Origin of the sequence: Pseudomonas sp. UBA3153, assembly GCF_002364635.1 — a bacterium.
GTDB classification, from domain to species: Bacteria; Pseudomonadota; Gammaproteobacteria; order Pseudomonadales; family Pseudomonadaceae; genus Pseudomonas_O; species Pseudomonas_O kuykendallii.
The window spans coordinates 55,398-111,561 of record NZ_DEYR01000003.1 but is presented as its reverse complement, the minus strand read 5'-3'; the positions used below and the strand labels follow the sequence as shown (position 1 = coordinate 111,561).

The 56,164-nt window shown below is 65.3% G+C and carries 53 protein-coding genes and 1 other RNA gene (1 of these 54 running past the window's edge); 18 read left to right on the top strand and 36 right to left on the bottom strand.

From position 1 onward, the window contains the following. A protein-coding gene (gene dapC, locus B2X67_RS01565) for a succinyldiaminopimelate transaminase (RefSeq protein WP_286784394.1) crosses the window boundary here: on the top strand, positions 1-785 show its 3' portion. Its footprint begins 412 nt before the window's first position; 785 of the gene's 1,197 nt are visible here — the last part of the coding sequence; the start codon falls outside the window, past its left edge; it ends in the stop codon at positions 783-785. A gap of 18 nt (positions 786-803) precedes the next feature. On the opposite strand, the gene B2X67_RS01560 is transcribed toward dapC, so the two are convergent. Further along, positions 804-2,441: a Na+/H+ antiporter gene (locus B2X67_RS01560; protein ID WP_286784393.1), complete on the bottom strand. Its 1,638-nt coding sequence runs from the start codon at positions 2,439-2,441 to the stop codon at positions 804-806. 170 nt (positions 2,442-2,611) lie between these two features. Between B2X67_RS01560 and B2X67_RS01555 the strand changes: the two genes are divergently transcribed. From B2X67_RS01555 to B2X67_RS01535, 5 genes are all read left to right on the top strand, one after another. Then, the gene (locus tag B2X67_RS01555) at positions 2,612-2,962 is read left to right on the top strand and encodes an ArsC family reductase (protein WP_282344185.1); all 351 of its coding nucleotides are present in this window, start codon (positions 2,612-2,614) and stop codon (positions 2,960-2,962) included. A gap of 53 nt (positions 2,963-3,015) precedes the next feature. Then, positions 3,016-4,050, top strand: a complete 1,035-nt coding sequence (gene dapD, locus B2X67_RS01550; RefSeq protein ID WP_282344186.1) for a 2,3,4,5-tetrahydropyridine-2,6-dicarboxylate N-succinyltransferase — start codon at positions 3,016-3,018, stop codon at positions 4,048-4,050. Positions 4,051-4,216: 166 nt separating this feature from the next. Continuing rightward, complete coding sequence (locus tag B2X67_RS01545; RefSeq protein WP_286784392.1) at positions 4,217-5,422, top strand: cysteine desulfurase; 1,206 nt, start codon at positions 4,217-4,219, stop codon at positions 5,420-5,422. Then, entirely contained in the window at positions 5,419-5,832 is a 414-nt protein-coding gene (locus B2X67_RS01540; RefSeq protein ID WP_286784391.1) for a SufE family protein, read from the top strand. Before B2X67_RS01545 ends, B2X67_RS01540 begins: the two co-directional genes overlap by 4 nt. A gap of 179 nt (positions 5,833-6,011) precedes the next feature. Continuing rightward, the gene (locus B2X67_RS01535) at positions 6,012-6,995 is read left to right on the top strand and encodes a DUF72 domain-containing protein (protein WP_286784390.1); all 984 of its coding nucleotides are present in this window, start codon (positions 6,012-6,014) and stop codon (positions 6,993-6,995) included. On the opposite strand, the gene B2X67_RS01530 is transcribed toward B2X67_RS01535, so the two are convergent. Both B2X67_RS01530 and tcdA read right to left on the bottom strand, forming a co-directional pair. Then, positions 6,996-7,463, bottom strand: a complete 468-nt coding sequence (locus B2X67_RS01530; protein WP_286784389.1) for a DUF1456 family protein — start codon at positions 7,461-7,463, stop codon at positions 6,996-6,998. Positions 7,464-7,563: 100 nt separating this feature from the next. Beyond that, a complete protein-coding gene (tcdA, locus tag B2X67_RS01525) occupies positions 7,564-8,376 on the bottom strand; it encodes a tRNA cyclic N6-threonylcarbamoyladenosine(37) synthase TcdA (protein WP_286784388.1) in 813 nt (270 codons plus the stop codon). Positions 8,377-8,705: 329 nt separating this feature from the next. Here tcdA and B2X67_RS01520 point away from each other — a divergent pair, with 329 nt between their 5' ends. The 4 genes from B2X67_RS01520 (at position 8,706) to B2X67_RS01505 (ending at position 13,759) form a co-directional block, all read left to right on the top strand. Beyond that, positions 8,706-11,297 carry a glycosyltransferase gene (locus B2X67_RS01520; RefSeq protein ID WP_286784387.1) on the top strand — a complete coding sequence of 864 codons (2,592 nt, stop codon included), beginning with the start codon at positions 8,706-8,708 and terminating at the stop codon, positions 11,295-11,297. A 102-nt stretch (positions 11,298-11,399) separates the two neighbouring features. After that, on the top strand, positions 11,400-12,551 hold the full coding sequence (dapE, locus tag B2X67_RS01515) for a succinyl-diaminopimelate desuccinylase (RefSeq protein WP_286784386.1): 1,152 nt from the start codon (positions 11,400-11,402) through the stop codon (positions 12,549-12,551). Next, positions 12,551-13,357, top strand: coding sequence for a putative RNA methyltransferase (locus B2X67_RS01510; protein ID WP_282341917.1), 807 nt, complete (start codon positions 12,551-12,553; stop codon positions 13,355-13,357). The genes dapE and B2X67_RS01510 overlap by 1 nt, the downstream gene beginning before the upstream one ends. A gap of 30 nt (positions 13,358-13,387) precedes the next feature. Beyond that, complete coding sequence (locus tag B2X67_RS01505; protein WP_286784385.1) at positions 13,388-13,759, top strand: hypothetical protein; 372 nt, start codon at positions 13,388-13,390, stop codon at positions 13,757-13,759. A gap of 155 nt (positions 13,760-13,914) precedes the next feature. On the opposite strand, the gene B2X67_RS01500 is transcribed toward B2X67_RS01505, so the two are convergent. Then, positions 13,915-14,124: a cold-shock protein gene (locus B2X67_RS01500; RefSeq protein ID WP_090226589.1), complete on the bottom strand. Its 210-nt coding sequence runs from the start codon at positions 14,122-14,124 to the stop codon at positions 13,915-13,917. A 490-nt stretch (positions 14,125-14,614) separates the two neighbouring features. Between B2X67_RS01500 and plsB the strand changes: the two genes are divergently transcribed. Together plsB and B2X67_RS01490 are read left to right on the top strand one after the other, a co-directional pair. Then, positions 14,615-17,095, top strand: a complete 2,481-nt coding sequence (gene plsB, locus B2X67_RS01495) for a glycerol-3-phosphate 1-O-acyltransferase PlsB (RefSeq protein ID WP_286784384.1) — start codon at positions 14,615-14,617, stop codon at positions 17,093-17,095. A 69-nt stretch (positions 17,096-17,164) separates the two neighbouring features. After that, the gene (locus B2X67_RS01490; protein ID WP_286784383.1) at positions 17,165-17,842 is read left to right on the top strand and encodes a DUF4197 domain-containing protein; all 678 of its coding nucleotides are present in this window, start codon (positions 17,165-17,167) and stop codon (positions 17,840-17,842) included. Positions 17,843-17,958: 116 nt separating this feature from the next. Here B2X67_RS01490 and lpxC read toward each other — a convergent pair whose 3' ends face one another. From lpxC to rsmI, 18 genes are all read right to left on the bottom strand, one after another. Continuing rightward, complete coding sequence (lpxC, locus tag B2X67_RS01485) at positions 17,959-18,870, bottom strand: UDP-3-O-acyl-N-acetylglucosamine deacetylase (RefSeq protein WP_090226580.1); 912 nt, start codon at positions 18,868-18,870, stop codon at positions 17,959-17,961. A gap of 111 nt (positions 18,871-18,981) precedes the next feature. Then, the gene (ftsZ, locus tag B2X67_RS01480; RefSeq protein ID WP_090226578.1) at positions 18,982-20,160 is read right to left on the bottom strand and encodes a cell division protein FtsZ; all 1,179 of its coding nucleotides are present in this window, start codon (positions 20,158-20,160) and stop codon (positions 18,982-18,984) included. A 51-nt stretch (positions 20,161-20,211) separates the two neighbouring features. Continuing rightward, positions 20,212-21,459 carry a cell division protein FtsA gene (gene ftsA, locus B2X67_RS01475; RefSeq protein ID WP_282341927.1) on the bottom strand — a complete coding sequence of 416 codons (1,248 nt, stop codon included), beginning with the start codon at positions 21,457-21,459 and terminating at the stop codon, positions 20,212-20,214. A 16-nt stretch (positions 21,460-21,475) separates the two neighbouring features. Continuing rightward, entirely contained in the window at positions 21,476-22,357 is an 882-nt protein-coding gene (locus B2X67_RS01470) for a cell division protein FtsQ/DivIB (RefSeq protein WP_090226572.1), read from the bottom strand. Between the two features lies 1 nt (position 22,358). Then, a complete protein-coding gene (locus tag B2X67_RS01465) occupies positions 22,359-23,291 on the bottom strand; it encodes a D-alanine--D-alanine ligase (RefSeq protein ID WP_282341930.1) in 933 nt (310 codons plus the stop codon). Further along, positions 23,288-24,736, bottom strand: a complete 1,449-nt coding sequence (gene murC / locus B2X67_RS01460; protein WP_286784382.1) for a UDP-N-acetylmuramate--L-alanine ligase — start codon at positions 24,734-24,736, stop codon at positions 23,288-23,290. Before murC ends, B2X67_RS01465 begins: the two co-directional genes overlap by 4 nt. Next, positions 24,729-25,799: an undecaprenyldiphospho-muramoylpentapeptide beta-N-acetylglucosaminyltransferase gene (gene murG, locus B2X67_RS01455; protein ID WP_286784381.1), complete on the bottom strand. Its 1,071-nt coding sequence runs from the start codon at positions 25,797-25,799 to the stop codon at positions 24,729-24,731. Before murG ends, murC begins: the two co-directional genes overlap by 8 nt. After that, a complete protein-coding gene (gene ftsW / locus B2X67_RS01450; protein WP_286784380.1) occupies positions 25,789-27,015 on the bottom strand; it encodes a putative lipid II flippase FtsW in 1,227 nt (408 codons plus the stop codon). Before ftsW ends, murG begins: the two co-directional genes overlap by 11 nt. After that, positions 27,012-28,361: a UDP-N-acetylmuramoyl-L-alanine--D-glutamate ligase gene (gene murD / locus B2X67_RS01445; protein ID WP_286784379.1), complete on the bottom strand. Its 1,350-nt coding sequence runs from the start codon at positions 28,359-28,361 to the stop codon at positions 27,012-27,014. The genes ftsW and murD overlap by 4 nt, the downstream gene beginning before the upstream one ends. 14 nt (positions 28,362-28,375) lie before the next feature. Further along, positions 28,376-29,458: a phospho-N-acetylmuramoyl-pentapeptide-transferase gene (gene mraY / locus B2X67_RS01440; RefSeq protein WP_090226557.1), complete on the bottom strand. Its 1,083-nt coding sequence runs from the start codon at positions 29,456-29,458 to the stop codon at positions 28,376-28,378. A gap of 2 nt (positions 29,459-29,460) precedes the next feature. Next, on the bottom strand, positions 29,461-30,822 hold the full coding sequence (locus tag B2X67_RS01435; RefSeq protein WP_286784378.1) for a UDP-N-acetylmuramoyl-tripeptide--D-alanyl-D-alanine ligase: 1,362 nt from the start codon (positions 30,820-30,822) through the stop codon (positions 29,461-29,463). Further along, positions 30,815-32,278, bottom strand: a complete 1,464-nt coding sequence (locus tag B2X67_RS01430) for a UDP-N-acetylmuramoyl-L-alanyl-D-glutamate--2,6-diaminopimelate ligase (protein ID WP_286784377.1) — start codon at positions 32,276-32,278, stop codon at positions 30,815-30,817. Before B2X67_RS01430 ends, B2X67_RS01435 begins: the two co-directional genes overlap by 8 nt. Next, positions 32,278-34,014 carry a peptidoglycan D,D-transpeptidase FtsI family protein gene (locus tag B2X67_RS01425; RefSeq protein ID WP_286784376.1) on the bottom strand — a complete coding sequence of 579 codons (1,737 nt, stop codon included), beginning with the start codon at positions 34,012-34,014 and terminating at the stop codon, positions 32,278-32,280. The genes B2X67_RS01430 and B2X67_RS01425 overlap by 1 nt, the downstream gene beginning before the upstream one ends. Beyond that, positions 34,011-34,304 carry a cell division protein FtsL gene (gene ftsL, locus B2X67_RS01420; protein ID WP_090226546.1) on the bottom strand — a complete coding sequence of 98 codons (294 nt, stop codon included), beginning with the start codon at positions 34,302-34,304 and terminating at the stop codon, positions 34,011-34,013. Before ftsL ends, B2X67_RS01425 begins: the two co-directional genes overlap by 4 nt. Next, positions 34,301-35,242, bottom strand: coding sequence for a 16S rRNA (cytosine(1402)-N(4))-methyltransferase RsmH (rsmH, locus tag B2X67_RS01415; RefSeq protein ID WP_282341947.1), 942 nt, complete (start codon positions 35,240-35,242; stop codon positions 34,301-34,303). Before rsmH ends, ftsL begins: the two co-directional genes overlap by 4 nt. Positions 35,243-35,247: 5 nt before the next feature. Continuing rightward, complete coding sequence (gene mraZ / locus B2X67_RS01410; protein WP_090226541.1) at positions 35,248-35,703, bottom strand: division/cell wall cluster transcriptional repressor MraZ; 456 nt, start codon at positions 35,701-35,703, stop codon at positions 35,248-35,250. A gap of 298 nt (positions 35,704-36,001) precedes the next feature. Continuing rightward, positions 36,002-36,360, bottom strand: an RNA gene (rnpB, locus tag B2X67_RS01405) — RNase P RNA component class A. A gap of 46 nt (positions 36,361-36,406) precedes the next feature. After that, a complete protein-coding gene (rsmI, locus tag B2X67_RS01400; protein ID WP_286784430.1) occupies positions 36,407-37,288 on the bottom strand; it encodes a 16S rRNA (cytidine(1402)-2'-O)-methyltransferase in 882 nt (293 codons plus the stop codon). A gap of 108 nt (positions 37,289-37,396) precedes the next feature. Between rsmI and B2X67_RS01395 the strand changes: the two genes are divergently transcribed. The 4 genes from B2X67_RS01395 to B2X67_RS01380 are packed head-to-tail and all read left to right on the top strand — an operon-like array spanning position 37,397 to position 40,777. After that, positions 37,397-39,208 carry a penicillin-binding protein activator gene (locus B2X67_RS01395; protein WP_286784375.1) on the top strand — a complete coding sequence of 604 codons (1,812 nt, stop codon included), beginning with the start codon at positions 37,397-37,399 and terminating at the stop codon, positions 39,206-39,208. After that, positions 39,205-39,579: a YraN family protein gene (locus B2X67_RS01390; RefSeq protein ID WP_286784374.1), complete on the top strand. Its 375-nt coding sequence runs from the start codon at positions 39,205-39,207 to the stop codon at positions 39,577-39,579. The genes B2X67_RS01395 and B2X67_RS01390 overlap by 4 nt, the downstream gene beginning before the upstream one ends. A gap of 29 nt (positions 39,580-39,608) precedes the next feature. Further along, complete coding sequence (locus tag B2X67_RS01385; protein WP_090226530.1) at positions 39,609-40,202, top strand: phosphoheptose isomerase; 594 nt, start codon at positions 39,609-39,611, stop codon at positions 40,200-40,202. Further along, on the top strand, positions 40,199-40,777 hold the full coding sequence (locus B2X67_RS01380) for a BON domain-containing protein (protein ID WP_090226527.1): 579 nt from the start codon (positions 40,199-40,201) through the stop codon (positions 40,775-40,777). Before B2X67_RS01385 ends, B2X67_RS01380 begins: the two co-directional genes overlap by 4 nt. 43 nt (positions 40,778-40,820) lie before the next feature. On the opposite strand, the gene B2X67_RS01375 is transcribed toward B2X67_RS01380, so the two are convergent. The 9 genes from B2X67_RS01375 to B2X67_RS01335 form a co-directional block, all read right to left on the bottom strand. Then, entirely contained in the window at positions 40,821-41,228 is a 408-nt protein-coding gene (locus B2X67_RS01375; protein ID WP_090226526.1) for a ClpXP protease specificity-enhancing factor, read from the bottom strand. 15 nt (positions 41,229-41,243) lie between these two features. Next, a complete protein-coding gene (locus tag B2X67_RS01370) occupies positions 41,244-41,861 on the bottom strand; it encodes a glutathione S-transferase N-terminal domain-containing protein (RefSeq protein ID WP_090226524.1) in 618 nt (205 codons plus the stop codon). 91 nt (positions 41,862-41,952) lie between these two features. Then, positions 41,953-42,735, bottom strand: coding sequence for a cytochrome c1 (locus B2X67_RS01365; protein ID WP_286784373.1), 783 nt, complete (start codon positions 42,733-42,735; stop codon positions 41,953-41,955). Further along, a complete protein-coding gene (locus tag B2X67_RS01360) occupies positions 42,735-43,946 on the bottom strand; it encodes a cytochrome b (RefSeq protein WP_090226519.1) in 1,212 nt (403 codons plus the stop codon). Before B2X67_RS01360 ends, B2X67_RS01365 begins: the two co-directional genes overlap by 1 nt. Further along, the gene (gene petA / locus B2X67_RS01355; RefSeq protein WP_273232586.1) at positions 43,946-44,539 is read right to left on the bottom strand and encodes a ubiquinol-cytochrome c reductase iron-sulfur subunit; all 594 of its coding nucleotides are present in this window, start codon (positions 44,537-44,539) and stop codon (positions 43,946-43,948) included. The genes B2X67_RS01360 and petA overlap by 1 nt, the downstream gene beginning before the upstream one ends. A 252-nt stretch (positions 44,540-44,791) precedes the next feature. Then, positions 44,792-45,184 carry a 30S ribosomal protein S9 gene (rpsI, locus tag B2X67_RS01350; protein ID WP_090226514.1) on the bottom strand — a complete coding sequence of 131 codons (393 nt, stop codon included), beginning with the start codon at positions 45,182-45,184 and terminating at the stop codon, positions 44,792-44,794. Between the two features lie 14 nt (positions 45,185-45,198). After that, the gene (rplM, locus tag B2X67_RS01345) at positions 45,199-45,627 is read right to left on the bottom strand and encodes a 50S ribosomal protein L13 (protein ID WP_090226511.1); all 429 of its coding nucleotides are present in this window, start codon (positions 45,625-45,627) and stop codon (positions 45,199-45,201) included. Between the two features lie 266 nt (positions 45,628-45,893). Next, positions 45,894-46,616, bottom strand: a complete 723-nt coding sequence (gene nfi, locus B2X67_RS01340) for a deoxyribonuclease V (protein ID WP_286784372.1) — start codon at positions 46,614-46,616, stop codon at positions 45,894-45,896. Between the two features lie 51 nt (positions 46,617-46,667). Next, a complete protein-coding gene (locus tag B2X67_RS01335) occupies positions 46,668-47,804 on the bottom strand; it encodes an acyl-CoA dehydrogenase family protein (RefSeq protein ID WP_282341966.1) in 1,137 nt (378 codons plus the stop codon). 260 nt (positions 47,805-48,064) lie between these two features. On the opposite strand from B2X67_RS01335, the gene B2X67_RS01330 reads away from it, so the two are divergent. Further along, positions 48,065-48,958, top strand: coding sequence for a GlxA family transcriptional regulator (locus B2X67_RS01330; RefSeq protein WP_286784429.1), 894 nt, complete (start codon positions 48,065-48,067; stop codon positions 48,956-48,958). Positions 48,959-49,018: 60 nt separating this feature from the next. Here the strand turns inward: B2X67_RS01330 and zapE are convergent, their stop codons facing one another. From zapE to B2X67_RS01315, 3 genes are all read right to left on the bottom strand, one after another. After that, the gene (gene zapE / locus B2X67_RS01325; RefSeq protein WP_282341981.1) at positions 49,019-50,110 is read right to left on the bottom strand and encodes a cell division protein ZapE; all 1,092 of its coding nucleotides are present in this window, start codon (positions 50,108-50,110) and stop codon (positions 49,019-49,021) included. A gap of 194 nt (positions 50,111-50,304) precedes the next feature. Next, entirely contained in the window at positions 50,305-51,660 is a 1,356-nt protein-coding gene (locus B2X67_RS01320) for a tryptophan--tRNA ligase (protein ID WP_286784371.1), read from the bottom strand. Positions 51,661-51,686: 26 nt separating this feature from the next. Then, positions 51,687-52,316 (bottom strand): alpha/beta hydrolase, encoded by a 630-nt coding sequence (locus tag B2X67_RS01315; RefSeq protein ID WP_286784370.1) that lies wholly within the window; start codon positions 52,314-52,316, stop codon positions 51,687-51,689. Positions 52,317-52,545: 229 nt separating this feature from the next. Between B2X67_RS01315 and B2X67_RS01310 the strand changes: the two genes are divergently transcribed. Next, the gene (locus tag B2X67_RS01310; protein ID WP_090226492.1) at positions 52,546-52,986 is read left to right on the top strand and encodes a YhcB family protein; all 441 of its coding nucleotides are present in this window, start codon (positions 52,546-52,548) and stop codon (positions 52,984-52,986) included. Positions 52,987-53,215: 229 nt separating this feature from the next. Here the strand turns inward: B2X67_RS01310 and cysN are convergent, their stop codons facing one another. Then, the gene (cysN, locus tag B2X67_RS01305; protein ID WP_286784369.1) at positions 53,216-55,114 is read right to left on the bottom strand and encodes a sulfate adenylyltransferase subunit CysN; all 1,899 of its coding nucleotides are present in this window, start codon (positions 55,112-55,114) and stop codon (positions 53,216-53,218) included. 1 nt (position 55,115) lies between these two features. Continuing rightward, positions 55,116-56,033: a sulfate adenylyltransferase subunit CysD gene (gene cysD, locus B2X67_RS01300; RefSeq protein ID WP_282341973.1), complete on the bottom strand. Its 918-nt coding sequence runs from the start codon at positions 56,031-56,033 to the stop codon at positions 55,116-55,118. Positions 56,034-56,164: the final 131 nt, after the last annotated feature.

Below are 56,164 nucleotides of genomic sequence, written 5' to 3'. Positions count from 1 at the left end.
CCGGGGCCACGCCGCACTACCTGCCGTGCCTGGCGGAAAACGGCTTCAACCCGGCTTTCGACGCGGTGCCTACAGAGGTCTGGCAGCGCACGCAGATTCTCTTCCTCTGCTCGCCGGGCAACCCGACCGGCGCGCTGGTGCCGGTGGAGACGCTGAAGAAGCTCATCGCACTGGCCGATGAGCACGACTTCGTGATCGCCGCCGACGAGTGCTACAGCGAGCTGTACTTCGACGAGGAAAACCCGCCGCCGGGCCTGCTCAGCGCCTGCGCCGAACTGGGCCGCAGCGATTTCAGACGCTGCGTGGTGTTCCACAGTCTGTCCAAGCGCTCCAACCTGCCGGGTCTGCGCTCGGGCTTCGTCGCTGGCGACGCGGACATCCTCAAGGCGTTCCTGCTCTATCGCACCTACCACGGCTGCGCGATGCCGGTACAGACGCAACTAGCCAGCGTGGCGGCATGGGGCGACGAAGCCCACGTGCGTGCCAACCGCGACCTGTACCGGGCGAAATACGACGCCGTGCTGGACATCCTCGAGCCGGTGCTGGACGTGCAGCGCCCGGACGGCGGCTTCTACCTGTGGGCGAAAACGCCAATGGACGATGCCGCGTTCACCCGGGCGCTGTTCGCCGAGGAGCACGTCACCGTAGTGCCGGGCTCCTACCTGTCGCGCGAGGTGGACGGCTTCAACCCCGGCGCCGGCCGCGTGCGCATGGCACTGGTCGCGCCGCTGGCCGAATGCGTCGAAGCCGCCGAGCGCATCCGCGCGTTCCTGCAACGGCGCTAGCCTTCCGCAGGGTGCGCCTCAGCCCTGCTGCCACTGCGCCTCGCGAATGTCGAGGTCGCGCAGCAGGCCGCTGACGATCTCGTCGTCGAGCAGGTGTTCGCGGCGCAGGCGGTACAGCTCCAGGCGCTGCGCACGCAGCGCGTGCACACGCAAACGCCCTTCCAGGGCCCGCACCTTGCGGGCGCGCTGGCGGGTCTCCTCGTCGCTGTCGTGGCGATCCAGCTGATCGCGGTATTCGGCCATGATCCGCGCCTTGGTTTCCGCCACCAGCGCGGCGGTCTCGGCGTCCTCGCCCGGCTCTTCCGCCTGCGCCTCCAGCGCACGGATCGCCGCCTCGGCGGTCTTGCGCCAGAGCCGGCGGCGCTCGCGGTCGCGCTCCTCGCCATCGTCCGCAGGCATGCCTCTGAGCAGCAGTGGCAGGCCGATGCTGGCGACCGCCAGCGAGGCGAGGATCACCCCGGCGGCGATGAAGATCAGCAGGTCGCGCTGCGGAAAGTCGCTGCCGTCGCCCAGCACCAACGGCAGTGACATCACGCCGGCCAGGGTCACCGAGCCGCGCACGCCGCCCAGCGACAGCAGCAGCGTGAGGCGTGTCCAGGATTGCCCGGCGAAGGTGCTCGGCCGCCCGCGCCACTGGCGAATCCGCGCGGAAATTCGCCAGTAGGCGTACATCCAAAGGAACCGCAGCGCCATCAGCACGAGGAACACCAGCAGCACGTAGGCGAACAGCTGCGCGACAGTCAGCCAGAGGTCGTCGACGCCACGGGTGACGGCGCTGACGATATCCGGCAGCTGCAACCCCAGGAGCAGGAATACCAGCCCGTTGAAGCTGTACTCCACCATCGCCCAGACGCTGTGGTTGAGCAGCCGCGTGGTGGTTTGCCGCGGCAGCAGGTCCTGGCGGCTCTGCATCATGCCGGCGGCCACGGCGGCGAGGATGCCGGACACGCCGAGGTGCTCGGCGAGCACGTAGGTGGCGAACGGCAGCAATAGCAGGAACACCACATGGGTCGCCGGATCGTCCCAGCCGCGGTCGATCATCCAGCCGCGCAGCCACCCCAGTCCCCAGGCGAGCAGGATACCGACAACGATGCCGCCCGCCGCGACCAGGACGAAATCCAGGCTTGAATCGCCCAGCGAGAACAGCCCGGTCAGCGCCGCCGCCACGGCGAACTTGAAGGCCACCAGGCCGGACGCATCGTTCATCAGCGCCTCGCCCTGCAGGATGTGGTTGAGCGCGCGCGGCAGGCGCCCGTGGGTGATCGCCGCGACTGCCACCGCATCGGTCGGCGACAGCACCGCGGCCAGGGCAAAGGCCGCCGCCCACGGCAGTTCCGGCAACAGCAGGTGGATGAAGGCGCCGGCGCCGAGCACGGTGAACAGCACCAGGCCGAACGCCAGAGTCAGGATCGGCGTGCGCAGCCGCCAGAACTCTCGCTTGGGCATGTGCCAGCCGTCGGCGAATAGCAGCGGCGGTATAAACAGCAACATGAACAGTTCAGGGTCGAGCCTGACGTGCAGGCCGAACGCCGGCAGCGCCAGCAGCCCGCCCGCGGCGATCTGGATCAGCGGAAGGGGAACGGGGACGAACTGCGCGGCCAGGCGGGTCCCGCCGACGACCAGCAGCATGACCAGGATGGTATGGAGCAATTGCATCGAAAACGGTCCTTGGCGGGGCACGCGATGACCCGGAAACGGCTCCGGATCGCGAGGCCCGTGCAACGGGCTCTGACAACCTGCCGGTGATTTCGCGCCATTGCATTGCAGATCGGCGACCGCTCTGATGGCATACTCCCAGGCTCGACAACGTTACCAGACCCACCACGATGAATCGCACCCTGTTCGGAATCAAAGCGTGTGACACGATGAAGAAAGCCCGCAGCTGGCTGGACGAACACGCCGTCAACTATGTTTTCCACGACTACAAAGCCAGCGGCATCGACCGCGCCAGCCTCGAACGCTGGTGCGACGAGCATGGCTGGCAAACCGTGCTGAACCGCGCCGGAACCACGTTTCGCAAGCTGGACGACGCGCAGAAGGCCGATCTCGACCAGGCCCGGGCCATCGACCTGATGCTCGCCCAGCCGTCGATGATCAAGCGCCCGGTACTCGACCTGGGATCGCGCACCCTGGTCGGATTCAAGCCTGAGCTGTACGACGCGGCCCTGAACCACTGACACTTATTCATCACAGAGGCGCAAGGCGCCCTGCCAGACAAAAGGAAATCACCATGTCCTCTACCCTGTTCAGCCTGGCCTTCGGTCTCGGCACGCAGAATCGCAAAGGCGTGTGGCTGGAAGTCTTCTATTCCCAGCCGCTGCTGGCGCCCAGCGCCGAGCTGGTCGCCGCCGTGGCGCCGATCCTCGGTTACGAAGGCGGCAACCAGGCAATCCCCTTCACCAGCAACCAGGCCCGCGAGATGTCGGCCGCGCTGCGCAGCATCGACGCCACGCAGTCCGCACTGCTGACCCGCCTGGCGGAAAGCGCCAACCCGCTGGTCGCCACCCTGCTCGCCGAAGACACCGCGCTCACCTCGACCCCCGAGGCCTACCTCAAGCTGCACCTGCTCTCCCATCGCCTGGTCAAGCCGCACGGGCAGAACCTGAGCGGCATCTTCCCGCTGCTGCCGAACGTCGCCTGGACCAATGCCGGCGCCATCGACCTGAGCGAACTGGCCGAGCGCCAGCTGGAAGCGCGCCTGGTCGGCAAGCTGCTGGAAGTGGTCTCGGTGGACAAGTTCCCGAAAATGACCGACTACGTGGTGCCGAGCGGCGTGCGCATCGCCGACAGCGCCCGCGTGCGCCTGGGCGCCTACATCGGCGAAGGCACCACGGTGATGCACGAGGGCTTCGTCAACTTCAACGCCGGCACCGAAGGTCCGGGGATGATCGAAGGCCGCGTCTCCGCCGGCGTGTTCGTCGGCAAGGGCTCGGACCTCGGCGGCGGCTGCTCGACCATGGGCACCCTGTCCGGTGGCGGCAACATCATCATCTCGGTCGGCGAAGGCTGCCTGATCGGCGCCAACGCCGGCATCGGCATCCCGCTGGGCGACCGCAACATCGTCGAGGCCGGCCTGTACATTACCGCGGGCACCAAGGTCGCCCTGCTGGACGACCAGAACGCCCTGGTCAACGTGGTCAAGGCACGCGACCTGGCTGGTCAGCCGGACCTGCTGTTCCGCCGCAACTCGCGCAACGGCGCGGTGGAATGCAAGACCAACAAGACCGCCATCGAACTGAACGAAGCCCTGCACGCGCACAACTGATGGGTATCGCAGGCTCAACCCATCCTACGAACCTTCCGTAGCAGGCCGCAGGATGGGTCGAGGCGTGCAGCGCCGATACCCATCGCCTGGCAACGATAAAACTCAGGCCGGGCCCATGCCCGGCCTTTCCATTCATGCTCGGCAGACATTTCGCGGTACCGCAGCCATGCCACTGAACTCGCCCTGGCACGCCGACTTTCCCGGCATCCTGGCCCTGCAGGCCGAAGGCCAGACCTACCTGGACAACGCCGCCACCGCGCAGAAGCCGGAGGCCGTGCTCGCTGCGCTGGACGCCTACTACCGCGGCGGCGCGGCCAATGTGCACCGCGCCCAGCATGTGCCCGGCGACCGCGCCACTCGCGCCTTCGAGGCGACCCGGATGAAGGTGGCGAAATGGCTGAATGCAGCCAGCCCCGCGGAAATCGTCTTCACCCGCGGCGCCACCGAGGCGTTCAATCTGCTCGCCTACGGTCTGGAGCACCTGTTCCAGCCAGGCGACGAGATCGCCGTCAGCGCCTTGGAGCACCACGCCAACCTGCTGCCCTGGCAACGGCTGGCGCACCGTCGCGGGCTGAACCTGGTGGTGCTGCCGCTGGACGCCCAGGGCGATATCGACCTCGCTGCGGCGGCCACGCTGATCGGCGCACGCACCCGGCTGCTCGCGGTCAGCCAGTTGTCCAACGTGCTCGGCCGCTGGCAGCCGTTGCCGGAGTTGCTGGCACTGGCCCGCGCGCAGGGCGCCCTCAGCGTGGTCGACGGCGCCCAGGGCGCGGTGCACGGCCGGCATGACCTGCAGGCGCTGGGCTGCGACTTCTACGCGTTCTCCAGCCACAAGCTCTACGGCCCGGAAGGCGTCGGCGTGCTCTACGGTCGCAGCGACGCCCTGGCCTTGCTGCGCCACTGGCAGTTCGGTGGCGAGATGGTCCGCCGGGCCGGATTCCAGGAGGCCGAATTCCATCCGGCGCCCATGGGGTTCGAGGCCGGAACGCCGCCGATTGCCGGCGTGATCGGCCTCGGCGCCGCGCTGGACTACCTGGACGGGCTGGATGAAACGGCCGTCGCCGTCCACGAAGCCGCGCTGCACGCCGAACTGCTGGCTGGCCTCGCCACCCGCGATGGCGTGCGCCTGCTCGGCGCGCCGCGCATCGCCCTGGCCTGCTTCGCCGTCGACGGCGTGCATAACGCCGACCTGGCGCACCTGCTCGGCGAACAGGGCATCGCGGTGCGTGTCGGCAGCCATTGCGCGATGCCGCTGTACGATCGCCTCGGTCTGGCCGGCGCGGTCCGCGTGTCGCTGGCGCTGTACAACGACGGCGAGGACCTGCGGCGTTTCTTCGCCGCCCTCGATGCCGCCCTGGAGCTGCTGCGATGAGCGAATTGCCGCCGCTGGCGCAGCAGGCACTGGACGCGTTCGCCCGGCTTCCGGGTTGGGAGCAGCGCGCGCGCCTGCTGCTGCAGTGGGCCGAACGCCTGGAACCGCTGGACGCGGCCGAACGCAGCGAGGCCAACCGCGTGCACGGCTGCGAGAGCCTGGTCTGGCTGGTGGCGGAGCGCCGCGAACAGGCGCTGCATTTTCGCGCTGCCAGCGATGCGCGCCTGCTGCGTGGCCTGCTGGCGCTTCTGCTGGCTCGCATCGAGGGGCTGGACGGCGCCGCGCTGGCGGCGCTGGACCTCGCCGACTGGTTCGCCCAACTCGGCCTGCAGCGCCAGCTCAGCCCGTCGCGCAGCAACGGGTTGCACGCCGTGCTCAAGCGGATGCGTGAACTGGCTGCAACGCGCTGATCGGGCGCGCCACGGTGCGCATGGCGCACCTACGGGAAGCGTGGGGACGCGGCTGCCGGACGCGCGGGGACGGGCTGCATTTCGTAGGGTGCGCCGCGCGCACTGCGCCTTGTGGTCGCCCGCCCGGAACCCGTTCCCGCCACCCGCAGTCGACTGCTTGAACGCGAGGCAGAGAGCACATGAGCGCAGACATCCGCATTGGCATATCCGGCTGGCGATACGCCCCCTGGCGCGGCGTCTTCTATCCGGAGAAGCTGCGCCAGGACGACGAGCTGCAGTTCGCTTCCCGCGCGGTCGGCAGCATCGAGATCAACGGTTCCTTCTACTCGCTGCAACGCCCGGAAAGCTGGGCGCGCTGGCATGACGAGACGCCCGAGGACTTCGTCTTCAGCGTCAAGGCACCGCGCTACATCACCCACATCCGCCGGCTCGACGATGTCGAAAAGCCGATCGCCAACTTCTTCGCCTCCGGCCTGCTGCGCCTGCAGCGCAAGCTGGGGCCGATCCTCTGGCAGTTCCCGCCGAGCTTCCGCTTCGATGCCGAGCAGTTCGAGGCCTTCCTGCGCCTGTTGCCGCACGACACCGAAAAAGCGCTGCACATCGCCCGCGGGCATGAGCCGCGCATGGAGGGACGCACCCACCTGGCAATCGACGAGCCGCGAAAGATGCGCCACGCGGTGGAGATTCGCCACGCCAGCTTCGAGGATCGCGCCTTCGTCGACATGCTGCGCGAGCACGACGTGGCGCTGGTGGTGGCGGATACCGCGGGCAAGTGGCCGCTGAAGGAGGATGTCACCAGCGACTTCGTCTACCTGCGCCTGCATGGCGAAGAGGAGCTTTACGCCAGCGGCTACACAGACGCGGCGCTGGACGACTGGGCGCGGCGGATGAAGGCCTGGAGCGAAGGCGGCCAGGTGGACGACGCGCGGCTGATCGTCGAGCGCAAGCCTTCGCGCAAGCGGCGCGACCTGTTCTGCTATTTCGACAACGACATCAAGGTCAAGGCGCCCTTCGACGCCGGCAAGCTGGCCGTGCGCCTCGGCCTGACGGGGGCACCGGTGCCGCTGGCCGAACGCGCCGCCGAAGCCGACCGGCTGATCGCCGAACACGGCGGCGCGAAGCGCAACCCGTCGAAGCCGCGCAAACCGAAGAAACCGCGTTAGTCAGTCCGCCGGGCGCACGCGCTGGGTCAGGCCCCGGAGGAAGTTGCGCAGCACCTGATCGCCACATTCGCGATAGTTGTTGTGGCCGGGCTTGCGGAACAGCGCGCTCAGCTCGGCCTTGCCCATGGGCAGCTCGGCGGCTTCGAGAATGGCGTGCATGTCCTCGTCGCGCAGCTCGAAGGCCACGCGGAGCTTCTTCAGGATGGCGTTGTTGGTGATGCGTTTTTCCACCGGGAGGCGCGGCCGGCTGTCGTCCTTGCCGCGTTTGTAGAACACCAGGCCGTCGAGGAAGTGCGCCATGACTTCGTCGCTGCAGGGCTGGAAGCCTTCCTCGTCATCCTTCCTCAGGTAGGCGGCCATGTCCTCGATGCTGACCCTGTAATCGGCCAACTGGCAGATCTTCACGAGCTTGGGCTCGCTGACATCCAGCATGTAGCGCAGGCTGCGCAGCACATCGTTATTCATCATCGCAGGGGTCTCGTGGAAGCCCGCGCCGCAGGCACGGCGCGGTAGTGAAGCGAAAAGGCTGGCGATTATACGGCCGCGGCGCAGTCGGCGCCGAGAAGGCTCATTCGAGGCGCGTCTGCCGCTCGGCGGGGCGCCGCGCGCCGGCCACCAGCTTGTCCACCGCCTTGGCCGCGGCGGCCATGCCGAAGCTGGCGGTGACCATCATCACCGCACCGAAACCGCCGGCGCAGTCGAGCCTCACGCCCTCGCCGACGAACGCCTTGGACTGGCAGACCGTGCCGTCCGGCGCCGGGTAGCGCAGCTGCTCGGTGGAGAACACGCAGGGCACGCTGTAGTTGCGTCCCGGCGTGCGCGAGAAGGCGTAGTCGCGGCGCAGGGTCGATCGCACCTTGGCCGCCAGCGGATCGTTGAAGGTCTTGTTCAGGTCGGCGACCTGGATCTGCGTCGGGTCGATCTGCCCGCCGGCACCGCCGGTGGTGACGATCTGGATCTTGCGTCGCTTGCACCAGGCGATCAGCGCGGCCTTGGCGGCGACGCTGTCGATGCAGTCAAGCACGCAGTCGAGGTGCCCGGTGATGTGCTCGGCCATGCTCTCGCGGGTGACGAAGTCCGCCACAGCGTGCACGCGGCAGGCCGGATTGATCGCCAGCAGGCGCTCGGCCATCACCTCGACCTTGGCCCGGCCTACGGTGTCCAGCAGCGCATGCGCCTGGCGGTTGGTGTTGCTGACGCAGACGTCGTCGAGGTCGAACAGGGAAATCTCGCCGACGCCGGAGCGCACCAGCGCTTCCGCCGCCCACGAGCCGACGCCGCCGATACCGACCACCGCCACGTGCGCCGCGGACAGGCGTTCGAGTCCATCGCGGCCATAGAGCCGGGCGATGCCACCGAAACGCTGATCGTCTGTACTCATGCTCACCTCGGAAGAAAAACCGGTGCGCATTATTGGACCGTGCGCCGCGCAGATAAAGCCCGGACCGCCACGCGGCGACCTTACGCAGGAAAACCGCCGCCGCCGAGCCGCGTCCTTTTCGGCGCGGCCCGGCAGTGGGCGCAGCGCCCGGAGCGCGGGGCATGCGGCGAACTTCTTCACCCCCGCAAGGCCCAAGGCTGTAGGCTGCGAACAGCGGCCCGGATCGCTCCGCAGCGCGCCTGTACACTGGCGCGGACGCCAGAGTAGGATGCGCGCCGACAGCGCTCGCCGCCCTCCCCCGTTCCACGCATCGGAACCTGAAAGCACCTATGTCATCGCGAAAATTTGGTCTCAACCTGGTGGTCTTCCTGGCCATCGCGGCGCTGTTCACCGGTTTCTGGGCGCTCTATAACCGCCCGGTGAGCGCGCCGGACTGGCCCGCGCAGATCTCCGGCTTCTCCTATTCGCCGTTCCGCCAGGGCCAGAGCCCGCAACAGGGCGTGTACCCGAGCGATGAGGAAATCCGCCAGGACCTGGAGCTGCTGAGCAAGCACACCGACAACATCCGCACCTACTCGGTGGACGGCGCGCTGGCCAACATTCCGGCGATCGCCGAGGAATTCGGCCTGCGCGTGACCCTGGGTATCTGGATCAGCAAGGACCAGGAACGCAACGAGCGCGAGATCGCCAAAGCCATCGATCTGGCCAACCACTCGCGCAGCGTGGTTCGCGTCACCGTGGGCAACGAGGCGCTGTTCCGCGAGGAAGTCACCGCCGAGCAACTTATCGCCTTCATGGATCGCGTGCGCGCGGCGGTGAAGGTGCCGGTGTCCACGTCCGAGCAGTGGCACATCTGGGAGGAGCACCCGGAGCTGGCGAAGCACGCCGACCTGATCGCCGCGCACGTGCTGCCGTACTGGGAATTCATCCCGATGGAGGACGCCGGACAGTTCGTCCTCGACCGCGCGCGCGACCTGCGCAAGCTGTTCCCGAAAAAGCCGCTGCTGATCTCCGAGGTCGGCTGGCCGAGCAACGGGCGCATGCGCGGCGGCGCCGACGCCACCCAGGCCGACCAGGCCGTATACCTGCGCACGCTGGTCAACAAGCTGAACAGCCAGGGCTACAACTACTTCGTCATCGAGGCCTTCGACCAGCCGTGGAAAGCCAGCGACGAGGGTTCGGTGGGCGCCTACTGGGGGGTCTACAACCTCAATCGGCAGGCCAAGTTCGCTTTCGAAGGCCCGGTCGTGGCGATCCCGCAATGGCGCCTGCTGGCGGTCGCCTCGGTGGTGATGGCGCTGCTGTCGCTGGCCCTGCTGCTGATCGACGGTAGCGCGCTGCGCCAGCGTGGCCGCACCTTCCTGACCTTCGTCGCCTTCGTCGGCGGTTCGGCGCTGGTGTGGATCGGCTACGACTACAGCCAGCAGTACGCGACCTGGTTCAGCCTGACGGTGGGCGCGCTGCTCGGCATCGGCGCCCTCGGCGTGTTCATCGTGCTGCTCACCGAAGCCCACGAACTGGCCGAGGTGGTCTGGGTGCACAAGCGCCGCCGGCCGTTCATCCCGGTGGTCGGCGACAGCAGCTTCCGGCCCAAGGTCTCGGTGCACGTGCCCTGCTACAACGAGCCGCCGGAGATGGTCAAACAGACACTCGACGCCCTGGCCAACCTCGATTACCCGGACTTCGAAGTCCTGATCATCGACAACAACACCAAGGACCCGGCGGTGTGGGAGCCGGTACGCGACTACTGCGAGCAGTTCGGCCCGCGATTCCGCTTCTTCCACGTCGCGCCGCTGCACGGTTTCAAGGGCGGTGCGCTGAACTACATCCTGCCGCACACCGCGCCCGACGCCGAAATCGTCGCGGTGATCGACTCGGACTACTGCGTCGACCGCAACTGGCTCAAGCACATGGTCCCGCACTTCGCCGACCCGCGCATCGCCGTGGTGCAGTCGCCGCAGGACTATCGCGACGAAAACGAAAGCCTGTTCAAGAAGCTCTGCTATTCCGAGTACAAGGGCTTCTTCCACATCGGCATGGTCACCCGCAACGACCGCGATGCGATCATCCAGCACGGCACCATGACAATGATCCGCCGCACGGTGATGGATGAACTGCGCTGGGCCGACTGGACCATCTGCGAGGATGCCGAGCTGGGCCTGCGCGTGTTCGAGAAGGGCTATTCGGCCGCCTACGCCCACGACAGCTTCGGCAAGGGGCTGATGCCGGACACCTTCATCGACTTCAAGAAGCAGCGTTTCCGCTGGGCCTACGGCGCCATCCAGATCATGAAGGGCCATGCCCGCGCGCTGCTGCTGGGCAAGGGCTCGGAGCTCAAGCGCGGCCAGCGCTACCACTTCATCGCCGGCTGGCTGCCCTGGGTCGCCGACGGCATGAACATCTTCTTCACCCTCGGCGCGCTGCTCTGGTCGGCCGCGATGATCATCGTGCCGACGCGGGTCGATCCGCCGCTGCTGATCTTCGCCCTGCCGCCGCTGGCACTGTTCTTCTTCAAAGTGGGCAAGATCATCTTCCTCTATCGACGCGCCGTGGGGGTCAACCTGAAGGATGCGTTCTGCGCGGCGGTCGCCGGCCTGGCGCTGTCGCACACCATCGCCAAGGCGGTGCTCTACGGGTTCTTCACCAAGAGCATTCCGTTCTTCCGCACACCGAAGATGGCCTCCAACCACGGCATCCTGGTGGCGCTGGCGGAAGCCCGCGAAGAGGTGTTCGTGATGCTGCTGCTGTGGGGCGCGGCGCTGGGCATCGCCATCGTCCAGGGTCTGCCGAGCAACGACGTGAAGTTCTGGGTCGCGATGCTGCTGGTGCAGTCGCTGCCCTACCTGGCGGCGCTGATCATGGCGCTGCTCTCGTCGCTGCCGAAACCGCCCCAGGCGCAGCCCGACGAGGTTCCGGCCTGACGCGGAACGCGCAGCGACGCCCTGACGGCGGCCTTCGGGCCGCCGTTTTTGCTACCATAGCGCCCCTTTGACGCAGCCTGTCCCGCCTTTCGGAGTTCCAGCATGACGGCCCCTTCCGCCCCCCTTTCCGCCACCCTGGAACTCGCCTGCGAGCTGATCCGCCGCCCCTCGGTGACGCCGGTTGACGAAGGTTGCCAGGAACTGATGATGCGGCGCCTGGCGGCGCTCGGCTTCGATCTGGAGCCGATGCGCATCGGCGAGGTGGACAACTTCTGGGCGCGCCGCGGCGGCGAAGGCCCCGTGTTGTGCTTCGCCGGGCATACCGACGTGGTGCCCACCGGCCCGCTGCACGGCTGGCAGCACCCGCCCTTCGAGGCGCACATCGACGGGGACGGCATGCTCTGCGGACGCGGCGCGGCGGACATGAAAGGTAGCCTGGCGTCGATGATCGTCGCGGTGGAACGCTTTGTCGTCATGCACCCGAATCACATGGGCGCCATCGCCTTCCTCATCACCAGCGACGAGGAAGGCCCGGCGCAGCACGGCACCCGCGCGGTGGTCGAACGCCTGCGCGCGCGCGGCGAGCGCCTTGACTGGTGCATCGTCGGCGAACCCTCGAGCAGCACGCTGCTCGGCGACGTGGTGAAGAACGGCCGGCGCGGCTCGCTGGGCGCGCTGCTCACGGTGCGCGGCAAGCAGGGGCACGTCGCCTACCCGCAACTGGCGAAGAACCCGATCCACCTGGCCGCGCCGGCACTCGCCGAGCTGGCCGCCGAGCACTGGGACGAAGGCAACGCCTTCTTCCCGCCGACCAGCTTCCAGATTTCCAACCTGAACGCCGGCACCGGCGCCAGCAACGTGATCCCCGGCGAGCTGACGGCGATGTTCAACTTCCGTTTCTCCACCGAATCGACGGTGGAGGGGTTGCAGCAGCGCGTGGCCGCCATTCTCGACAGGCACGGCCTGGACTGGCACATCGACTGGGCGCTGTCCGGCCTGCCGTTCCTCACCGAACCCGGCGCGCTGCTCGACGCCGTGGCCAGCGGCATCCGCGCGGTGACCGGCCGCGAAACCCGTCCCTCGACAACCGGCGGCACCTCGGACGGACGCTTCATCGCCACCCTCGGCACCCAGGTGGTAGAGCTCGGCCCGGTGAATGCCACCATCCACCAGATCGACGAGCGCATCCTTGCCAGCGACCTCGACCGCCTAACCGACATCTACTACCAGACCCTCGTCGAGCTGCTCGCCTGATGCTGATCTGCCCGCTCTGCTCAGGCCCGCTGCACGACGCCGACAACGGCGTCGCCTGCCCGGCCGGGCACCGTTTCGACCGTGCGCGCCAGGGCTACCTGAACCTGCTGCCGGTACAGCACAAGAACAGCCGCGATCCCGGCGACAACGCGGCGATGGTCGAGGCGCGCCGGCGCTTTCTCGATGGCGGGCACTATGCTCCGCTGGCGCGCCGCCTGGCCGAGCTGGTCGCCGAACGCACGCCACAGCGCTGGCTGGACATCGGCTGCGGCGAGGGCTACTACACCGCGCAGATCGGCGCCGCGCTGCCGCGCAGCGAAGGCTATGCGCTGGACATCTCCCGCGAGGCGATCAAGCGCGCCTGCCGCCGAGATCCGCGCCTGCATTGGCTGGTGGCGAGCATGGCGCGGGTGCCGCTGGCCGACGCCAGCTGCCAGGTGCTGACCAGCGTGTTCAGCCCGCTCGACTGGCAGGAAGCGCGGCGTCTGCTGGCACCGGGCGGCGCGTTGCTGCGCATGGGGCCGAGCAGCGGGCACCTGATGGCGCTGCGCGGCAAGCTCTACGATGAAGTGCGCGATTACGACGACGAGAAACACCTGGCGCTGATCCCCGAGGGCATGCACCTGGCGCACAGCGAGACGCTGGAATTCAGCCTGCGCCTGGACAGCCCCGAGGCCCGCGCCGACCTGCTGGCGATGACCCCGCACGGCTGGCGCGCCAGCGCCGAACGCCGCGAGGCGGTGATCGCCGCACCCTTAGAGGTCGGCGTCGGCATACGTTACGATTGGATCGAACGCGACCTGTAGCGGGCCGCCCACGCCACTGCCGAGAAAACCATGCGCCAACCGGATATCGAGATCTACCTGAAGGATGCCGACCAGCAGAGAGTCGCCGCCTGGCTGGAACAGGCAATCGGCCCCTGCAGCGCCTGGCGCCAGAAGGGCCAGACCTTCAAATGCGAAGCCTCCGGGATTCCCGTCACCTGGGTCCCGAAAGCGGTCGGCAAATGGCACAGCCTGATGCTGGAAAGCGATGCCACGCCATGGGACGACGACATCGCCTGCGCCCGAGACGCCTTCGCCGCGCTCGGCGTGCAGGTGCGCTGCGCACCCGGCAGCTGGCAGGAAGAAGAGAGCCTGGAAGAAGGCGAGCGCTGGATAAAGGTCGATGCCGAAGGCGAGCAGGAAATCGTCTGGCGTACCGACTGAGCGAGGGCCAACGCACGTTGCCGCCGCAGGGTGCGCCGCGCGTTTCGGTGCGCATGGCGCACCCTACGTCTACGTGATGGCCGAGGCCCACGAGAGACAATCCAACCGCCAAGAAAAAGCCCGCCTGAGGGCGGGCTTTTTCGTTGCCGCAAGGCTCAGACGCGTGCCACGTCTTCCGCCTGCAGGCCTTTCTGGCCCTGGGTCACGGAAAATTCGACTTTCTGGCCTTCGACCAGAGAGCGGTGACCTTCGCCACGGATCGCGCGGTAATGAACGAACACGTCCGCCCCGCTATCACGTTGGATGAACCCATAGCCCTTAGCGTCATTGAACCACTTGACGGTGCCGTGCTCACGATCAGCCATTACCACACTCCCAACTCACATTATTCTGTTCGCCTCCCCGTCTGTGGAAAGGCCTCTACGGTTCCGCAAAAACGTTCTTTCTATCGCTTACAACCAGACCGAAAACGGGCGGGAGCAGGCTATCGAAAAGCGTTCCTGAATGGGCCACGTCGGAGTCTAAGAGGAAGCGCAGGCTCTGCAAAGATTTTTTTTAGGTGACCGCCAAAGGCCCATAAACGCTGGGCTGCAGCTGTTTTCGTCGGACTTCGGCAAGTCACCTGGAGGCTGCGGCAGCGCCATGATGCGTGGGCCGAAAAGGTGCTTCGTGCAGCACCAGAATATGCCGCGAACCGCTAGTTGCCCGGATTTCGAGCACGGGGGCTGCGTCACCGGGCGGTCAGCGATGCGCAGCGACCGACGCCTCATCCCCGAGGCCCGCGCTTTTGCCGGGCAGCGGCGGATACGTCACACTAGCCGCCCCGGGCCGAAGCCCTGCAACCGTAAGACCTGTATGACCCGCTCCCCCTTTCGCCGCCTGATCTTCGGCACCCTGCGTCGCCTGCTCTACCTCTGGGTTCGCTCGGAAACCATCAACCAGTCGGCCTTTCCACTCAAGCTCGATCGCGGCAAACCAGTGGTCTACGCGCTGCGCCAGGCGTCGATCAGCGACCTCGCCGTGGTTGACCACGAGTGCGTCAAGGTCGGCCTACCGCGTCCGGTGCTGCCGGTGGCAGTGGGCGAACTGCTCGAGCCGGCGGCGTTCTTCTACCTGATGCCGGAGCCCGACTGGCTCGGCCGCCAGGACAAGCGCGTCGCCTCGCCGACGCTGGTGCGGCTGGTCAACGCCATCGGCCACAACGCCGCCGAGGACGTCCAGATCATTCCGGTGAGCGTATTCTGGGGGCAGTCGCCCGATCGCGAGACCAGCCCATGGAAACTGCTGTTCGCCGACAGCTGGGCGGTCACCGGGCGTCTGCGCAAGCTGGTAAGCATCCTCGCCCTCGGGCGCAAGACCAGCGTGCAGTTCGCCGCGCCTATCCAGCTGCGCGAGCTGGTCGAACAGGGCAAGGGCAGCGAGCGCACGCTGCGCATGGTCCACCGCATCCTGCGCGTGCACTTCCGCAACCAGAAAGCCGCGGTGATCGGCCCGGACGTGTCACACCGGCGCAACCTGGTGAAAGGCCTGGTGCATGGCCCGCAGGTCCGCCAGGCGATTCTCGACGAGGCCGAGCGCGAGAAGATTTCCATCGAGCGCGCCGAAGCGCAGGCGCTGAAGTACGGCAACGAGATCGCCTCGGACTACACCTACAGCGCGATCCGCTTCCTCGAAATCATCCTCTCGTGGTTCTGGAACAAGATCTACGACGGCATCAAGGTCCATCACATCGAGCGCGTGCAGGAGGTGGTCAACGGCCACGAGGTGATCTATGTGCCCTGCCACCGCAGTCACATCGACTACCTGCTGCTCTCCTACCTGCTGTTCCGCAACGGCCTGACGCCACCGCACATCGCCGCCGGGATCAACCTGAACATGCCGGTGATCGGCGGCCTGCTGCGCCGCGGCGGGGCGTTCTTCATGCGCCGCACCTTCAAGGGCAACCCGCTATACACCGCAGTGTTCAACGAATACCTGCACACGCTGTTCAGCAAGGGCTTTCCGGTCGAGTACTTCGTCGAAGGCGGGCGCTCGCGTACCGGGCGCATGCTGCAACCGCGTACCGGGATGCTCGCCATCACCCTGCGCAGCTTCCTGCGCACACACCGCCTGCCGATCCTCTTCGTGCCGGTCTACATCGGCTACGAGCGCGTGCTCGAAGGCCGCACCTACCTGGGTGAACTGCGCGGCGCGACCAAGAAGAAGGAATCGATCTTCGACATCTTCAAGGTCATCGGCGCGCTCAAGCAGCGTTTCGGCAGCGTCTGGGTCAACTTCGGGGAGCCGATCCGCCTGGCCGAGTTCCTGGACCAGCAGCAGCCGGACTGGCGCCAGCAGGAGCTGGGACCGGACTACCGCCCGGACTGGCTTAACGAGGCCACTCACGCGCTTTCCGAGCGGGTCGCGCGGCACTTGAACGAGGCGGCGGCGGTGAACCCGGTCAACCTGGTGGCGCTGGCGATGCTCTCCACTACCAAACTGGCGCTGGACGAACGCGGCCTGGCGCGCATCCTCGACATGTACCTGGCGCTGCTGCGGCGAGTGCCCTATTCCGAGCACACCACGCTGCCGGAGGGCGACGGCAACAGCCTCATCGAGTACGTGCAGGGCATGCAGCTGCTCGCTGAACAGAAGGACGCGCTGGGCAAGATCCTCTATCTGGACGAGCAGAACGCCGTCCTGATGACCTACTACCGCAACAACGTCCTGCACATTTTCGCCTTGCCGGCGCTGCTCGCCAGCTTCTTCCAGAGCAGCCCGCGGATGAACCGCGAGCAGATCCTGCGTTTTACCCACGCGCTCTACCCGTACCTGCAATCGGAACTGTTCATCCGCTACACGCCGGAGCAGCTGGACGCGGTGGTGGAAGAATGGCTCGGCGCCTTCGTCGAACAGGGCCTGCTGCGCCGGGAAGAGGACGTATACGTGCGTCCGGCGCCGAGTTCGCGGCACTTTGTCCTGCTGACGCTGCTGGCGCGCGCCATCATGCAGACCCTGCAGCGCTTCTACATGGCCATCGCCCTGCTGCTCAACCACCCGCAGAACACCCTGTCGGCCGAAGAGCTAGAGAACCTCTGCACGGTCATGGCCCAGCGCCTGTCGATCCTGCACGGGCTGAACGCGCCGGAATTCTTCGACAAGAGCCTGTTCCGCCACTTCATCCAGTCGCTGCTCGACCAGGGCGTCCTGCGCAAGGACGACGTCGGCAAGCTCAGCCACCACCCGATGCTCGGGGAACTGGTGGAAGGCGCCGCGAAACGGGTGCTGCCGCCGGAAATCCGCCTGTCGATCCGCCAGGTCGCGCAGGACCGCAACGAAGAAGCGGGCATCGCCTGATCCCGCAGCCCGGCCCGCCGCAGGCGTTCCGGGCTATGCTTCCCTCCACCCCACCAGAAGGATATCGCCATGTTCCGCCTGACTACCCTGCTCGCCGGCCTGGTACTGTCCAGCCAAGTGCTCGCCCTCTCGCTCTCCGACCTGTCGCAGACCGATGCCAGCGGCGGACTCAAGGACGCCCTCGCCCAGGGTGCCAAGGTCGCCGTACAGCAGCTCGGCAAGCCGGGCGGTTTCAGTAACAACGACGAGGTGCGCATCGAGCTGCCGGGCAAGCTCGGAAAGGCCGCCAAGACCATGAAGATGATGGGCATGGGCGCCCAGGTCGACGCGCTGGAAACCAGCATGAACAAGGCCGCCGAGGCTGCCGTGCCGCAAGCCCAGGCGCTGCTGGTGGATGCGGTGAAGAAGATGACCGTGACCGACGCCAAGAGCATCCTCGCCGGCCCGAAGGACTCGGCGACGACCTACCTGGACAAGACCAGCCGCGAGCAGATCCGCGCCAAGTTCCTGCCCATCGTCAAGCAGGCCACCGACCAGGTCGGCCTGGCCAAGCAGTACAACAGCTTCGCCGGACAGGCCGCCGCCTTCGGCGTGGTCGACGCGAAGAGCGCCAACATCGAAAGCTATGTCACCGAGCAGGCACTCAACGGCCTGTTCGAGATGATCGCCAAGCAGGAAGCCAGCATCCGCGACAACCCCGCAGCAGCAGCCACCAGCCTGGCGAAAAAGGTCTTCGGCGCTCTCTGAGCGCAGCGCCGCACGCGTCGGCCGACGCGCTGCGGCAGCATCTTCCCGCCTGAATCCCGGATAAAAAAAGGCCACCCGAAGGTGGCCTCAAGAAAAACGAAAGGGAGAGTGTTGCCCTACACCGCCGCGACGGGACGCATGTAGGAAATCGGCGCGCTCTGGGCGTCTTCGAACGTCACCACTTCCCACGCATCCTTTTGCGCGATCAGCGTGCGCAGCAGGAGGTTGTTCAGTGCATGACCCGATTTGAAGCCTTGAAACTCGCCAATCAAGCTGTTGCCCAGCAGGTAGAGATCGCCGATGGCATCGAGAATCTTGTGTTTGACGAACTCGTCCTCGTAACGCAGGCCGTCCTCGTTCAACACGCGGTTCTCGTCGACCACGATGGCATTTTCCACGCTGCCGCCGAGTGCCAGGTTCTGCGAACGCAGGTACTCGATGTCACGCATGAAGCCGAATGTCCGCGCCCGGCTGACTTCCTTGACGAACGAGGTGCTGGAAAAATCCACGCTCGCGGTCTGGGTGCGGTTACGGAACACCGGATGGTCGAAGTCGATCTCGAAACTCACCTTGAACCCGTCGAAGGGCACGAAGGTGGCGCGCTTATCGCCTTCTTCCACGGTTACTTCACGTTTGATGCGGATGAATTTCTTCGCCGCTTCCTGTTCCTGCAGCCCCGCGGACTGGATCAGGAACACGAACGGACCGGCGCTGCCGTCCATGATCGGAACTTCCGAAGCGGACAGTTCCACATAGGCGTTATCGATGCCCAGGCCGGCCATGGCCGAAAGCAGGTGCTCCACGGTGTCCACCTTCGTCTCACCCTTGAACAGGGTGGTCGACATGGTGGTTTCGCCCACGTTCTCGGCCCGCGCGGGGATTTCCACGGTCGGATTGAGATCGGTGCGACAGAACACGATTCCGGTATCCACAGGGGCCGGTTTCAGGGTCAGGTAAACCTTTTCCCCGGAGTGCAAGCCGACGCCCGTGGCACGGATGGTGTTCTTCAGGGTGCGTTGTTTGATCATGGCTTTGGCCGCTTTTGCGCTATCGAGAATTGTTGTCAACAATGGCCGGGAATGTTAGCAGAACCGGCCTTTGCTGAACACCAATCACCACAATGCGCCTGATACATTCCATTAATCAGCCTGGCGACGCAGGAACGCCGGAATATCCAGATAATCCAGGTCGTCATGCGGGTTGAGCTTGGCGGCGGTGGCGCTGCCGTGGTTCTGGCGCATGACGGTAGGACGATCCAGATCGCGGTAGTTGACGGCGGCTTCCTGGCGCGCCGGAGCGGGCTGGGCAGCGGCTGCAGCGGGCTGCACGGTGTTGTCGATGACCTTGACCGGCTTCTCGATCTTCGCGCCCAGACCGGTCGCGACCACGGTGACGTGCAGCTCGTCGCGCATGTCCGGATCGATGACGGTACCGACCTTGACGGTGGCGTGTTCGGACGCGAACTGCTCGATGATGTTACCGACGTCGGAGTATTCGCCCAGCGAGAGGTCGGGACCTGCGGTGATGTTGACCAGGATGCCGCGGGCGCCCTGCAGGTTGACGTCTTCCAGCAGCGGGTTGCGGATCGCCGCTTCGGTGGCTTCGCGAGCGCGGTTCGGGCCGCTGGCGCAACCGGTGCCCATCATCGCCATGCCCATCTCGCTCATCACGGTTTTCACGTCGGCGAAGTCGACGTTGATCATGCCGGGACGCTTGATGATGTCGGAGATACCGCGAACGGCGCCGGACAGCACGTCATCGGCCTTGGCGAAGGCGGACAGCAGGCTGGCGTCCTTGCCGAGGATGGTCAGCAGCTTCTCGTTGGGGATGGTGATCAGCGAGTCGACGCTGTCGGACAGCGCGCGGATACCTTCGTCGGCGATCTGCATGCGCTTGCGACCTTCGAACGGGAACGGACGCGTGACCACGGCCACGGTGAGGATGCCCATTTCCTTGGCGACCTGGGCGATCACCGGGGCGGCGCCGGTACCGGTACCGCCGCCCATGCCGGTGGTGATGAACACCATGTCGGTGCCCTGCAGCACTTCGGCGATGCGCTCGCGGTCTTCCATCGCGGCCTGACGGCCGACTTCCGGGTTGGCGCCCGCGCCGAGCCCCTTGGTCACGCCTGGGCCGAGTTGCAGCACGGTGCGCGCGGAAATGTTCTTCAGCGCCTGTGCGTCGGTGTTGGCGCAGATGAATTCGACGCCTTCGATGTTGTTCTTCGCCATGTGATTGACGGCGTTACCACCGCCACCACCGACACCGATGACCTTGATTACTGCGCTTTGCGGGATGTTGTCTACGAGCTCGAACATGGTCCCCTCTCCTTTCATTTTCTAGTTGTATTGCCAACAGCACACTTAATTTCAGAAATTGCCCTGGACCCAGCGCTTGAGCCGCTCCAGAACAGGTGTCTTGGTTTCTTCGCCGTAGTTACCGACGCTGGACATGGAAATACCATCGTTCTGCTTTTGCAGACCGTAAAGCAGCAGGCCCACGCCTGTGGAATAGATGGGGTTGCGGACGACATCCGCGAGGCCCTTGACGGTGTGCGGAACACCCAGCCGAACCGGCATGTGGAAGATTTCCTCGGCCAGTTCGACCGCGCCTTCCATCTTCGCCGTGCCGCCGGTCAGAACGATCCCTGCGGGGATCAAGTCCTCGTAACCACTGCGTCGCAGCTCGGCCTGGATCAAGGTGAAAAGCTCGTCATAACGGGGTTCGACCACTTCGGCCAGAGCTTGTCGGGAGAGTTCCCGGGGTGGGCGGTCGCCCACGCTGGGGACCTTGATGGTCTCACCGGCGCCAGCCAGTTTGGCCAGGGCGCAAGCATATCGAATCTTGATCTCCTCGGCATACTGCGTCGGTGTGCGCAGCGCCATCGCGATGTCGTTGGTGACCTGGTCGCCGGCGATCGGGATCACCGCGGTGTGGCGGATCGCACCTTCGGTGAAGATGGCGATGTCGGTGGTGCCGCCGCCGATGTCGACCAGGCAGACGCCCAGCTCCTTCTCGTCGTCGGTGAGCACCGAGTAGGCCGAGGCCAGTTGCTCGAGGATGATGTCGTCGACCTCGAGACCGCAGCGACGCACGCACTTCTCGATGTTCTGCGCCGCGTTCACCGCACAGGTCACCACGTGCACCTTGGCTTCCAGGCGCACGCCGGACATGCCCAGCGGCTCGCGCACGCCTTCCTGGTTGTCGATCACGTAGTCCTGCGGCAGCGTGTGCAGCACGCGCTGGTCGGCGGGGATCGCCACGGCCTGGGCGGCGTCGAGTACGCGCTCCAGGTCGGCGGGGCTGACTTCACGATCGCGGATGGCGACGATGCCGTGGGAATTCAGGCTGCGGATGTGGCTGCCGGCGACGCCGACGAAGGCCGAGTGGATGCGGCAACCGGCCATCAGCTGGGCCTCTTCGATGGCCCGCTGGATCGATTGCACGGTGGACTCGATGTTCACCACGACGCCTTTCTTCAGGCCGCGCGACGGATGCGTACCGATGCCGACGATTTCCAGTTGGCCATCGGCCGACACCTCACCCACCAGCGCCACCACCTTGGAGGTACCGATGTCGAGGCCGACGATCATCTTGCCGCTTTGCACGCTTGCCATGGCTATTGTCTTCTCCTCAATTCACGACCGGCTTGGCTGCTGCCGCCGTGTCCGGCGCCGGCTCGCGCCACGCCACGGCGAGGCCGTTGGAGTAACGCAGGTCGATGCTCTTGATATTCGCTAGTTCCGGCTTCAGCGCCTTCTCGTAGATGGCGGTGAAGCGACGTATTTTTTCAACCATGTTATCGCGGCCCACGAACAGCTCGATGTGCTCGCCGCCGTCGTTCACGGCCATGGAGACGAACCAGCTGCCACGCTCGCGCAGCTCCAGGCGCTGTACCGAGAAGCCCAGCGGACGCAACAGCTGGCTGATCACCTGGTACTGCTGCATGACCTGCTGCTGGGCGCGCTGCGGCCCGGACAACTGCGGCAGGTGTTCGTAGTTGGCCAGTTCGCGTGGCTCGAAGGCCTCACCGGCGTTGTTCAGCAAGGCGCCCTCGCCCCAGCGGGCGATCGGCAGTTGCTCGTCGAGGCGCACCAGCACCTGATCTGGCCAGACGCGGCGCACTTCGGCGTGGGCGATCCAGGGCATCCGCTCCAGTTCGCCACGCATACCGGCGAGATCGACGGTGAAGAAGCTCGCCGAAATGAACGGCGCGATGCGCTGTTGCACGGCCTGCTGGCTGATGTAGCTGAGGTCGCCTTCGACGCTGATCTTGGCGATCGGCCGGTCGGCGTATGGCAGCAGTTTCTGCGACAGCTCGTAGGCACCGAAGCCCAGGCCGATCAGCAGCAACGGCCAGCCGAGGCGCTTGACCAGGCTGAAATTCGGCTTCGGCAAACGCTCGGACAGCGGCTGCTTAGCCACCATTCGGCTGGCGCCACGCGGCGGCGCCTTGCCGCGCAGAGGCGCGCGACCGATGGGCTGATGGGGATGACGCAGCAGGACGCCGTGCATGTCAGTACCTCGCCTCGAAGCTGTCGGCGAGGATCGACAGCACCAGTTGCTGGAAATCCAGTCCAGCCGCGCGGGCGGCCATCGGAACCAGGCTGTGGTCGGTCATGCCGGGAGCTGTGTTCACTTCGAGCAGCCAGAACTGGCCATCCTCGTCCTGCATCACGTCGACGCGCGCCCAACCCTGGGTGCCGACGGCTTCGCAGGCCTTCGCGGTGAGGGTCTTGAGCTCCTCTTCCTTGGCCGCGTCGAGGCCGCAGGGAATCCGGTACTGGGTGTCGGACGCCAGGTACTTGGCGTCGTAGTCGTAGAAAGAGTGCGGGGTGCCGAGGGCGATCGGCGGCAGAACCTCACCGCGCAACACGGCGATGGTGAACTCCGGACCGTGGATCCACTGTTCGACGAGAACCTGCGAATCGAACTGTTTGGCGGCCTGCCAGGCATCGATCAATGCATCGATGTCGTTCACCTTGGCCATGCCGATACTTGAACCTTCATGCGCGGGTTTGACGATCAAAGGGAAGCCCAGTTCCTTCGCCGCCGACCGGCAGTCGGATTCGTCGCGCAAAATCGCGTGATGCGGCGTCGGCAAGCCAAGGCTGGTCCACACCTGCTTGGTGCGCAGCTTGTCCATCGCCAGCGCGGAGGCGAGGATGCCGCTGCCGGTATAGGGGATTCCGGCGCACTCCAGCAGGCCCTGCATGGCGCCATCTTCGCCGCCGCGGCCATGGAGGATGATGAAGGCGCGGTCGATCTTTTCCTGCGCCAGGCGCTGCACGAAATCGGCGCCGACATCGATGCCGAAGGCGTCGACACCAGCCGCCTGCAGGGCGCCGAGCACCATCGCCCCGGATTTCAACGATACCTCGCGCTCGGCGCTCTGGCCCCCGAACAGCACGGCGACACGGCCAAAGGCTTTGGGATCGACGCGGTTCATTTCGAGGTCCTCTCGGCGGCGAACAGGGGGCTTTTCAGCAGTTGCGGGGCCAGCCCGCCAATGTCGCCGGCGCCTTGGCAAAGCAGAATGTCGCCCGCGCGCAGCAGCGGCTTGACCAGCGGCGCCAACTCGACGCCGCGCTCGATGTAGATCGGGTCCAGACGGCCGCGCTGGCGGATGCTGTGGCACAGGTTGCGCGCATCGGCACCGGGAATCGGTTCTTCGCCGGCCGGGTAGATTTCCATCAGCAACAGGACATTGGCGTCGCCGAGTACCTGGACGAAGTCGTCGTAGAGGTCGCGGGTGCGGGTATAGCGGTGCGGCTGGTAGACCATCACCAGGCGGCGCTCGGGCCAGCCGTCGCGTACCGCAGCGATCACCGCGGCGACCTCGCGCGGGTGGTGGCCGTAGTCGTCGACCAGCATCACGCTGCCGCCGTCCACCGGCAGTTCGCCGTAGACCTGGAAGCGCCGGCCGACGCCCTGGAAGTCGGCGAGACCGCGCACGATGGCGTCGTCGTCGATGCCCTCGTCACCGGCGATGGCGATGGTCGCCAGGGCGTTGAGCACGTTGTGCTTGCCGGGCATGTTGACCGACACGGCCAGCGGTTCGTGATCCGGACGCAGCACGGTGAAATGGGTACGCATGCCTTCCTGGCGAACGTCGACCGCACGCACGTCGGCCGCCTCGCCGAAGCCGTAGGTCACGGTCGGACGGGCGATCTGCGGGAGGATTTCGCGGACGACCGGGTCGTCGTTGCAGACCACGGCGAGGCCGTAGAACGGCAGGTTGTGGAGGAACTCGACGAAGGTCTTCTTCAGCTTGTTGAAGTCGCCTTCGTAGGTCGCCATGTGGTCGGCGTCGATGTTGGTGACCACCGCGACCATCGGCTGCAGGTGCAGGAAGCTGGCATCGCTCTCGTCGGCCTCGGCGATCAGGTAGCGGCTGCTGCCGAGCTGGGCATTGGTGCCGGCGGCGTTCAGGCGGCCACCGATGACGAAGGTCGGATCGAGACCGGCGGCGGCGAACACCGAGGCCAGCAGGCTGGTGGTGGTGGTCTTGCCGTGGGTGCCGGCAACCGCGATGCCGTGGCGATAGCGCATCAGCTCGGCGAGCATTTCCGCGCGCGGCACCACGGGAATACGCTGCTCCAGGGCCAGCGCGACTTCCGGGTTGCTGGTGTTCACCGCGCTGGAAACCACCAGCACATCGGCGCCCGCCACGTTGCCCGCCTGGTGGCCGAGGAAGATCTCGGCACCGAAACTCTGCAGGCGCTCGGTAACGGGCGAGGCCTTGAGGTCGGAGCCGGAGACTTCGTAGCCGAGGTTGAGCAGTACTTCGGCGATACCGCACATGCCGGCGCCACCGATACCGACGAAGTGCACGCGGCGGATGCGGCGCATGCGCCGGACTTCGGCCTTGACCGCTGCGGGGGACTTAGCCATGGGCCACCTCCAGGCAGATATCCACCACGGCACGGGTGGCATCGGGTTTGGCCAGGCGCCGGGCAATCGCGCCCATCGCCTCGAGTTTCTCGGGTTGCATCAAAACCTCGGTCAGCTGCGCGGCGAGCTTCGCCGCGTCGGTCGTAGCTTGCGGCAAAAGGACGGCAGCGCCCTCCCTCGCCAGATAGTCGGCATTGCGGCTCTGGTGGTCGTCGATCGCGTGCGGCAGCGGGATCAGGAACGCCGGAAGCCCTGCGGCGGCCAGTTCGCTGACGGTCAGCGCGCCGGCGCGGCAGATCACCAGATCGGCCCAGGCGTAGGCGCGGGCCATGTCGGCGATGAACGGAGCGACCTGCGCGTCGACACCGGCCGCGCGATAACGCTCGGTGGTGACTTCGGCGTGGCGCTTGCCGGCCTGATGGAAAACTTCCGGGCGCAGCTCGGCGGCGACCGAACCCAGCGCCTCGGGCAGCAGTTTGTTCAACGGTTCGGCGCCGAGACTGCCACCGAGCACCAGCAGGCGCGGCTTGCGGCCGGCCAGCGTGTCGCGCGGGGTCTCCAGGAACAACTCCTCGCGCACCGGATTGCCGGTGGTACGGCGTTTGGCGGAGGCGCCGAAGGTGTCCGGAAAGGCCTCGCAGATACGCGCGGCAATCGGCGCCAGCAGGCGGTTGGCGGTTCCGGCCACGGCATTCTGCTCATGGACGATCAGCGGCGAACCGGCCAGCCGCGCAGCGACGCCGCCGGGGCCGGTGACGTAGCCGCCAAGGCCGAGCACGCACACCGGGTTCAGTTGGCGAACCACCTTGCGCGCCTGCCACAGAGCGCGCAGCACTTGCAGCGGCGCCTTGAGCAGCGAGGCGAACCCCTTGCCGCGCAGGCCGCTGACCTGGATCAGGTGCAGCGGCAAGCCGGCCTGTGGCACCAGTTCGTTCTCGATGCCGTTGGGAGTGCCGAGCCAGTGCACGGCGTAGCCGCGCGCCTGGAATTCGCGGGCGCAGGCCAGCGCGGGGAATACGTGTCCGCCGGTGCCACCAGCCATGATCAATACGTTAGCGGCCATGCTGTGGCTCCTCCTCGGCGAAATCCGCTTCGGAAAATTCCGTTTCCTCGCTGCCGAGCAGGCTGCGCCGCTCCCACTCGATACGCAGCAGCAGGCCGAGGCTGACGCAGCAGATCACCAGCGAGCTGCCGCCATAGCTGAGGAACGGCAGTGTCAGGCCCTTGGTCGGCAGCAGGCCGACGTTCACCCCGATGTTGATCAGGAACTGACCGATCCAGAGGAACGCCAGGCCGTAGGCGACATAGGCGGCGAAGAACTGCTTGGCCTTCTCCGCCCACAGGCCGATGTACAGCGCGCGGGCGCTGACGAAGCAGAACAGCGCGACGGTCGCCAGCGCGCCGACCAGGCCGAGTTCCTCGGCGAGCACCGAGAAGACGAAGTCGGTGTGCGCTTCGGGAAGGTAGAACTGCTTCTGGATGCTGTTGCCCAGGCCGACACCGAACCACTCGCCGCGGCCGAAGGCGATCAGCGCCTGGGTCAGCTGGTAGCCGGAGCCGAACTGGTCGGCCCAGGGATCGGTGAAGGTGACCAGGCGCGCCATCCGATAAGGCTGCGCCTGCACCAGGACGAACACCGCGCCCACCGCCAGCGCGACCATCAGGCCGAAGCGGAACAACCCGACGCCGCCGAGAAAGAGCATCCCGGCCGCCGCGCCCATCATCACCACGGTGGCGCCGAAGTCGGGTTCCAGCAGCAGCAGGCCGGCCATCGGCAACAGCACGATGAACGGCTTGAAGAAGCCCATCCAGCTCTCGCGGACCTCTTCCTGGCGCCGCACCAGATAACCGGCGAGGTAGATCACCACGAACATCTTGGCGATTTCCGAGGGCTGCACGTTGAACATGCCGAAGCCGATCCAGCGCATCGAGCCGTTCACTTCGCGGCCGATGCCGGGAATCAGCACCATCACCAGCAGCGCGATGGCGCCGATCAGCAGCATGCCGCCCAGGCGCTGCCAGGTGGCCAGCGGAATCATCATCACCACCGCGCAGGCGACGAAGCCGATACCGAGGTAAACCAGGTGGCGGATCATGTGATAGAGCGGGTTGCCGGAGGACGCCGCGGCGACTTCCGAGGACGCCGAGGTGATCATCACCAGGCCGAGGCCGAGCAGCGCCAGGCAACCGGCGAGCAGCGGGAAATCCATGTCCATGCCGCGGCGGCCGGCCAGCGGCGACGGGTACGGGCGGAGGAAGCCGAAGAGTGCCTGGCTCATTGGCTCAGCCCTCCCACGGCCTGGGCGAAAAGGCGTCCGCGCTCTTCGAAACTCTTGAACATGTCGAGGCTGGCGCAGGCCGGGGACAGCAGCACGGCATCACCCGACAGGGCCAGTTCGGCGCTGCGCCGCACCGCCTCGTCGAGGCTCGCCACGCGTACCTGCGGCACACCTTCGCCCAGCGAGGCGCCGAGGCGTCCGGCGTCGCGACCGAGCAGCACCACCGCGCGGCAGAAACGTTGCACCGGCGCGCGCAGCGCGGAGAAATCGGCACCCTTGCCGTCGCCGCCGGCGATCAGCACCAGCTTGCCGTCGATGTCCGCGCCCAGGCCTTCGATGGCCGCCAGCGCGGCGCCGACGTTGGTCGCCTTGGAATCGTCGTAGTAATTCACCGCGGCGCGCTCGCCGACCCACTGGCAGCGATGCGCCAGACCGCCGAAGGCTTTCAGCGCCGCGAGCATGCTTTCCATCGGCAGGCTGACCGCATGACCGAGGGCCAGCGCCGCCAGCGCGTTGGACTGGTTGTGCGCGCCGCGGATCTTCAGGGCGCTGGCCGGCAGCAGGGGCTCGAACTGGAACGCCAGCCACTTCTCGCCGTCATGCTCGATCAGGCCAAAACCGCGGATGTCCGGTTTGCCCAGGCCGAAGGTCAGGCGCGGCAGGTCGTCCGCCACCAGCGGGCGCGACAGCGCGTCGTCGCGGTTCACCACCACCTGGCGTGCGCCACGGAAGATCCGGTGCTTGGCCAGGTGATAGGCCGGCAGCCCGCTGTAGCGGTCCATGTGGTCTTCGCTGACGTTGAGGCAGGTGGCCACTTCGGCATTCAGTTGTTCGGTGGTTTCCAGCTGGAAGCTGGACAACTCGATGACGTAAAGCTCGACCGCATCGTCGAGCAGGTCCAGCGCCGGCTGGCCGAGGTTGCCGCCGACGGCGACGCGCTTGCCGGCCGCCGCGGCCATCTCGCCGACCAGGGTAGTCACGGTGCTCTTGGCGTTCGAGCCGGTGATCGCCACGATCGGCGCCTTGGCGTGCCGGGCGAACAGCTGGATATCGCCGGACAGCGACACGCCACGCGCCTTCGCCGCCTGCAGCGCCGGGGTGGCGAGAGCCAGGCCGGGGCTCACGTAAAGCTCCTGGGCGCGGCAGAGGAAGTCCACGTCGAGCTCGCCGCAGCGCACTTGAACCTGCGGATACTCCGCCTGCAGGGTCGCCAGCTCCGGCGGATTCGCGCGCGTATCGGCCACGGCGAAGGGCACGCCCTGGCGCGCGAGGAAGCGCACCAGGGACATGCCGCTCTTGCCGAGGCCGACAACGATGCGGAATTGGTCGGAAGCGATCAGGCTCATCGGTATCTCGTTCCTCAACGCAGCTTCAGGGTGGCGAGGCCAACCAGCACCAGGATCACGGTGATGATCCAGAAGCGCACGATCACGCGCGGTTCGGGCCAGCCCTTGAGTTCGAAGTGGTGGTGGATGGGCGCCATGCGGAATACGCGCTTGCCGGTCAATTTGAAGGAGGCGACCTGGATGATCACCGACAGGGTTTCCATGACGAACACCCCGCCCATGATGAACAGCACCACTTCCTGGCGGACGATCACGGCGATGGTGCCGAGCGCCGCGCCCAGCGCCAGCGCGCCGACGTCGCCCATGAAGACCTGCGCCGGGTAGGTGTTGAACCAGAGGAAACCGAGGCCGGCGCCGATCAGCGCGCCGCAGAAGATGATCAGCTCACCAGCGCCTGCGACGTAGGGAATCAGCAGGTACTCGGAAAAGTTCGTGTTGCCCGACAGGTAGCAGAAGATGCCCAGCGCGCCGCCGACCATCACCGTGGGCATGATCGCCAGACCGTCGAGGCCGTCGGTGAGGTTGACCGCGTTGCTCGAGCCGACGATGACGAAATAGGTCAGCACGACGAAACCGGCGCCCAGCGGAATGCCGACGCTCTTCACCATCGGCAGGATCAGCGTGGTTTCCACGGGGGCCTTGGCGGTGAGGAAAAGGAAGATCGCCGCGCTCAGGCCGAAAACCGACTGCCAGAAATACTTCCAGCGGCTCGGCAGCCCGCGCGAATTCTTCTCGATCACCTTGCGGTAGTCGTCGACCCAGCCAATGGCGCCGAACGCCAGCGTCACCAGCAACACGGTCCACACGTAGCGGTTCGACAGGTCGGCCCAGAGCAGCGTGCTGATGGTGATGGCCGAGAGGATCAGCGCACCGCCCATGGTCGGCGTGCCCTTCTTCGACAGGTGCGACTGCGGCCCGTCGTTGCGCACCGCCTGGCCGATCTGACGCAGTTGCAGGGTGCGGATCATCCACGGCCCCAGGCACAGCGCCAGCGACAGCGCGGTGAGCACGCCCAGGATGCCGCGCAGGGTCAGGTACTGGAATACCGCGAATCCCTTGTAGAACTGTTGCAGGTACTCCGCCAGCAGCAGCAGCATGATCAGTGTGCCTCCGTTGCGCACAGGGCCTGGACGACGTTTTCCATCGCCGCGCTACGCGAACCCTTGATGAGAATGGTGGTGTCCGCGGCCTGCTCGGCGCGGATCGCTTCGATCAGGCTGGCCTGATCGGGGAAATGCCGGCCCGCGGTGCCGAACGCGGCGACGGCGTGGGCCATGTTCGGGCCGACCGCATAGAGGGCGTCGGCCTTGCCGGCGGCATAGGCACCGACGTCGCGGTGGCCCTGCTCGGCCCACTGGCCCAATTCGCCGATGTCGCCCAGCGCCAGCACCTTGCGCCCGTCGAAACCGGCGAGGATGTCGATGGCGGCGAACATCGAGGCCGGGTTGGCGTTGTAGGTGTCGTCGATCACGCGCACGCCGTTCGGTGCCAACTGCGCCACGGCGCGACCCTTGACCGGCTGCACGCTCTGCAGGCCGGCGACGATCGACGCCAGCGGAACCTCCAGGGCGTGCGCGGCGGCGGCGGCGGCCAGGGCGTTGGCGACATTGTGCCGGCCGAGCAGGTTGAGCTGCACGCGCGCGGAGCCGGCCGGCCCGCGCAACGTGAACGCCGGGCAACCGCGCGCATCGCGCGACAGCGCGTCGGCATGGAAGTCGGCGCCGGCGTCGTTCAGTGCGAAGCTGATGACGCGGCGTCCGGCGGCGCGCGCCGTCCAGATGGCGAACGCCTTGTCGTCGCGGTTGAGTACGGCGATACCGTCCGCCGGCAGCCCTTCGAGGATCTCGCCCTTGGCTTCGACGATCTTGTCCGGACCGCCGAACTCGCCGACATGGGCCAGCCCGGCATTGTTGATGATCGCCACGCTCGGGCGGGTCAGGCCGACGGTGTAGGCGATTTCGCCCAGCCGCGAGGCGCCAAGTTCGATCACTGCCGCCTGGTGTTCCGCGCCCAACTCGAGCAGCGTCAGCGGCGCGCCGAGGTCGTTGTTCAGGTTGCCGCGGGTGGCCAGGGTCGGCCCCTGCACGCGAAGGATCGCGGCGAGCAGCTCCTTGACGCTGGTCTTGCCGCTGGAACCGGTGACTGCCGCGACCTGGCCGCCGAAGGCATCGCGGTTGAGCGCACCGAGGCAACCGAGCGCCAGCCGGGTATCCGCCACCAGCAGTTGCGGCAGCGGCGCGTCGGCCACTTCGCGCTGCACGAGGACGGCGACCGCGCCTTTGACGGCGACTTCGGCGAGGTAATCGTGGCCGTCGAAATTCGGTCCGACCAGGGCGATAAACAGTTGCCCCGGCTGGATCGCGCGGCTGTCGCTGCTGACGGCGGCGAAACTGACGTCGTCGCCGATGAGGCGGGCGTTCAGCGCAGCGGCGACTTCGCTCAGGAAAAGCGGCTTAAGCATGGTTCTGCTCCCAGGCGGCCAGCGCAGCGGCGGCTTCCTGCAAGTCGGAGAACGGCTGGCGCACGCCGGCGATCTCTTGGTAATCCTCATGGCCCTTACCGGCCAGCAGCACCACGTCGCCAGGCTTGGCAGTGGCGACAAGACGAGCGATGGCGGCGCCGCGGCCTTCGACGAATTCGGCGTCATCCGCCGCGCTGAAACCGGCACGGATGTCGTCGAGGATCGCCGCCGGGTTTTCGTTGCGCGGGTTGTCGTCGGTGACCACCACGCGGTCGGCCAACCGCTCGGCGATCGACGCCATCAGCGGGCGCTTGCCGCGGTCACGATCGCCACCGCAGCCGAACAGGCAGAGCAGTTCGCCCTGCACATGCGGGCGCAGCGCTTCGAGCACTTTTTCCAGCGCATCCGGCGTGTGCGCGTAGTCCACCACCAGCAGCGGCTGCGAGCCGCCACCCAGGCGCTGCATGCGCCCTACCGGACCTTGCAGATGCGGCATCACCGCGAGGATTTCGTCCAGCGGGTAATCCATGCCGAGCAGCGCGCCGACCACGGCGATCAGGTTGCTCAGGTTGAAACGGCCAAGCAGCGAGCTGCGCAGCAGGCCTTCGCCGTGCGGCGTCACCAGCTCGGCGCGCACGCCTTCGTCGCTGAAACGCGCCTGGCGGCAATAAAGGTAGGCGGACGCATCGTCCAGGCTGTAGCCGATCAGGCGCGATTCGCCAGGTTGCACGGCCAGCTCGCGGCCGAAGGCGTCGTCCAGATTCAGCACCCGGCAGCGCAGACCCGGCCAGGCGAACAGGCGCGCCTTGGCGGCGCCGTAGGCCTGCATGGTGCCGTGGTAGTCGAGGTGATCGCGGGACAGGTTGGTGAACACCGCGATGTCGAAGGCCAGCGCGGCCACGCGGCCCTGGTCCAGCCCGTGCGAGGACACTTCCATCGCCACCGCGCGAGCGCCGGCCTGCTTCAGGTTGGCCAGGGTGGCCTGTACCGAAACCGGATCGGGCGTGGTGTGGCGACCGCTTTCCAGGGCGTGGTGGAACCCATTGCCGAGGGTCCCGACGATGCCGCAACGCTCGCCGAGACGATCCAGCGCCTGGGCGATCAACTGGCTGACGCTGGTCTTGCCGTTGGTTCCGGTGACACCGATCAGGCGCATCGCGCGGCTCGGCTCGCCGTAGAACCGCCCGGCGATGGCCGAGAGCTGTGCGGAAAGGTTCCTCACCGGCAACAGCACCGCATCGCCCTCGGGCAGTGCCGGCGCGCCTTCGCTTTCGTAAGCGACGGCAGCGGCCCCACGGGCGATGGCGTCGGCGATATGGATGCGACCGTCCTGGCTCAGGCCTGGCACGGCGAGGAACAGGTCGCCGGCGCGCACGGTGCGGCTGTCCAGGGTCAGCTCGCGGATCATCGCGGGATGGCCGCTTTCGGGCAGCAGCTTGTTCAGGGGCATGGTCATCAGCCGCGACCTCCCTGGACGGTCTTCGCATCGGCAGCCTGCACCTCGGCGGGCGGCGGCAGGTTGTCCGGAGCGATGTTCATCAGACGCAGCGCGCCGGACATCACCCGGCTGAACACGGGCGCGGAGACCAGGCCACCGAAGTAGCCGCTCTTGCTCGGTTCGTCGATGACGATGGCCATGGCGATGCGCGGGTTGCTCATCGGGCCGAAGCCGGCGAACAGCGAGCGGTAGGCGTTCTCGGTGTAGCCCTTGGTGCCGACCGAGGCCTTGCGCGCGGTACCGCTCTTGCCGGCGACGTGGTAGCCCGGCACCTGCGCGCGATAGACGCCGCGGGGCGCCTCGATGACCTGCTGGAGCATGCCCTGCATGGTCCTGGCGACGTCCTCGGGGATTACCTGGGCGCTGTCCGGCGTGCGGTCCACGCGGGCCAGCGAGAGCGGCACGATGCGACCGTTGTTGGCCAACGTGGCGTAGGCGTGGACCAGTTGAATCGCCGTCACGGACAAACCGTAACCATATGAGAGGGTGGCGGTCTCGGCCTGTTTCCACTCGCGATGGCTGGGCAGGTTGCCGACGCGCTCGCCGGGGAACCCGAGGCCGGTGTCCTGGCCGAAGCCGACTTTCTGCATCATGTCGTGGATGGCTTCGCCGCCGATGTCGAAGGCGACCTTGCTCATGCCGACGTTGCTAGAGTTGATCAGGATGCCGGTCAGGTCGAGGGTGCGGCCCTCGGTCTTCGACACGTCCTTGATGGTGTAGCGGCCGATCTGCAGCGATCCCGGCCAGACGTCGACGGTGTCGCTGGGTTTCCAGCGACCGCTCTGCAGCGCGGCGCTCATCGACAGCGGCTTCATCGTCGAGCCGGGCTCGAACACGTCGATCATCGCCCGGTTGCGCATGGCGGCCGGCTGCAGGTTGCGGCGGTTGTTCGGGTTGTAGGTGGGCTGGTTGACCATGGCCAGGATTTCGCCGGTCTTCACGTCGACCATCACCAGGCTGCCGGCCTTGGCGCCGAACTCGACCAGCGCATTGCGCAGCTCGCGGTGCGCCAGGTACTGCAGGCGCAGGTCGATGGACAACGATAGCGCCTTGCCGGCCTTGGCGTTGCGGGTGACCTGCAGATCACGGATCAGGTGGCCGCGGCGGTCCTTGAGCACCTGACGTTTGCCCGGCACGCCGGCCAGCCACTGATCGAAGGACAACTCGACGCCCTCGCGGCCGCGATCATCGACATCGGTGAAGCCGACCACGTGGGCGGTGACTTCGCCCGCCGGATAGAAGCGACGGAATTCTTCGATGGAGTAGACGCCCGGCACCTTGAGGTCGAGCACGCTCTGCCCCTGTTCGGGCGTCAGGCCGCGCACCAGGTACATGAATTCGCGGTCGGCGCTCTGCGCCAGGCGCTCGCTGAACGCCTTCGGCTCCTGGCCGAGTGCCACGGCGAGGGCCGGCCATTGGTCACGCGCGGCCTGCAGTTCCTTGCCGTTGGCCCACAGCGTGGTCACCGGCGTACTGACCGCCAGCGGCTCGCCGTTGCGGTCGGTGACCAACCCGCGGTGCGCCGGGATCGGCATGGTACGAACGCTGCGCGCGTCGCCCTGCCCCTGGAGGAAGTCGTGGTCGAACACATGCAGGTCGACGATGCGCCAGACGATGGCCGCCACCATCAGGCCGAGCAGCGCCAGCACCAGGCGGAAACGCCAGGGATAGAGCGCGCCTTCGAGGCCGGTCATGGCGCCACCAGACGGATTTCAGCGGCCTGCGGAACGCGCATTTTGAGCTGTTCGGTGGCCAGGGTTTCGATACGGTTGTGCGCCGTCCAGGTGCTTTGCTCGAGGATCAGGCGGCCCCACTCGGCCTGCGCCTTGTCGCGCACGCTGAGTTCGGCATAGAGCGAATTGAGCAGCAGGCGATTCCAGTGCGCGCTGTAGGACACCGCGATCGCCGACACCAGCACGCCGATGAACAGAATCAGCATCAGCAGGCTGCCGGTCGGCAACGGCTTGGAGAACGAACGGCTCATCGCAGTTTCTCCGCGACGCGCATCACCGCGCTGCGGGAGCGCGGGTTGGCCTTGGTCTCGGCGTCGGAAGCGTACTGCGGCTTGCCGAGCAGCTTCAGGCGCGGCTCGAAGGCCTTTGGAATGATCGGCAGGTCGCGCGGTAGCTTGTCCGCTTCGCCCTTGGCGTGCTTGCGCATGAACTGCTTGACGATGCGGTCCTCGAGCGAATGGAAGCTGATCACCACCAGCTTGCCGCCGACTTCGAGGGCTTCCAGCGCTGCGTCGAGGCCGCGCTCGAGATCGCCGAGCTCGTTGTTGATATGGATGCGCAGGCCCTGGAAGGCACGGGTCGCCGGGTTCTTGCCCTTCTCCCAGGCTGGGTTGGCCTCGGTCAGCACGGCAGCCAGGTCCCCGGTACGGGTGAACGGCGTCTGTTCGCGACGCTGCACGACGGCGCGCGCCATGCGCTTGGCGAAGCGCTCCTCGCCGTAGTCCTTGAACACGCGGGCGATTTCTTCGTCGCTGGCGGTGGCGATGAACTGGGCCGCACTGATGCCACGGCTCGGGTCCATGCGCATGTCCAGCGGACCGTCGTTCAGAAAGCTGAAACCACGCTCCGGGTCGTCCAGTTGTGGCGAGGAAACCCCGAGGTCCAGCAGGATGCCGGCGACCTTGCCGTCCAGCCCGCGAGCCCGGACCTCATCGCCCATTTCGGCAAAGCTGCGTTGTACAACGACGAAGCGGCCGTCTTCGGCCGCTAGCGTTTGTCCCGTGGCGATCGCCAGTGGGTCCTTATCGAAGCCCAGTAGACGCCCGCTCGAGTCGAGTTTTTCCAGGATCAGCCGGCTGTGTCCGCCACGCCCAAAGGTGCCATCGATATAGCAGCCACCCACGCGGACATCGAGGCTGTCGACGGCCTCGTGCAGCAGTACGGTGATATGGCGAAAGTCGCTGGTCATCAGGCTCACAGGATCAGGTCACGCAGTTCGTCCGGCAGCGCGCCGGGTTGTTTGAGAGCGGCGAGATCGGCGTCGGAAACCGCGTTCCAGGCGTCCTCATCCCACAGCTGGAATTTGTTCAGCTGACCCACCAGCATCGCGCGCTTGTCCAGCTTGGCGTACTCGCGCAGACGCGGCGGAACCAGGAAGCGACCGCTGCCATCGAGCTCGAGATCCACCGCGTTACCAATCAGCAGGCGCTGCAGGCGACGGTTCTCTTCACGCAGGGAGGGCAGTTCACGCAGCTTGGTTTCGATCAGTTCCCATTCGGGAAGGGGGTAGACACAGAGGCAGGGGTCCACGGCGTCGATGGTCACGATGAGCTGGCCAGAGCAACGCGAAACGAGCTCGTCGCGATACCGGCTCGGCATCGCGAGTCGCCCTTTGGCGTCGAGACTGATGGCGTTAGCTCCGCGGAACAAGGTTGCGCTTCCCCAATAATCAGCTTTCCGTGCCCAAATAACCCACTTCGTGCCACTTCGTACCACTTCCGCACACTATAGAAATGCTCGCACCCCACCGTCAAGGCACGCAAAGAGGTAAAAAACCCTTATGTGTCGGTGATTTAGAGATAAGAAGTCGGAGTTGGGACGAGCCCGGAAGAGGGATAAGGCTTAAATAGCGAATACGCGCAAGAACCTGAACTTCAAACTTAAAGTGATTTATTAAGAGTGGGCTCTTGCGGCGATCTGACAGGCGGGGAATACGGGAGAAAAAGAGGTGGAGAGTCGATCTGTAAGCCGGGTTCTGTCGAGGACAGTCATTCCTCTACGACGTACATCGCTGCACGCCTTTAGCAACCTACCCGGTTCCAGCGCGGGCCACGCCAATGGAACCCTATTTGGTCTTGCTCCGAGTGGGGTTTACCTAGCCACGGACTGTTGCCAGCCGTGCGGTGCGCTCTTACCGCACCTTTTCACCCTTACCGGCGCCGAAGCGCTTAGGCGGTTATTTTCTGTGGCACTTTCCGTAGGCTCACGCCTCCCAGGAGTTACCTGGCACTCCGCCCTATGGAGCCCGGACTTTCCTCCCTCCCATATTGCGGAACAATATGGAACAGCGACTGTCCGATCGACTCTCCGCCGGCAAGGGTATCTGCAGGCCGGATAACGAACAAGCCCAGTTTTACTTCTGGCGCTCGAGCGCGACCTGGTAAAGCAGGTTCTTGCGCACGCCCGTGATCTCCGCCGCCAGCGCCGCGGCCCGCTTGAGCGGCAGCTCGCCAAGCAGGAGATCGAGCACCCGCAAGGCTTCCGCGCTCACCGCGTCCTCACCTTCCGGCGCTTGCCATCCGGAAACCAGCACCACGCACTCGCCGCGCTGCTGGTTGCTGTCCGCCGCGATCCACTCGTGCAATTCGACCAGCGGCAGCCCCCTGATGGTCTCGAAGGTCTTGGTCAACTCTCGCGCCAGCACGGCCTGGCGCTCGTCGCCGAACACCGCCCGCATGTCCTCGACACACTCGAGAATGCGGTGCGGCGCCTCGTAGAAGATCAGCGTGCGCGACTCTTCCTTGACCTGCTCAAGGCGCGCGCGCCGGGCGGCCCCTTTGGCCGGCAGGAAACCCTCGAAGATGAAGCGATCCGACGGCAGTCCCGCCGCGGACAGTCCGGCAATCAGCGCGCAGGCGCCCGGCACCGGCACCACGGCAATTCCCGCCGCACGCACCTGGCGCACCAGGTGGAACCCCGGATCGGAAATCAGCGGCGTTCCGGCGTCGGAGATTAACGCGACATCCTCACCGGCCTGCAAACGCGCGAGGAAGCGCCCGCCATGCTCGCGCTCGTTGTACTCGTGGCAAGCCGCCAGCGGTGTGGAGATGCCGAAGTGCTGCATCAGCCGCGCGGAATGCCGGGTGTCCTCGGCCGCGATCAGCGCAACGTCACGCAGGATGTCCAACGCACGGGCGCTGATGTCATCCAGATTGCCGATCGGCGTGGCGACCACATAGAGCGTACCGAACTGGGAATCCCGGGCAGCGGAAGTTGTCACAACACACCTCGCCATTGGCGCAAAAGCGCGCATTGTAGCCCGTTTCAGGCACCCGACATCGCACCACCGGGAGCCCTTGGGTACAATTCGCCCCTCTCTCGTACGAGCAACGGAAACGCTTACATGATTGCCTGCCTGCGTCCGCTCTCAGCACTCTGCATCGCCGCCCTTCTGGCCGCCTGCGCCAGCCAGCCCACCTCCAACCTCGGCGAGTTGCCACGCACACCGCAGGCCAGCATCGAACAGCTCCTTCAGCAGGCAGGCTCCGCCAAGCCGGAAGAAGCTGCTTCGCTGAGACTGTCGGCAGCCGACCTGGCGTACCGACAGAACAACCCCGAGCGCGCGGCACAGATCCTCGATCAGGTTTCGTTGGAGAACCTCAAACCGGCGCAGCAGATCTACGCCAGCACCCTGGCGGCCGAGCTCTCCTTGGCGCGCGGCCAGCCGAAGTCGGCGCTCAAAGCCCTCGAGCATCCGAGCCTGCAACGCCTGGGCGAGCTTCCGGTTGAGCAACAGACCCGCACCCAGATGGTCCGTGCCCAGGCGCTGCAGGCCGATGGACAGGTCCTCGCTGCGGCGCGCGAGCGCGTGTTCATCGCCCCTCTATTGTCGGGACAACAAGCCAACGACAACCATGAGGCGATCTGGACACTGGTCTCCAGCCTGCCGGACGACCAACTGCAACCGACCGCCGACGCCGATCTCGACGGCTGGCTGGCGCTGGTCCGCGCCACCAAGCCGGCCGGCACGCTGCAGCAGCAGAAGGCCGCGATCAATGCCTGGCAAGCCCAGCATCCACAGCACCCGGCGGCTCAGCACCTGCCCGAGGCGCTGGTCAAGCTGCAGCAACTGGCCGATCAACCGCTGACCAAGGTCGCGCTGCTGCTGCCCCAGCAAGGCCAACTGGCCTCCGTGGCCCGCGCGTTGCGCGATGGATTCCTGGCAGCCCAGTTCGAAGCCCAGCAGGCTGGGCAGAATCCACCCCAGGCTACCTTCTACGACAGCGCGCAGCTGACCTCGATGGACGCGTTTTACCGACAGGCGCAGGCCGATGGCGTGCAACTGGTGATCGGCCCGCTGGAGAAGCCGCTGGTCAAGCAACTGGGCGAACGCCAGCAACTGCCGCTGACCACCCTCGCGCTCAACTACAGCGACCTTGCCCAGGCAGGCCCGCCGCAGCTGTTCCAGTTCGGCCTCGCCGCCGAGGATGAAGCCCGCGAAGTCTCGCGTCGCGCCTGGCAGGACGGCATGCGCCGTGCCGTGGCACTGGTGCCGCGCGGGGAGTGGGGTGATCGCGTGCTCGATGCCTTCCGCCAGAGCTGGCAGGCCGCGGGTGGCACCCTGATCGCCGCCGAGCGGGTCGACCAGCCGGTGCAGTTGGCGCAGCAGATCGCCGACCTGTTCCAGCTTCGGCAGAGCGAAGCGCGGGCCAAGCGCCTGCAGAGCGCACTAGGCGTCGAGGTGGCGGCGCAACCCTCGCGCCGCGCCGACGTAGACTTCATCTTCCTCGCCGCCACGCCGCAGCAGGCCCAGCAGATCAAGCCGACACTGACATTCCAGTACGCCGGAGACGTCCCGGTATACGCGACGTCCCACGTCTATTCCAGCAACAACGATCAGACGCAGTACCTGGACCTGAACGGCATCCGCTTCTGCGAAACACCCTGGCTGCTCGATACCGGCAACGCACTCCGCCAGCAGGTGAGCAGCCAGTGGCCGCAAGCCTCCGGCAGCCTGGGCCGGCTCTACGCGATGGGCGCCGACGCCTATCGCCTGGCGCCTCACCTGGGCCAGTTGAAGGCGCTGCCGGAAAGCAGCATCGACGGCCTGTCCGGCCGACTGCACCTGAATCCACAGCAGCGCATCGAACGGCAGTTGCCCTGGGCCGAATTCCGCGACGGCCGCGTCCAGCGCCTTCCGGACGACACATATTGAGCGACGGCCCCGATCGCCAGGCCAGCGGCCGCAGCGCCGAAGCCAGAGCGCTCCAGCACCTGCAACGCCAGGGCCTGCGGCTGCTGGCGCAGAACTGGTCGTGCCGCCGCGGAGAGCTCGATCTGGTCATGCTCGACGGCGATACAGTAGTATTCGTCGAAGTGCGCTACAGGCGTTACGACGCCTGGGGCGGCGCACTGGAGAGCGTGGACGCACGCAAACGCGCCAAGCTCGTCAGTGCAGCCGAGCACTTCCTGCAAAAGGAGTCGCGCTGGAGCAGGCATCCCTGTCGTTTCGACGTGATCGCCATCCGCGCCGACAGCAATCTCCCTACGGATCTGAACTGGGTCCGCAACGCCTTCGATACCTGAAACGGCCGCCAACTGAAGGTCACTTTCCGATGGACATGCAATCCCGAATTCGCCAGCACTTCCAGGCCAGCATTGAGACCAAGCAGCAGGCCATGGACGTTCTGATTCCGAGCATCGAACAGGCCAGCCAGGCGATGGTTCATGCCCTGCTCAACGAGGGGAAGATCCTCACCTGCGGCAACGGCGGCTCCGCCGGTGACGCCCAGCACTTCTCCTCGGAACTGCTCAACCGTTTCGAGCGCGAGCGCCCCAGCCTTCCGGCGGTGGCGCTGACCACCGACACCTCGACGATCACCTCGATAGCCAACGATTACAGCTACAACGAGATTTTCTCCAAGCAGATACGCGCCCTGGGTCAGCCCGGCGACGTGCTCCTGGCAATCTCCACCAGCGGCAACTCGGCCAACGTCATCCAGGCGATCCAGGCGGCTCACGACCGCGAGATGCAGGTCGTGGCTCTGACCGGGCGCGACGGCGGCGGTATGGCCTCGCTACTACTGCCGGAAGACGTGGAGATTCGCGTACCGGCGAAAGTTACCGCGCGCATCCAGGAGGTCCACCTGCTGGTGATCCACTGCCTGTGCGACCAGATCGACAGTCAACTGTTCGGGAGTGAAGAATGATCCGGCAACGCCTTTCCCTGCTCGCCATCGCCCTCTGCCTGAGCGTGAGTGGTTGCAGCTCCGTACTCACGGCCACCCGCGACAAGCCTATAGACGACGATCGCGGTACGCGCACCATCGGCAGCAAGATCGATGACTCGCTGATCGAAACCAAAGCCGCGGTGAACATCGCCAAGGCCAACCCCGATCTCGACCAGAACTCGCACATTGTCGTCGCCAGCTACAACGGCGTCGTCCTGCTGGCCGGGCAAACGCCCCGAGCCGACCTGAAGAACCTTGCCGAGCAATCCGCCGCCGCCGTGCAGCGCGTCAAGCGCGTACACAACGAACTGCAGGTGCTCCCGCCCTCTTCCGCCCTGGCCCGCAGCAACGACTCCTGGCTCACTACCAAGATCAAGACGCAGATGCTCACCGACAGCGTGATCCCCGGCTCACGAATCAAGGTGATCACCGAAAACGGCATCGTCTACCTGCTGGGCCTGGTGACCCACCAGGAAGCCAACCTGGCCACCAACAAGGTGCAGAGCGTTTCCGGCGTGCAGAAGATCGTCAAACTCTTCGAGTACATCGACTAGCAAGGTGCAGGCATGAAAAAGGCGACCCGAGGGTCGCCTTTTTTCATTTCACCACCTTGAGGCTCGGTCGCCCGCTCGGACGCGGCGGCTCGTCGTCCGGACCGTCACCGTCGTCTGCGGGCTCTTCACCCGGTGCGCTGGTGGGCTCCAGATCGAAGACCATGCCCTGTCCATTCTCGCGCGCGTAGATCGCCAGAACGGCCGCCGCCGGAATGAACAGGCTGTGGGCGACGCCGCCAAAACGGCCTTCGAAACTCACCGCCTCGTTGTCCATGTGCATGTGCCGCACCGCGCTGGGCGATACGTTGAGCACGATCTGCCCGTCAGCCGCGTAGCCAGGAGGCACCTGCACCTTGGGGAATTCCGCGTTCACCAGCAGATGCGGCGTACATTGGTTATCGACGATCCACTCGTAAAGCGCGCGAATCAAATAGGGACGACTGGAGTTCATGAAGGCTCCTTGCTGTTAGCGCATGTCGCGCTCGACGGCAGACAGACTGGCCTTGAAGGCCTCGCGGGCGAATTGGCGCTCCATGTAGTCGAGCAGCGGCTTAGCCGGCCGCGGCAGCTCGATACCCAACAGGGGCAAACGCCAGAGAATCGGAAGCAGGCAGCAATCCACCAGGCTCATCTCCTCGCTGAGGAAGTACGGTTTGTCGCCAAACAGCGGCGAAACGCCGGTCAGGCTCTCGCGTAGTTCCTTGCGCGCCTGTACACGCTCTGCCTCCTTGCTGCGCGTGTCGAGTATCCGATCCACCAGCGCGCACCAGTCGCGCTGGATGCGGTGAATCAGTAGCCGGGTATTGGCCCGAGCGACCGGATAGACCGGCATCAACGGCGGATGAGGATAGCGCTCTTCGAGATATTCCATCACCACCGTGGACTCGTACAAGGCCAGATCGCGATCGACCAGAGTCGGCACACTGCCATATGGGTTGGCTTCAGCCAAGCGCGGCGGGCAGCGCCCGGGCTGAACCTCGATGATCTCCGCCGCTATTCCCTTTTCCGCAAGCACCAGGCGCACGCGATGGCAGTAATGGTCTGCGGGGTCGGAATAGCAAGCCAACCGATTGGTTACGCTCATGGCGCTCCTCCTCGCTTGAAATAAAAAGGGCAGAAAACACAGCGCGCCCAATAAGGGCGCGCGCGTTGGATCAGATGAATCGCTCAGCGAATCAATGCACGTCTTTCCAGTATTCGCGCTTGAGCAGGTAGGCGAACACGAAGAAGAAGGCAAGATACAGCAGCACGTAGGTGCCGATGCGCTGGCTTTCCAGTTTGACCGGGTTGGCCGAGTAAGCGAGGAAGGTCACGAGATTCTTGACCGTTTCATCGAACTGCTCTTCGGTTTGGGCACCGGTATTCGGAAGGACGGTGAGCTGGTCGCACGCCTCGTGGGTAATCGGCGTACCGGTGAGCGGATCGAACTGCTTCTTGCCGTCATCGACCAGTTGGACCTGCTTGCAACCCACCACCTGGCGGCCCTGCAATTTACCCAGCACGTTGGGCATGCCAACGTTCGGGAACACCCTGTTGTTCACACCCCAAGGACGCGCCGGGTCTTCGTAGAAAGCGCGCAGGTAGCTGTACAGCCAGTCGTTGCCACGAACGCGGGCGACCAGCGTCAGATCCGGCGGCGCGGCGCCGAACCAGACCTTGGCGTTGGCCGGATGCATGCCGTTCTTCATGTGGTCACCGATCTTGGCACCGGTGAGCACCACGTTCTCCAGCATCACTTCTTCGGGAATGCCGAGATCCTTGGCCACGCGCTCGTAACGCTGGAACTGCGCACTGTGGCAGCCCATGCAGTAGTTGGCGAACGTGCGCAGACCGTCCTGCATGGCAGCCTTGTCGGACAGGTCGACATCGACCTTGTCCAGATGGACGTCATGACCACCAGCGGCAAAGGTGAATACCGGCAGGATTGCAAAAATCAGTGCAGCGAGTTGCTTTTTCATCAGCCATTCACCCTTTCCGGAACCGGTTTGGTCTTCTCGAGCTTGGTATAGAACGGCATCAGGATGAAGTACGCGAAATACAGAACGGTACAGATCCGAGATGCCAAGGTGCGCTCCGGAGTCGGAGCCAGCACGCCAAGCACGCCCAGAATGACGAAGGCGATGCAGAAAACTGCCAGCCACACCTTGCTCAACCAACCCTTGTACATCATCGACTTGACCGGGCTACGGTCGAGCCAGGGCAGCACGAACAGCACGGCAATCGCCGCACCCATGGCGATGACGCCCATGAGCTTGTCCGGAACGGCGCGGAGAATCGCGTAGAACGGCGTGAAGTACCACACCGGAGCGATGTGCTCGGGCGTCTTAAAGGCGTTGGCCACTTCGAAGTTGGGTTTCTCGAGGAAATACCCACCCATTTCCGGGAAGAAGAAGATCACCGCGCAGAACACGAAGAGGAAGACCACTACGCCGACGATGTCCTTGACGGTGTAGTAGGGATGGAAAGGAATCCCGTCGAGCGGAATGCCGTTCTCGTCCTTCTTCTTCTTGATGTCCACACCCTGCGGGTTGTTCGACCCGACTTCGTGCAACGCCAGGATGTGCAGCACAACCAGACCGAGAAGAACGATCGGCAGTGCGATCACGTGCAACGCGAAGAAGCGGTTGAGGGTGATGCCGGAGATCAGGTAGTCGCCGCGAATCCACTGGGTCAGGTCATCGCCGATCACTGGGATGGCACCGAACAGCGAAATGATCACCTGCGCGCCCCAGTACGACATCTGGCCCCACGGCAGCAGATAGCCCATGAAGGCCTCGGCCATCAGCGCGAGGTAGATCATCATGCCGAAGATCCAGACCAGCTCGCGTGGCTTCTGGTACGAACCATAAAGCAGGCCGCGAAACATGTGCAGGTAGACCACCACGAAAAACGCCGAGGCACCCGTCGAGTGCATGTAGCGGATGATCCAGCCGTACTCCACGTCGCGCATGATGTATTCGACGGAAGCGAAGGCTTCCTCGGCGGACGGCGTGAAGCTCATGGTCAGCCAGACACCGGTCAGAATCTGGTTGACCAGCACCAGCAGCGCCAGGGAGCCAAAGAAATAGAAGAAGTTGAAGTTCTTCGGTGCGTAGTACTTGGACAGATGGTCTTCCCACATCTTGGTCGCGGGGAAGCGCGCATCGACCCATTCCATGAATTTGCTCATCAGGCTTTCTCCTGGTCCACACCGACGACGATCACTGCATCCGATTCGTAGGAATGCGGCGGTACCGGCAGGTTCAAGGGAGCAGGTTGCGATTTGTAGACGCGACCGGCCAGGTCATATTTGGAACCATGGCATGGGCAGAAGTAACCACCGACCCATTCAGCCCCCAGGTCGGCGGGAGCGACTTCCGGACGATACGACGGGGAGCACCCAAGGTGCGTGCAGAGCCCCACGAGAATGAGAATTTCCGGCTTGATCGAACGCAGTTTCGGATCGACGTAGGTCGGTTGAACCGACGCTTTGGACTCCGGATCCGCCACGTTGGCAGCCACCTTGTCCAGGTTCTTCAGAATCTCCTCGGTGCGGCGAACGATGAAAACCGGCTGGCCGCGCCACTCAGCAATCATTTGCTGACCCGGCTCGATCTTGCTGATGTTCACCTTCACCGGTGCGCCTGCGGCCTTGGCCTTGGCGCTTGGGAACCACGATCCCACAAACGGGACCGCGGCACCCGCCGCTCCTGCAGCACCCACCACGGAGGTGGCTGCTACGAGGAAGCGACGCCGGCCAGCATTCACGCCGTCATTGCTCATTAAGTCGTCTCCCATCAGCTTTGTGGCCTGTTGGTTCAGGCATCTACTAGGTAAATTTCGGGTCGCGCAAAAAGTTGCCAGATGGTAAAGAAAAGCCCCTTTTCTGACAAGGTAATTACCTGACCCAAATCAGCTGAACGCCTTGTGCGACGGGGACTCCAACGATGCGTCAAGTTGTCACACCAAAAGCGACCGCGCATAAAAAAACGCCCAGATCCGCAAGGAGATGGGCGTTTTTTGAGGTCCAGCGAATTAGCGCTTGGAGTACTGCGGACGCTTACGCGCTTTACGCAGACCGACCTTCTTACGTTCGACTTCACGGGCATCGCGAGTAACGAAGCCAGCTTTGCGCAGGGCAGGACGAAGGGACTCGTCGTAGTCCATCAGGGCACGGGTGATGCCGTGGCGAATCGCGCCGGCCTGGCCGCTGACACCACCACCGAGAACGGTGACGTAGATGTCGAACTTCTCGACGGTCTCGGTCAGCTCCAGCGGCTGGCGAACCACCATGCGGGCGGTTTCGCGACCGAAGAACTGGTCCAGGCTGCGGTTGTTGATGGAGATGTTGCCAGTACCCGGACGCAGGAAGACGCGAGCGGTAGCGGTCTTACGACGGCCAGTGCCGTAATTTTGAGTCGCCGACATAATGAGCTATCCCGTTAAAACTTCAGTTCTTGAGGCTGCTGAGCGGTGTGCGGGTGAGCGGCACCCTTGTACACCTTCAGCTTGCGATACATGTCGCGACCCAGCGGGTTCTTCGGCAGCATGCCTTTGACCGCGGTCTCGATCACACGCTCAGGGGCTTTGGCGATCAGCTTCTCGAAGTTGATCGACTTGATGCCACCCGGGAAACCGGAGTGCGAGTAGTACATTTTGTCGGTGGTTTTGGCACCGGTAACACGAACCTGCTCGGCATTGATCACGACGATGTAGTCGCCGGTATCAACGTGCGGAGTGTATTCGGGCTTGTGCTTGCCACGCAGGCGGCTGGCAATTTCGGTGGCCAGACGACCCAGGGTCTGGCCGGCAGCGTCGACGACGTACCAGTCGCGCTTAACGGTTTCCGGTTTCGCAGTAAAAGTCTTCATTCGTTATAGCCTCAGGGGCCGCCCTGAAAAATAGACGGCGAATCTTACTGAATAGTGCTTGCCCTGACAAGGTCAGGGTCGGCCGGAAACAGACGCTATCGGGGGCTCGGGTCAGCGCGTCCGCTACGGCAAAGGGTTCGGCGGGCTAGGCATCCCCACCTTCAATCCCAACGAGCTAGGCATCCCCGTCGAGAAAGCCGCGGAATTATGCCGATTACTGCAGAAATAGCAACCCGATTTTTCATTTTCGGGCAATGGCTCCGCCTTCAGAACAGCTCCATCGTCCGCGACTCCGCCCCCGGCATCGGTCCTCGGCGGGACGCCAGACGGTCGGCCAGACGGGTCGGCTCCGGCAATCGATAGCCGCGCCCCCAGCCAAGAACCAACTCGACAGCCGACTGCATGGAGACCCGATGTCCCGGAGAAACGATCAGCGGACGCACGCCATCCTTGCTGCGCAGGACCCAACCGATCATGTCTCCCCGATGCTTGAGCGGCACCTTCGCGCCTCGCTGGACGGCCAGCTCGCCGTGCTCGCCACAGAGGATGTTCTTCGCCACGCCAATAGTCGGTAGCCCCGTTACCACGCCCAGATGCGAGGCGATTCCCAGGCGACGAGGATGAGCGATCCCTTGGCCGTCGCAGACGATCAGATCCGGCAGCCGCGGCAGCGATTCCAGCAGCACCAGCAACGCCGGCAGCTCGCGGAAGGACAGCAGGCCCGGCACATAGGGCATGCAGGTGGGAACTCGAGCCACCGATTGCGCCAGCGGTAGAAGCGTCTGCGCATCGAGAAGCACCGCCGCGGCGCGGGTGACGGCGCCGCCCTCCTCGAAACCGACGTCGACACCGGCGATCACCCGCAGCGGGGGATAGTCATCGACGATACGAACCTGCCCGGCGAGCCTGGTCTGCAGGGCACGGGCATTGGCCACGCTGCCATCCCAGCCCTGGAACACTGGATTCGCCGAAGCGACGACCTCGGACATGCACTTCTCCTCTGTGATCCAGATTGGACGAGCGCATGGCCGACGGGTTCGCTAGAGTGTGCGCGCGATGATTTCCTTCATGATCTCGTTGGTGCCGGCGTAGATGCGCTGCACCCGAGCGTCGGCCCAGGCGCGGGCAACCGGGTATTCCCACATGAAGCCGTAACCGCCATGCAACTGCACGCACTCGTCGAGCACCTTGCACTGCAGGTCGGTGCTCCAGTACTTGAGCATCGCCGCCGTCGGCACGTCGAGCTTGCCGTCCAGGTGCAGTTCGAGACAGCGATCAAGAAACACCCGACCGATCTGTATTTCCGTGGCCATCTCGGCGAGCTTGAAACGGGTGTTCTGGAAGTCCGCGATGGCCTTGCCGAACGCCTTGCGCTCGCGGGTGTAATCCAGCGTCCACTTCAGCGCCGCCTCCGCCGAGGCCATGGCGCCAATGCCGACGGTGAGGCGCTCCTGGGGCAGTTCCTGCATCAGATAGGCGAAGCCCATTCCGGCCTGGCCGAGGAGGTTTTCCTTCGGTACCCGAACATCCTGGAAGAACAGTTCGGAGGTGTCCTGCGCCTTCATGCCAACCTTCTCCAGGCGCTTGCCCTTGGAAAAGCCGGGCGTTCCCGCCTCGACCAGGAACAGGCTGGTGCCCTTGGCGCCCGCCTTGGGATCGGTCTTGGCGACGACGATCACTAGGTCGGCGAGAAAACCGTTGGTGATGAAGGTCTTCGAGCCGTTGATGACGTACTCGTCGCCGTCCTCCACTGCGGTGGTCTTGACGCCCTGCAGGTCGGACCCCGCTCCCGGCTCGGTCATCGCGATCGCCGTGACCAGTTCGCCCGTCACCATCCGTGGCAGGTACTTCTGTTTCAGCGTCTCGCTGCCGTAATGCAGGATGTAAGGCGCGACGATGTCCGAATGCAGCGAGAAGCCGATACCGGTCAGGCCCAGCCGGCCGACCTCCTCGATCACCACGGTGCTGTAGAGAAAATCCGCCGCCATGCCGCCGTATTCCTCCGGCAGATGCGAGCAGAGCATCCCCGCCTCGCCGGCCTTGTTCCAGAGGTTCCGGTCGATGTGACCGTCCTTCTCCCACTGCGCGTGGAACGGCACCGCCTCCTGCTCGAGGAACTTGCGCACGCTGTCGCGAAAGAGTTCGTGGTCGGAATTGAACGGGGTTCTGGGAATCATCGGATCACCTTCGGATGCGTCTGTTATTGGAGTTGTAGGCAGCATGAGCCCGAGACTGTAGGTCACGCCGACCCGCTACACACTGGACACAAGCGACAAAAAATAAGACGATCCTGCCGGAAACTGACGCTTATACCCCACTATTTACCTATAAGAACAAGAGCATGCCAAATGCGACCTCCGTGCCCCTGCGGGTCAGCATTCTCGCCACCGAAGGCTCCTTCGGCTCGACGCTGATGCAGGCAAAAGACTTCTTCCACATGGCCAGCGTGCGCCACGGCAAGCAGCTCGGCCTGGGCCCTACGCTGGAAATCCACCTTGTGAGCCCCGACGGCCGCCCGGTACGAAGCTTCAGCGACGTCAGCATCCCGGTGAATGGCGGGCTGCAAGCCGCCGACGCGATCATCCTGCCGGCGTTCTGGGGCAACTTCGATGCGCTGCGCGAGCGACATCCGCAGGTCCTGCAGTGGTTGCGCGACTGCCACACCGCCGGAGGTGCCATCTGCGGCGAGGCCACCGGAGTGTTCTGGATGGCCGAAGCCGGGCTGCTCGATGGCAAGGAAGCGACCACCTACTGGCGCTTCCATGAGGAGTTCGCCCGCCGTTATCCACGCGTGCAGCTGAACCAGGACAAGCACCTCACCGACGCCGACAACCTCTACTGCGCCGGCGGCGTGACGTCCGCCTGCGACCTCTACATCTACCTGATCGAACGTTTCTGCGGCGCCGCGGTGGCGCAGGGCGTGTCGCGCGATATTCTCTTCGAGGTGCAACGCAGCTACACGCCGGGAAGAATCGGCTTCGGCGGGCAGAAGCTGCACCAGGACGTCGCCGTGCTGCAGATCCAGCACTGGCTGGAGGAGCACTTCGCCGACAAGTTCCGTTTCGAGGACGTCGCCCGCGAACACGGCATGAGCATTCGCAATTTCATGCGCCGCTTCCAGGCCGCCACCGGCGACAAACCGCTGCATTACCTGCAACGCCTGCGCATCGAGACGGCCAAGGGCCTGCTCTCGGCGACGCGCAAGAGCATCAAGACGATCAGCTACGAAGTGGGTTACGACGACGCGAGCTTCTTCGCCCGCCTCTTCCGCCAGCACACCGAGCTGTCGCCGAACCGCTATCGGCAGCAGTTCCACCGCAAGGACGCTTGAGCATTCGGGAAGAAAAGGATTCCGGCCGGCGCGGCGAGCAGACGCCCGCCGCGCAACGGGTCAGGGACGGTGCGGGCGCGCGAGGAACTCGTGCGACTGCATTTCCAGCAAACGGCTCAGGGTGCGCTGGAACTCGAAGGTCAGCCGGCCGCCGCTATAGAGGTCCTTCAACTCGACCTCGGCGGAGAGGATGAGCTTGACGTTGCGGTCGTAGAACTCGTCCACGAGGTTGATGAAGCGGCGCGCCATGTCGTCCTTCGCGGCGTCCATCTTCTCGACATTCGAGACCAGCACCGCGTGGTAGACCTTGCCAAGCTCGATGTAGTCGTTCTGGCTGCGCGGGCCGTCGCAGATATCGCGGAAGTCGAACCAGGCGACGTCCTGGCAGACACGGCGCGCATGGATGGCACGGTTCTCGACCATCAGGTCGACATCGTCCTCGGCGTGCTCGCAGTCGTGCAGCAGGCTGACGAAGCTCTGCGCCATGAGCGCATCGACCTCGGCGGAAAGCGGCCAGTGGAACAGCTCGGCCTGCTCCAGCGCGCGCAAGCGGTAGTCGACGCCGCTGTCGACGTTGACGATCTCGGTGTGCTTCTTCAACAGCTCGATGGCGGGCAGGAAGCGCGCGCGCTGCAGGCCGTCCTTGTAGAGGCCGTCGGGAACGATGTTGGAGGTCGCCACCAGGCTCACGCCATTCTTGAACAGCTCCTCGAGCAGGGTCGCCAGGATCATCGCGTCGGTGATGTCTGAAACAAAGAACTCGTCGAAGCAGATCACCCGGCTCTCGTCGGCGAAACGCTTGCCGATGATGGTCAGCGGGTTCTTCTCGCCCTTGAGGGTCTTCATTTCCTCGTGCACGCGCTTCATGAAGCGGTGGAAGTGCGTGCGGGTCTTTTCCTTGAACGGCAACGCGTCGAAGAAGGTATCGACCAGGTAGGTCTTGCCGCGGCCGACACCGCCCCAGAAGTACAGGCCCTTGATCGGCCCCTGGCGCTTCTTGCCGAACAGCTTGCCCAGCAGGCCGGATTTGTTCTGCTCCGCCACGAGGTCGTCGTACAGGCGTTGCAGGTGCCGCACAGCTGTTTCCTGCGCCGCATCGTGGAAGAAGTCGGGACGTTTCAGGTCAGCCTGATAGCGCTCAAGAGGGGTCATGGCCGGGTCGGGGTCGTGAAGCGGGGCCGACACTTTAGCGGCGGCCTCCGGGGTTGGCAATTGGCTGAGGTCGTTCAAGGCACTGTCCTCACGGTTGCAGATAAGGCGGACGGTTGCCAGCGATGAGAGCACCGCGAGGACCGCGGCGTTGCGTGGCGCACGTCGTTGGAGAACGCGCGCGCCACTATGTTCCGTCAGGCGACGAGGCTGGAGAGCGCCTCGCGCAGCCGCGCCATGCCGGCATCACGCTGCGACGCGTCGGCGTAGGCCGGACTCTGCGCCAGCAGCTCGCCATCGAGCCACAGCGCGAAGCGATCGGCATCGGCGCGCAGGTCGAGCGCGTCGGCGCCCTCCTCGACAACGCGCTGGCTGGCGGCACCCGCCGCCTTGGGGTCGGCGAAGGCACGCGAAAGCAGCAGCTCTTCGCCATCGGCGGCGAGAAAGCGGAACTGGAAGCTGCCGTCGCGCTCGCGGAAGCTGACGAACCGCGCCCCCTTGGCGGCCTTCTTCTTGCCGCCGGCGGGGCCCTGCGCCTGGCTGCGGAACGAGCGCAGGCCGACCGACTCGCGCAACTGCTCGAGGAACGGCGTGGCGGTCCTGCGCGCCTTGGCGGCGCCGGCAAGGAGGATGTCCTCCAGATCGGACGGACGCTCGACCAGGGCGTGGTAGCGTTCGCGCGCCTCGCCGAGCTCGTCGTCGAGCAGCTGGAACAGGCGCTGCTTGGCTTCGCCCCAGGCCAGGCCGCTCAGCAGCTCGTCGCGGAAAGCCGCCAACTGGGTGGGCGTGGCGAAGGCCTGGTAGAGGGTGAACAGGTGCGAGTTGTCCGGGTCCTTCGGCTCGCCAGGGGCGCGCGAGTCGGTGACGATGCGGGCGATGGCATCCTTGAGCTGCCTGGCGCTGCCGAACAGCGGGATGGTGTTGTCGTAGCTCTTCGACATCTTTCTCCCGTCCAGTCCCGGCAGCGTCGCCACGCCCTCTTCGATCACCGCCTCGGGCAGGGTGAAGAGCTCCCCGCCGGCACCGAACAGGTGGTTGAAGCGCTGGCCGATGTCACGAGCCATTTCCACGTGCTGGATCTGGTCACGCCCGACCGGCACCTTGTGAGCGTTGAACATCAGGATGTCGGCGGCCATCAGAATCGGGTAGCTGAACAGGCCCATGGTCACGCCGGCATCCGGGTCCTCGCCGCTCTCCAGGTTCTTGTCCACCGAGGCCTTGTAGGCGTGCGCCCGGTTGAGCAGGCCCTTGCCGGCGACACAGGTGAGCAGCCAGGTCAGCTCGGGGATTTCCGGGATGTCCGACTGCCGGTAGAAGGTCGCGCGCTCGGGGTCCAGCCCGCAGGCCAGCCAGGTGGCGGCGATCTCCAGGCGCGAGCGCTGGATGCGCAGCGGGTCGTCGCACTTGATCAGCGCGTGGTAGTCGGCGAGGAAATAGAACGAATCCGCCCGCGGATCGCGGCTGGCGACGATCGCCGGGCGAATGGCGCCGGCGTAGTTGCCCAGGTGCGGCGTGCCGGTGGTGGTGATTCCGGTGAGGATGCGTGTGGTCATGGCGTTCGCTTGTTGGCGGCGTTCGGTCAGAGGCGAGGCAGCAGCAGATCTTTCAGATCGGTCAGTTTGCCGTGAAAAAAGTGGCCGCATTCTGCCACTTTCAGCAGCTCATGGGCACGCGCCTGCGCCGCGCTCCAGTCGAACACCCGCTGCGGCTCGATCACCTCGTCCTGCTCAGGCTGGATCAGGGTGATCTGCCCGTGCGACGGCAGGACGAAGTCGGCACCCAGGCGCATCACCGCCGGCGCGATCATGAACACCTTCTGCACGGCGATGCCGCGCGCCTCGAGGCGCGCCGCCAGGCTGGCCACGACGAAGCCGCCGAAGGAGAAGCCGAGCAGCGTCAGCGGCAATCCCGGATGCTGCGCCAGCAGCCAGTCGGCCGCGGCCTCGGCATCGTCCACTTCGCCCTCGCGCATGTCCGAGGCGCCGGCACTGGCGCCGACGCCGCGGTAATTGAAACGCAACGTCGTGTAGCCAGAATCGCGGGCGGAACGCTGCAGGGTGGAAACCACCTTGTTCAGCATGGTGCCGCCCTGGATCGGATTGGGATGGCAGACCAGCGCCAGGCCACGGGCCTCGGGCAGGTCGAGGTGAAGGGCTTCGAGTTGGCCGCAGGGGCCGTCGAGCAGCAAGGGGGTTTCGCGGGTGAGCAAGGGGGAACTCCGTGACCTCGTGGCGGGTCGACTCGTCTTGGTTGAACCCCGGCGGATTTCAGCGGACTGCGCGAAAAACCACCGGGCAGAGGGATCGCGAGATCCCTCGATCGCATCCGGCGTCGCGGTCATGAAAGCCGCGACGACAAGCCTGGCGACACGCATCGCGGTATACAGCCCAGGCCCGAGCCGGTAACGTAAAGCAAAGCCGTTTATAGAGGAAGGACTCGTGGAACAGACGCTTACGGCCTGGTTGCTACCGGCCCTCACCCTGCTCGCCGGCATCGCCATCGGTTTTCTGGTCGCCCGCCTGCTGCCGCACGCCGCGCCCAATCGCACGCAGCGTCAACTCGACGATCTGCAGGAACGCTTCGATACCTATCAGAGCGAAGTGGTCACCCACTTCAACACCACCGCCGGCCTGGTGAAGAAACTCACCCAAAGCTATCAGGACGTGCAGGAGCACCTGTCCGACGGCGCCAACCGTCTGGCCCTGGACGAGCTGACGCGCCAGCGCCTGCTCGCCGCGCTGCACGCCGACGAAGCCTACAGCCCGCGCGAACGCCTGACGCCGCCGGCGAGCGTCGAAGTGCCGAAGGACTATGCGCCGAAAAGCGCCGACACCGCCGGCACACTGGCCGAAGGCTACGGGCTGAAGAATCGCCACTGACGTCGCAAACTGGTTGACGAATGCCCCGCCAATGCGGGGCTTTTTGTTGGTCGCACGCGGTGAAACCGGCACCACGGAAGATCGCCTGGCGCCTGACGAGAAGCGCGGCACCCGACGCGCGCTCCAGACATGAAAAAGCCCCGCACGAGCGGGGCTTTTTTTGGCGTACGGCGTTTCAGAACCTGTCCGGCGATCCCGCAGCTTTCAACGCCGCGGGCCGCGTGCCGGGTTAGATCGCGCCGCGCTGGCGAAGCAACTCCAGCACCTGCCTGACACCCTCTTCCAGCGAAACCTGTTCGGTATCGATGACCAGATCGGCATCCTGCGGCTCGTCGTAGGCGAAGGAATCGCCCGGGATGTTGCCCTGCCCGGCGGCGTACAACCCTTGCGGATCGCGCGCGCGGCAGGCTTCCAGGGACGCCTTGACGTGCACGGTGATCAGCCGCTGCGCGCCGATGAGGGTCTTCGCCTGCTCGCGCCCTTCGGCGTCCGGGGCGACGAACGCGGCCAGCGTCAGCAGGCCGGCCTCGTTGAACTGGCGTGCCACGTGGGCGGCACGGCGCCAGTTCTCGGTGCGCCCGGAACGGTCCTGCGGCAGGCCCTTGTTCAGGTCGTGGCGCAGGTTCTGGCCGTCCAGCACGTAGACCGCGCGACCTGAATCGAACAGCTTGCGCTCGACCGCGTAGGCCAGGGTGCTCTTGCCCGCGCCGGAAAGGCCGCTGAACAGCACGGTGGCCGGCTGCTGGCCGAAACGTGCGGCGCGCTCCTCGGTGGACACGTGCGCCAGCGCGCCGTGATGACCGCCAGCGCCGCTACCGAGCGGCTGCGCGACGATCATGCCGGCGCCGACAGTGCCGTTGGTGAGCCGGTCGATGACGATGAAGGCGCCGGTGGTGCGGTTTTGCGCGTAGCCGTCGAGGGCGATGGAGGCATCCAGGGCGATGCGCACCTTACCGATCTCGTTGAGCGCCAGGGTGCTCGCCGGCACTTCCTGCAGTTCGTTGATATCGATCTTGTGGGCGAGGCTGGCAATCGAGCCCGGTACGTAGCTGGTGGCGCGCTTGATGTCGTATTTCTTGCCCGGCAGCATCGGCTCTTCGGCCATCCACACCAGCATGGCGTCGAAGCTGTCGACCACTTGGGGACGATTGTCAGCGTGCACCAGCATGTCGCCGCGCGACACGTCGATCTCGTCTTCCAGGGTCAGGGTGATCGCCTGGCCAGGCCCGGCCTGCTCCAGTTCGCCCTCGTAGGTGACGATGGACTTAACCCGGCTGCCCTTGCCCGACGGCAGCACGACGACGTCGTCACCCTTGTGCACCACGCCGCTGGCCAGGGTGCCGGCGAAGCCGCGGAAGTTCAGGTTCGGCCGGTTGACGTACTGCACCGGGAAGCGCATGTCGTCGAAATTGCGGTCGCCGGCGATCTCTACGGTCTCGAGGATTTCCATCAGCGACTTGCCGGTGTACCAGGGCGAGCGCTCGCTGCGGTTGACCACGTTGTCGCCCTTGAGCGCCGACATCGGCACGAACTCGAGGGTGGTCGGCTTGAGCTGGATGTGCTCGGCGAACGCCAGGTAATCGGCCTTGATCTGCTCGAACACCGACTGGTCGAAACCGTTGATGTCCATCTTGTTGATCGCCACGACGATGTGACGGATACCCAGCAGGGAGGCGATGAAGCTATGGCGCTTGGTCTGCGTCTGCACGCCGTAGCGCGCATCGATGAGGATGATCGCCAGGTCGCAGGTGGACGCACCGGTGGCCATGTTGCGGGTGTACTGCTCATGGCCGGGGGTATCGGCGATGATGAACTTGCGCTTGGCGGTGGAGAAATAGCGGTAGGCGACATCGATGGTGATGCCCTGCTCGCGCTCGGCCTGCAGACCGTCGACCAGCAGCGCCAGGTCGATGTCGTCACCAGTGGTGCCGACCTTCTTGGAGTCGCGGGTGATGGCTTCCAGATGGTCCTCATAGATCATCTTGGAGTCGTGCAGCAGGCGCCCGATCAGGGTGCTCTTGCCGTCGTCGACGTTGCCGCAGGTGAGGAAGCGCAGCAGCTCCTTGCGTTCGTGCTGGGCCAGGTAGGCGAGGATGTCCTCGCTGATCAGCTCGGATTGGTGCGACATATCAAAAGTACCCCTGACGTTTTTTCTCTTCCATGGAGCCCGCGCCGTCGTGATCGATCACGCGGCCCTGGCGTTCGGAAGTCCGGGTCAGGAGCATTTCCTGGATGATGTCGGTGAGGCTGGTCGCCTCGGACTCCACCGCGCCGGTCAGCGGGTAGCAGCCGAGGGTGCGGAAACGCACCATCTTCTTGGTGATACGGGCTTTCTCTTCGTCGGAAAGGTGCTCGAGGATGCGATCGTCGTCGATCATGATCAGCGTGCCGTTCTTCTCGATGACGTCGCGCTCGGCCGCGAAATACAGCGGCACGATCGGGATCTGTTCCAGATAGATGTACTGCCAGATATCCAGCTCGGTCCAGTTGGAGAGCGGGAACACGCGGATCGACTCGCCCTTCTTCACCTTTCCGTTGTAGACGTTCCACAGCTCGGGACGCTGGTTCTTCGGGTCCCAGCGATGCTTGCTGTCGCGGAAGGAATACACGCGCTCTTTCGCGCGGGACTTCTCTTCGTCGCGCCGCGCGCCACCGAAGGCGGCATCGAAACCGTATTTGTCGAGCGCCTGCTTCAGCCCTTCGGTCTTCATGACGTCGGTGTGCTTGGCACTGCCGTGGGTGAAGGGGTTGATGTTCTGCGCCACGCCGTCAGGGTTGATGTGGGTGATCAGATCGAGGCCCATCTCGGCGACCATCTTGTCGCGGAATCGGTACATCTCCTGGAATTTCCAGCGCGTATCGACGTGCATGACCGGGAACGGCAGCTTGCCGGGGAAGAAGGCCTTGCGCGCCAGGTGCAGCATCACGGCGGAATCCTTGCCGATGGAATACAGCATCACCGGGTTGTCGAACTCGGCGGCGACCTCGCGAATGATGTGGATGCTCTCGGCTTCCAGCTGCTTCAGATGCGTCAGTTTGTCGACCATGGCTACTCACGGATAGGGGTACATACGGCCAGCGGGCCGTGGACGAGCGCGCACTCTAGCACAGCGCCTTCTTCTATTCAGGGAGCCATCTAGATCGAAACGATCTAGCGTTATGCCCTCGGAAACGCCTG

Excerpts from the sequence above, each read along its gene's own strand:
- B2X67_RS01560 (WP_286784393.1), bottom strand. The coding sequence starts at position 2,441 with ATGCAATTGCTCCATACCATCCTGGTCATGCTGCTGGTCGTCGGCGGG.
- B2X67_RS01530 (WP_286784389.1), bottom strand. The coding sequence starts at position 7,463 with ATGATGAATAACGATGTGCTGCGCAGCCTGCGCTACATGCTGGATGTC.
- nfi (WP_286784372.1), bottom strand. The coding sequence starts at position 46,616 with ATGTCCGAGGTCGTCGCTTCGGCGAATCCAGTGTTCCAGGGCTGGGAT.
- cysN (WP_286784369.1), bottom strand. The coding sequence starts at position 55,114 with ATGTCGCACCAATCCGAGCTGATCAGCGAGGACATCCTCGCCTACCTG.
- mraY (WP_090226557.1), bottom strand. The coding sequence starts at position 29,458 with ATGCTGCTGCTGCTGGCGGAGTACCTGCAACAGTTCTACAAGGGATTC.
- B2X67_RS01510 (WP_282341917.1), top strand. The coding sequence starts at position 12,551 with ATGCTGATCTGCCCGCTCTGCTCAGGCCCGCTGCACGACGCCGACAAC.
- B2X67_RS01370 (WP_090226524.1), bottom strand. The coding sequence starts at position 41,861 with ATGAGCGTAACCAATCGGTTGGCTTGCTATTCCGACCCCGCAGACCAT.
- B2X67_RS01385 (WP_090226530.1), top strand. The coding sequence starts at position 39,609 with ATGGACATGCAATCCCGAATTCGCCAGCACTTCCAGGCCAGCATTGAG.
- B2X67_RS01555 (WP_282344185.1), top strand. The coding sequence starts at position 2,612 with ATGAATCGCACCCTGTTCGGAATCAAAGCGTGTGACACGATGAAGAAA.
- cysD (WP_282341973.1), bottom strand. The coding sequence starts at position 56,033 with ATGGTCGACAAACTGACGCATCTGAAGCAGCTGGAAGCCGAGAGCATC.
- B2X67_RS01470 (WP_090226572.1), bottom strand. The coding sequence starts at position 22,357 with ATGCACGGCGTCCTGCTGCGTCATCCCCATCAGCCCATCGGTCGCGCG.
- B2X67_RS01490 (WP_286784383.1), top strand. The coding sequence starts at position 17,165 with ATGTTCCGCCTGACTACCCTGCTCGCCGGCCTGGTACTGTCCAGCCAA.
- ftsW (WP_286784380.1), bottom strand. The coding sequence starts at position 27,015 with ATGAGCCAGGCACTCTTCGGCTTCCTCCGCCCGTACCCGTCGCCGCTG.
- zapE (WP_282341981.1), bottom strand. The coding sequence starts at position 50,110 with ATGACCCCTCTTGAGCGCTATCAGGCTGACCTGAAACGTCCCGACTTC.
- B2X67_RS01465 (WP_282341930.1), bottom strand. The coding sequence starts at position 23,291 with ATGAACCGCGTCGATCCCAAAGCCTTTGGCCGTGTCGCCGTGCTGTTC.
- B2X67_RS01375 (WP_090226526.1), bottom strand. The coding sequence starts at position 41,228 with ATGAACTCCAGTCGTCCCTATTTGATTCGCGCGCTTTACGAGTGGATC.
- rsmH (WP_282341947.1), bottom strand. The coding sequence starts at position 35,242 with ATGACCAGCGACTTTCGCCATATCACCGTACTGCTGCACGAGGCCGTC.
- plsB (WP_286784384.1), top strand. The coding sequence starts at position 14,615 with ATGACCCGCTCCCCCTTTCGCCGCCTGATCTTCGGCACCCTGCGTCGC.
- B2X67_RS01425 (WP_286784376.1), bottom strand. The coding sequence starts at position 34,014 with ATGACCGGCCTCGAAGGCGCGCTCTATCCCTGGCGTTTCCGCCTGGTG.
- murD (WP_286784379.1), bottom strand. The coding sequence starts at position 28,361 with ATGAGCCTGATCGCTTCCGACCAATTCCGCATCGTTGTCGGCCTCGGC.
- tcdA (WP_286784388.1), bottom strand. The coding sequence starts at position 8,376 with ATGAGTACAGACGATCAGCGTTTCGGTGGCATCGCCCGGCTCTATGGC.
- B2X67_RS01535 (WP_286784390.1), top strand. The coding sequence starts at position 6,012 with ATGAGCGCAGACATCCGCATTGGCATATCCGGCTGGCGATACGCCCCC.
- rsmI (WP_286784430.1), bottom strand. The coding sequence starts at position 37,288 with ATGGCGAGGTGTGTTGTGACAACTTCCGCTGCCCGGGATTCCCAGTTC.
- B2X67_RS01435 (WP_286784378.1), bottom strand. The coding sequence starts at position 30,822 with ATGCTTAAGCCGCTTTTCCTGAGCGAAGTCGCCGCTGCGCTGAACGCC.
- B2X67_RS01330 (WP_286784429.1), top strand. The coding sequence starts at position 48,065 with ATGGCCAGCGTGCGCCACGGCAAGCAGCTCGGCCTGGGCCCTACGCTG.
- ftsA (WP_282341927.1), bottom strand. The coding sequence starts at position 21,459 with ATGGCAAGCGTGCAAAGCGGCAAGATGATCGTCGGCCTCGACATCGGT.
- rpsI (WP_090226514.1), bottom strand. The coding sequence starts at position 45,184 with ATGTCGGCGACTCAAAATTACGGCACTGGCCGTCGTAAGACCGCTACC.
- rplM (WP_090226511.1), bottom strand. The coding sequence starts at position 45,627 with ATGAAGACTTTTACTGCGAAACCGGAAACCGTTAAGCGCGACTGGTAC.
- petA (WP_273232586.1), bottom strand. The coding sequence starts at position 44,539 with ATGAGCAATGACGGCGTGAATGCTGGCCGGCGTCGCTTCCTCGTAGCA.
- B2X67_RS01430 (WP_286784377.1), bottom strand. The coding sequence starts at position 32,278 with ATGACCATGCCCCTGAACAAGCTGCTGCCCGAAAGCGGCCATCCCGCG.
- B2X67_RS01380 (WP_090226527.1), top strand. The coding sequence starts at position 40,199 with ATGATCCGGCAACGCCTTTCCCTGCTCGCCATCGCCCTCTGCCTGAGC.
- B2X67_RS01505 (WP_286784385.1), top strand. The coding sequence starts at position 13,388 with ATGCGCCAACCGGATATCGAGATCTACCTGAAGGATGCCGACCAGCAG.
- B2X67_RS01395 (WP_286784375.1), top strand. The coding sequence starts at position 37,397 with ATGATTGCCTGCCTGCGTCCGCTCTCAGCACTCTGCATCGCCGCCCTT.
- B2X67_RS01360 (WP_090226519.1), bottom strand. The coding sequence starts at position 43,946 with ATGAGCAAATTCATGGAATGGGTCGATGCGCGCTTCCCCGCGACCAAG.
- B2X67_RS01365 (WP_286784373.1), bottom strand. The coding sequence starts at position 42,735 with ATGAAAAAGCAACTCGCTGCACTGATTTTTGCAATCCTGCCGGTATTC.
- B2X67_RS01500 (WP_090226589.1), bottom strand. The coding sequence starts at position 14,124 with ATGGCTGATCGTGAGCACGGCACCGTCAAGTGGTTCAATGACGCTAAG.
- ftsL (WP_090226546.1), bottom strand. The coding sequence starts at position 34,304 with ATGAGCCGTTCGTTCTCCAAGCCGTTGCCGACCGGCAGCCTGCTGATG.
- B2X67_RS01540 (WP_286784391.1), top strand. The coding sequence starts at position 5,419 with ATGAGCGAATTGCCGCCGCTGGCGCAGCAGGCACTGGACGCGTTCGCC.
- B2X67_RS01335 (WP_282341966.1), bottom strand. The coding sequence starts at position 47,804 with ATGATTCCCAGAACCCCGTTCAATTCCGACCACGAACTCTTTCGCGAC.
- dapE (WP_286784386.1), top strand. The coding sequence starts at position 11,400 with ATGACGGCCCCTTCCGCCCCCCTTTCCGCCACCCTGGAACTCGCCTGC.
- lpxC (WP_090226580.1), bottom strand. The coding sequence starts at position 18,870 with ATGATCAAACAACGCACCCTGAAGAACACCATCCGTGCCACGGGCGTC.
- murG (WP_286784381.1), bottom strand. The coding sequence starts at position 25,799 with ATGGCCGCTAACGTATTGATCATGGCTGGTGGCACCGGCGGACACGTA.
- dapD (WP_282344186.1), top strand. The coding sequence starts at position 3,016 with ATGTCCTCTACCCTGTTCAGCCTGGCCTTCGGTCTCGGCACGCAGAAT.
- ftsZ (WP_090226578.1), bottom strand. The coding sequence starts at position 20,160 with ATGTTCGAGCTCGTAGACAACATCCCGCAAAGCGCAGTAATCAAGGTC.
- B2X67_RS01520 (WP_286784387.1), top strand. The coding sequence starts at position 8,706 with ATGTCATCGCGAAAATTTGGTCTCAACCTGGTGGTCTTCCTGGCCATC.
- B2X67_RS01320 (WP_286784371.1), bottom strand. The coding sequence starts at position 51,660 with ATGACCACACGCATCCTCACCGGAATCACCACCACCGGCACGCCGCAC.
- murC (WP_286784382.1), bottom strand. The coding sequence starts at position 24,736 with ATGGCTAAGTCCCCCGCAGCGGTCAAGGCCGAAGTCCGGCGCATGCGC.
- B2X67_RS01545 (WP_286784392.1), top strand. The coding sequence starts at position 4,217 with ATGCCACTGAACTCGCCCTGGCACGCCGACTTTCCCGGCATCCTGGCC.